Genomic DNA, 48176 nt, shown 5'->3' on the forward strand with positions numbered 1-48176 from the left:
GTGCTAAATTGTTAGTTTGATTTGCCGGAACATGGGACAGCAATAGCTTTAACCAATTTTACCCGGATTTCAAGAGAGTTTTGAGGCGGTGAAAAGCGGCAATCATTGTGTGGCAAGCTTCCTGGTTCATTAAAGCTGATACTTTAGCCCACTAAGTCCGGAAGACCCGAAAAGGGCTTGATATTTCGGCGAGTCTCGCCTGAAGGTTTCTGAGAAGTTTTGCCAAAAGCTCATTAATCACTTCCTTGCCAATATCAAGATAATGAAGTTTGAATGTGTTTCCAGAAAGCGCGAAGAGGAACACCAGATGTAGTTCCTGGCTCAAGCGAACGACCCGCACGCCCTATACCCAGGTTTCCCCGATGAATAGCCACTAATTGCCAATCCCGATTAAAAATTGGCGCACCAGATGAACCCTCATCGGTACTGATGTTGTGGTCGATGTACTCCTCTCCCACTTGCACAATCTGACCCAAGCCAGAAATTACAATATGCTGTCCCCGTGGATGGTGAATCAGACGAATTTCCTGACTACTATCTAGTATGGCATTGATGCAGTTAGTTATCCGTTGTCTCGGCTCACCTTTGACTTTGAGCAAAGCGTAATCGAGTTGATTAGAGCGTATCGCCGTATCCAGATCGAGTTCAAAGACATCTGAGTCTAAGGAGTAGCTCCCGAATGTGTAGTTAAAACGTACCCAGGCTTCTTGCACCTGACTTTTGCTAAAAATGTGGTTACAGGTGAGCAGCAGATTCTTGCCGATTAGAACACCAGTACCAATGCCTTGTCCTTTGGGGGACTCAATTCTGCCAACTGCATTACGAGCTGCTAAAGCCTTAAAATTTTCCTGTCCCTGCTCAACTAATCGAGAGAATAGAGCAACATCTTGATCAGCTAGTCCATAGAGCGGAGCGAGTTCGCATAGGTACTTGAGTAAACTCACCATCGGGTGATAATCCAAGCGCCGATTAGAGATGGGATAAATTTTAAACGCTGCGACTAACGCTGGAGCAAATTTAGTGGGTGTTGCACCCAGTTTCAGATTGCTTAGAAGAGCAATATCAACACCAGCGCTCTCCAGAACCTCTTGGCGCTCACTGGCATCGTTAACCTTAAGAGCAAATTGGTTTAGCGCCAACATTAAAGGTGTAACATCTTTCTGCTCTAAAAATAATTCAGGATTCATAATACTTTCATCTGTCCAGCTTAAATTTGAGTCGGCAAATTGAGATAAGTCTTCCTAGAAACTCTTCAAGTTGTACAGGTTCCATAAACTACATCTCAATTATTCTGTAGACTACTCTTCGTACATAGAAACCAACTTAGACGAGATTCTGTTCTCCATGAAACAGCATCAAGACAGCAGTATCAAATATGATTAAATTATTGAGTAGTGTCCTTATTCAGTTATAAAACATTCCCAGGTTCTGCCTGGAAACTAGGGAGGCAGAGCCTGGGAACGAGGGAGGGAAGAATATCTCTAGCAACTACAGGACTTATGCAGGTACATCATATATGGTGGCAATGGTGCGTTACGCTACGAAGATAGCACCCTACAGATAGAGGCGTTGCGTAAGTCCTAAACCAGCGAGATTACTGACGCCAGACTTCATCGACAACATCCCCGGATGAACCCACTAATTGGATATGCAAGGGCATTTGACCAAAGGCATGGGTGGAACAGCTTAAGCAGGGGTCAAAGGCGCGAATTCCGGCTTCAACTCGGTTTAATAACCCTTCAGGTATTTCATTCCCGTGGATGTAATGTTTGGCAATTTGTGCCACGGTTTTGTTCATCGCCAAGTTATTTTGACCCGTGGCAATAATCATGTTGACTTTCTTGATAATGCCATTTTCATCCACATTATAGTGGTGGAACAATGTACCTCTGGGCGCTTCACTGACACCAATCCCTTCTAAACTGTTAATTCCGGCTTCCGCACGAGTGCGTTTGGAGACAATATCTGGGTCATTGACTAATTGCTCAATCCGTTCTAAAGCTGCCAGAATTTCCACTAAGCGGGCATAGTGATAGAAAAAGGATGACGTGGCTACACCGCCTGCGCGATCGCGAAATTCTTGTAACTCCCGATCCGCCGCTTCCGTTCCCATGCGATCGCAGATATTCAGTCGGGCTAATGGACCCACCCGATAAATCCCATCCGGGTATCCTAAAGGTTTATAGTAGGGGAATTTCAGATAAGACCAGGGTTCAACGGCTTCACCCATAAAGTCTTGATAATCATCCTCACTGAGTCCATCAGCTACCATATTCCCTTCACTATCTTTGAAGCGAAGATGACCATCATAATGTTCCCAGACTCCATCTTTACCGACTAACCCCATAAACAGGGAGGGGAACAAACCAAAGGTTTCTACCTCGGTGGAAAACTTATCTAATAACTGCTTAAACAAGCCCAGCGCGGTATCGAGAGTCGCCCGAGATTCCGGTAAGCGATCGCGTATCCAAGCTCGCCCCTCTTCCGATAAAGGCGATCTTACACCCCCAGGAACCGCCCAAGCCGGGTGAATCTTCTTCGCCCCCAACAGTTCGATCACCGTTTGACCAAACTGGCGTAAGCGAATCCCACTGCGGGCTAAATCCGGATCAGCCGCAATTAAGCCAAACACATTTCGAGTCGCCGGATCACTATCCCAACCCAATAAAAAGTCAGGACTACTCAAATGGAAAAACGACAGGGCGTGAGACTGGGTAATTTGTCCCAAATTCATCATCCGCCGCAATTTCTCACCCGCAGGTGGAACTTTCACCGCTTGAATTTTATCCCCCGTTTTTGCCGACGCCAGTAAATGACTCACCGGACAAATCCCACAAATTCGGGCAGTAATCCCCGCCATTTCCCACATCGGGCGTCCTTCACAGAACTTTTCAAAACCCCGGAATTCCACCACATGAAATCTCGCGTCTTCTACTTCCCCCGCATCATCCAGAAAAATAGAAATTTTCGCGTGTCCTTCAATACGAGTAACCGGATCAATAACAACTGTTTTAGCCATAACTTTTTTTGTCCTTCGTCCTTTGTCCTTTGTTTTCTTTTTCCGAATGACCAATGACCAATGACCAATGACTAATGACTATCCAAACTTAATCATTTCCCGTCCTTCCATAACGGGTTGTTCCCCTCGCAGTAGGGGTTCGATAGTTGCTTGAATTCGGTCGGCTGGTGGTGGACATCCCGGCATAAATAAATCAACGTGAACCAACTCATGTACCGGACGCACGCGGTCTAGTAATTCTGGCACAATTCCAGGGAAATTAGGTAATTGGGGATTCGCATCTCCCAACTCCAGATAACAGCGCTTCAGCACCGGTTCTGCCCCTCCTAACATATTCCGTAAGGCTGGTACGTTGGCAGTTACAGCACAATCGCCAAAGGAAATCAGGAATTTGGTGCGTTCTCTGGCGATGCGAATTAACTCCAAGTTTTCCTCATTCGCGACACCCCCTTCTACTAAACAAACATCCACGTCTTCGGGGTACTCTTTAACATCAGAAGCTACTGGACTGTAAACCACATCCACTTTCTCAGCCAGTTCCAGTAGCCATTCGTCTAAATCCAGAAAGGACATGTGACAGCCCGAACAGCCACACAACCAAATCGTCGCTAATTTTATTTTTGCCATGTTTTATGTCTCCCAACAATTGGTGATTGGTGATTGGTGATTGAGGATTTGTTAAAGAAAAGAGAACAGGGAACAGGGAACAGGGAATAGGCAATAGGCAATAGGCAATGGGCAATGGGCAATGGGCAATAGGTAAGGTAGAGTTTTGAGTTAACTTCCCCTATCTCCCCTATCTTCCCTATCTTCCCCATCTTCCCTATCTTCCCCATCTTCCCTATCTTCCCCATCTTCCCCAGCTTCCCCAGCTTCCCCCGCTTTCCTACGTCACCGAGTCCACTTATGGTTTTCCCGTGCTGTGACTAAAAATTCTACTTTCCCTCTGTCTTTTTCCATTTCCGCGACTGTGGAACCCTTGCGGAAAAGAGAACCTGTGGGACAAGCATCCACACACTTACCACAAGAAGTACAGGCTTCCACCTCTCCCCAAGGCTGAGCCAACCCGCTAATGATACGGGAAGCCGGACCCCGCCCTGCCACATCCCAGACGTGAGCGCCTTCGATTTCGTCACAGACTCGCACACAACGAGTACAGAGAATACAGCGGTTGTGATCAAGACCGAAGCGATCATGAGATACATCCACGTCTCGTTGTGGGAAACGATAGGGGAAACGGGTGTGATCCATTCCCACCTCAATCGCCGCATCTTGCAATTGGCAATTGCCATTCACTACACAGACGGCGCAGATGTGATTCCCTTCGGAAAACAGCATCTCGACAACCATGCGGCGGTATTCTTGGAGCGTTTCGGTATTGGTATGAACTTTCATTCCCTCCGACACCTCAGTAACGCAGGCAGGTAGGAGTTTGTTAATCCCTTCAATTTCTACCAAACACAACCGACAAGCACCCACATCAGTGACCCCTTCCAGATGACACAACGTAGGAATATGAACACCTGCTTCTTTGGCTGCGGTTAGGAGGGTTGCACCTTCTTCAATGGCTACATCAACGCCATCAATGGTCAATGTTTTTACTGACATATCTTTTGTCCTTTGTCATTTGTCCTTTGTCATTTGTCCTTGGTCATTTGTCATTTGTCATTTGTCTTTTGTCAACAACCTGATAAATGACTGAGGAATAAGGGCGGGTTTTGTTGCTCAGTTATCAGCTCTTAATTCGTGTTAGTCCCTAAACCCGCCCCTACAGTACATTAAAGAAGCCCCTACAATTGACTGATGACTTATGACTTCACTGCCACTTTTTCATTCGGGCTATCTTGAAGTAACGTCAGATACTCATCCCGGAAGTAGCGCAACGTACTCATGACGGGATTCGGTGCAGTCTGACCCAAACCGCACAAGCTGGTGTCTTTCACCATGCCACAGAGCTGTTCGAGTTGTTCGATATCCCTCATTGTGGCTTCTCCCTTGAGGATTTTGGTCAGTGCTTGGTACATTTGCACTGTTCCGACTCGACAGGGGATGCATTTGCCGCAGGTTTCTCCCCGACAGAATTCCATATAGAACTGAGCTACCTCAATCATGCTGGTGGTTTTATCCATCACCACCATGCCACCCGAACCCATCATCGAGCCGATTGTGACCAGTGAGTCGTAGTCTACTGGGGTATCCAGTAGGGATGCGGGGATACAACCGCCAGAAGGTCCCCCCGTTTGTACTGCCTTCACTTCACCATCTGGCACACCGCCGCCCATTTCTTCAACAATTTCGCGTAGGGTAATGCCCATTGGCACTTCAATTAAACCATTGTTGCGGATTTTACCCGTTAGAGCGAACACTTTTGTGCCTTTGCTCTTTTCGGTGCCGATATTGGCGTACCATTCGGCTCCTTCCCGAATGATGACCGCAATGTTGGCAAAGGTTTCCACATTATTAATTAAAGTCGGACATCCCCATAATCCTGATTGCGCCGGATAGGGGGGGCGGGGGCGGGGTAAACCTCGTCCGCCTTCGACGGAGGCAATTAAGGCGGTTTCTTCACCGCAGACAAAAGCCCCTGCACCGATGCGGATATCCACTTTGAAGTCAAAGGGAGAGTCGAAGATTTGACTCCCTAAAATGCTGAGTCGTTTAGCTTGCTTGATTGCCTTTTGCAGGCGCTCGATCGCGAGGGGATATTCCGCCCGAACATAGATGAACGCTTGGGTAGCACCCACCGCATATCCGGCGATCGCCATTCCTTCTAAAACCCGATGGGGGTCACTCTCTAACACCGAGCGATCCATGAACGCACCGGGATCACCCTCATCTGCATTACAAATTACATATTTTTGCTCCCCAGGCATCTTCGCCATGGTTGCCCATTTCAATCCCGTGGGATAGCCGCCGCCACCGCGCCCGCGCAACCCACTCTTGCTGATTTCATCGACAACTTCCGCCGGGGTCATATCATGAATAACTTTATACAGGGATTGATATCCCCCCGCCGCAATATATTCTTCAATCCGTTCCGGGTCAATTTTGCCACTGGTTTCCCGGACGATTCGCATTTGGCGAGCAAAAAAGGGGTGATTCATATCGCCCTCATCCGCCGTGGCTGTCCCGCCGTTGAGTGATTCAATAATACTGGCAGCATCATCGGGCGTGACTTCCTCGTAGAGTTTGTCCTGGGGATCGATTTCCACCAAAGGACCTCGCCCACAGAACCCCATACACCCCACACCGACGACTTGCACGCGATCGCCTAAATCTGCTGCTTTAACTGCTCCCTCTAAATTTTTCTTTACACCCAAGGAATTCGCGGCTTGGCAACCCGTTGACGTACAACAATGCACGCGGATGCTTTTTTTCGCCTTGCGTTCTTCCTCAGCAATGTCTTGCAGTTCCGTTAAATCCATAATTTTCTCTCCTCATCAGTGGTGGAATAAACCCACCCGCAAAAACGTAATCCGACCCAGCGCCATGTAGAGACGTAGTATGCTACATCTCTACTCCATCCATCCCTTCACCTTCTCCAGTGCCAATTCTGCGGTTTGTTTCGGCGCAACTGTGCCATCAAACACCACGGCTGGGGCGATACCGCAGGCACCGAGACAACGGGCGCTGAGCAAGGACATTTCGCCATCGGGGGTGGTGTCACCCACTTGGATGCCAAGATGTTCCTCTAGTGCTGATAGCACTTGTCCGCCGCCTTTGACGTAACAAGCCGTACCCGTACAAACCACACAAGTATGAGCGCCACCGGGCTTCAGGGAGAACAGGTGGTAAAATGTCGCCACCCCATACACCCGACTCAGGGGGAGTTTTAGCCCTCGTGCAATGTACAACAGCACGTCCTCCTCCAGATAGCCAAAGGCTTCCTGTGCCTTGTGGAGAACTTCAATCAAAACATCGGAACGATACTGAGCCCGCTTCATGGTGATATCCAGGACTTTGAAGCGCTTATCACCACTGGGGTGTCCTTTCTTGGCTTCCTTCGGTTTTTTAGTCGTAGTGGTGTCTGCACGAGCCGTGGGCGCAGTTGCCATAGTTAACTCTCCTTATAGGTAAGTATCTGTAGGGTGGGCATTTGCCCACCCCACAACCGATTTACATCGCTGGGACAGCAGGTTGGGTATCGGATTTGATATTGCTATCACCGATCGCACCATTGCCGTTGACGGTTTCGACATCAGGAACCTCGCCTAAGTCGCCATAATAGGCTTTGGTGAGGATTTCCTTGAGATCTTCAATCAAGGGGTAGCGGGGGTTTGCGCCAGTACACTGATCATCGAATGCCTGATCTGCAACTTCATCCAGCTTGGCGAAGAATTCTGCTTCACTTTCCTTAATCACATCCTTAAGCGCCGCCGGAATCCCCACCTGACGCTTGAGTTCCTCAATCGCCCCAACTAGTCGATTGATTTTCTCCTCTTCGGTATCGCCACCCAAATGCAGGTAATCAGCAATCCGAGAATAGCGCCATTTGGCATTGGGATACTTGTATTGGGAGAATGTCGCCTGCTTAAAGGGCGCATCCGTGGCGTTATAGCGAATAACATGGGAAATTAACATGGCATTCGCTAACCCGTGGGGGACATGGAAAATAGCCCCTAATTGGTGTGCCATGGAGTGACAAATTCCCAGGAAACTATTGGCAAACGCCATTCCCGCCATTGTGGCGGCATAGTGCATTTTCTCCCGCGCCTTGGGATCATGGGCACCATTTTTGTATGCCGAAGGCAAGTATTTAAAGATTAGGCGAATTGCCTCTAGTGCCAACCCATTGGTATATTCACTAGCTAACACCGAAACATAAGCTTCTAAAGCGTGAGTCAAGGCATCGACGCCCCCGAATGCGGTGAGACTCTTGGGCATATTCAGGACTAATTCGGGGTCTACGATCGCCATATTTGGCGTCAAGGCATAGTCTGCCAAGGGATACTTGATATCATTGCGGCGATCGGTTACTACCGCAAACGGTGTCACTTCTGAACCCGTTCCCGATGTCGTGGGAATCGCTACCATCATCGCTTTCTCACCCAAGGGGGGCAGTTCATACACCCGTTTGCGGATATCCATGAACCGCATCGCTAACCCCTCAAATTCAATCTCTGGATGCTCATACATCAGCCACATAATTTTGGCAGCATCCATGGGCGAACCCCCACCCAAGGCGATAATCACATCGGGCTTGAAGGTGTTCATCAACGTCAATCCCCGTTGTACGGTTTCTAAGGAGGGGTCTGGCTCTACGTCATAGAAGATATCGTATTTGATACCAATTTCAGCCAAAACCTCTTCGAGGCTAGCCGTCATTCCTAGATCGTAAATGGGTTTGTCGGTGACGATAAATGCCCGTTCTTTCCCCGCTAACTCCCGCAGGGCGATGGGTAGAGACCCATACTTAAAGTACACCTTGGGCGGTATCCGGAACCACAACATATTTTCCCGCCGTTCCGCGATCGTTTTTATGTTCAGCAGGTGTTCCGGTCCGACATTTTCACTGATGGAGTTCCCTCCCCATGTACCGCAACCTAACGTCAACGAGGGATCAAGGCGGAAGTTATAGATATCCCCGATCGCACCTTGGGAGGAGGGGGTGTTAATTAAGACGCGAGACGCCTGAACTTGGTCTTCAAACCGTTTAATATGGTCAGCATTGGCTGGATTGGTGTACAGCACCGCCGTATGTCCACGTCCGCCAAATTCAACCAATTGTCCGGCTTTGTCTACCGCATCCTCAAAATCTTTAGCCCGATACATTGCCAGAACGGGGGAGAGTTTCTCGAAGGAAAAGGGTTCATCAGTGCCAATCTTTTCCACTTCGCCAATAATCACCCGGGTTTGTTCCGGTAAGGCAAATCCAGCTAATTCGGCTAACTTCTCAACAGGTTGACCGACAATTTCGGCATTTAAGCGCCCATTGACAATAATTTTACTCCCCATTTTTTCCCGTTCTTCTGGCTTCAAGAAGTAAGCGCCGCGATTAATAAATTCTTGGCGCACCTCCTCGTAAACATTATCCAAGACAATCACCGACTGCTCACTGGCGCAGATCATGCCATTGTCAAAGGTTTTACTCAGAATAATCGAAGACACCGCCATTTTAATGTGAGCGCTGGAATCAATTACCGCTGGCGTGTTTCCTGCACCAACACCGAGAGACGGATGACCCGAAGAATAGGCGGCTTTCACCATTCCCGGACCCCCTGTCGCCAGGATCAGCTTCACATCGGGGTGCTGCATTAAGGCTTGGGAAAGGGGAACCGTGGGTTCATCAATCCAGCCGATAATATGCTCGGGTGCGCCAGCCGCTACCGCCGCGTCTAAGACCACTTTTGCCGCTTCCAGGGTGCATTGTTTGGCACGGGGATGAGGGGAGAAGATAATCCCATTGCGCGTTTTCAGGGCAATCAGTGCTTTAAAAATTGCGGTTGATGTGGGGTTGGTGGTGGGGACGATCCCGGCTAAAATACCAACGGGTTCAGCAATTTTCTGGAAGCCGAACGATTTATCCTCTTCGACAACACCACAGGTTTTGTCGTGTTTGTACTTGTTGTAGATCATTTCCGAGGCAAAGTGGTTTTTAATCACCTTGTCCTCAACCACTCCCATTGCCGTTTCACTAACGGCTAATTTTGCCAGAGGAATCCGGGCTGCATTAGCCGCGAGTGCCGCTTTTTTAAAGATGGCATCGACCTGCTCTTGCGTGTAGCCAGCGTATTGGGTTTGAGCATTTTTAACCCGTTGAATTAATTCTTCGAGTTCCTGATGGTTTGTGACTTTGATCATGTTAGTTGCAGTAAGTCTCGTCATGCGTATTGATTACAGTCCTCACACCCACTTTTGATTTTGTTCTGGTTATTACTCGCTCGTGTAGAAATCGGGCAGGTTTCCCGGCTAAAGCGACTAAGTTTCTCCTTAAGTCGTCACCGAGATAAGTCCTATCTCCGGTTGTTTATAATCTGTGGTCTTAAGCGAAGTCCAAGGCATATTTTCCTGTCCTTTGTCCTAACCTATCGTCTGTTCTGATTACCGTTTCATCGCTGGCAATAGTATCGACTCCCAGTATAAAGTGGGCGGGGAAAGCAAAAAATCTCCTAATGGGAATACTCACATCTGATCCTCCTAATTCCCTAGGATGATTAACCAAATGATCAACAAGCAGACCGTTCCTCCCAATGCAGTATAGATCAAGGATTCATGTCTAGGGAAGTCCTAAGAATCTAAGAAATACTTTTTCCTCCCGTCACACCTACTATACTATCTCGAATGGGAGATTTGTAAACCAATAAATCCATGATTTTTTTAAGATTGCGCTAGACTTAAGCCTCCTTAATTTTAGACTTTCTTAATAAACAACGTTTGAGTTGTTCAAACGCCAGACTAGCTTTTTTCAACCTGCCAAAACTGTTAACCATGAACCAAGTATCGGACAAGGCGGTTGCATGTCCTTAATAGCACTTGCCGTATCGGTTTGTCGATAGGGGAAGATGGCGTGAGGGGGAGATGGGGTGAGGGGTGAGGGGGAGAAGTTTTTATGATGAGTGAGACAGCCATACCCCTACTGATGCGACGGGGTTCCTCTATCTCCAGACGTAAACGTTGCAAACTTAAAATAAACTTAACACAATGAAATTATTCTTTTAATATTGATAGGCGATGACGACCACTGACGAACTAAAATCCCGACCCTTACCTCCCGGTGATTTCGGTTTACCGTTGATTGGGGAAACCATCCAGTTTTTCCGTGATCCCGACTTTGCCCAGAAGCGTCATCAAAAGTATGGGTCGATATTCAAGACCAAGTTATTTGGACGTCCCACGGTGATGATTAGTGGTTCCGAGGCGAATCGCTTTGTCTTCACCCATGAGAACCAGTACTTTACCAGCACCTTCCCCCCCAGCACAAAAATACTCTTGGGACCTGCGTCTCTAGCGGTACAGGGCGGTTCAAACCATCTGCAACGACGCAAAATCCTCTCCCAAGCCTTTCAACCTAGGGCATTAGCGGGATATTTGACCGCGATGGCAGAGATTGCCCAGGGTTATCTACATAAATGGGAGCATCTGGGTACATTGACATGGTATCCAGAACTGAGAAATCTAACCTTTGATATCGCCTGCAAATTGTTGGTGGGACTAGACGCTGCCTCAGAAACGAATCTGGGACAATGGTTTGAAGAGTGGTGTAAAGGGTTGTTTAGCATCGCCTTACCCTTACCGTGGACGAAATTTGGTCGTGCGTTGCATTGCCGCAAGCAGCTATTAAACCAGATTGAACAGATTATCCGCCAACGCCAGCAATCCAGCAACCCTGGTCAAGATGCATTGGGACTGCTATTGCAAGCGCGGGATGAACAGGGTAATCGTCTGAGTTTAGAGGAACTCAAAGACCAAATCTTGTTGTTGCTCTTTGCCGGTCATGAAACGTTAACATCGGCACTGGCGTCTACTTGTCTTCTCTTAGCCCAGCATCCCGATATTGTAGCCGCCATCCGCGCCGAACAACAGCAACTGAATCTGCAACGTCCATGGACAATGGAAGATTTAAAGCAGATGACCTATCTCGAACAAGTTCTCAAGGAAGTCATGCGTCTGATTCCCCCAGTTGGCGGTGGGTTTCGGGAAGTGATTCAGTCTTGCGAGTTAGATGGTTATCAGTTACCAAAAGGATGGTCAGTTCAATATCAAATTAGCAGAACTCATCACGATAGTGATATTTATACGCAACCAGAACAATTTGACCCAGAACGGTTTAATCCAGAACGGGCGGAGGATAAATCCAAACCCTTTAGTTATGTTCCCTTTGGCGGTGGGGTGCGCGAATGTTTAGGACGAGAGTTTGCCAAATTGGAGATGAAATTATTTACCGCATTGTAAGTGCGCGATTATCAGTGGGAACTACTTCCGGAACAGAATCTGGATATGGTTGTAGTACCTACACCCCATCCCCGCGATGGTTTGCGGGTTAAGTTTTGGCGGCGAGATGGTGAAAATTAGGTCTTTGTTACATACTCACGTAGGGTGGGTTAGGCGGGGCTTAAATTCAGACGATAATGATTAATGAACTATCCGCCGTAACCCACCGATAAGCTGTCATTCATTTAAATTAAGAATGGGTAGCGAACAAGATGCTCAATGTAGCGAGCAAGATGCTCAATGTAGCGAGCAAGATGCTCGCACTACTACGGCAAGGATGAGAGAGCCATTATTGACATTAAGGTTTAAATGCCGAACAGCTTATTAATCGGATTCCTTCATAACCTTTTATAAAGGGCGCAAAGAATTGCGCCCCTACAAACGGCATATATTATTTAAATAAATGCGACGTTGATGTCCAATTCTCCACTGATATAAACCCTACCTAGATTAAATAATACATTCTCAGCATTAATAGTGGTGGGTTACGGCGGATAACTCATTGAATAGTTATCCTCTCCATTAAAGTCCCGCCTAACCCACCCTACGTTTTTTCTTGATTTACGTTTTTTTGATCAAAGTATTTCCCCCTGGTCTCTTTTTTTGAGACAAAGGGTTTTTTATTCTGTGTGTCAATGTTGTAATATTGCTACAAAATTAGCAGAGGGGTTGGGGATGAGGGCTGGCTGAGGCGATACACAGACAATGGGAACGGGAATACTGAGAAAAAATCCCCCAGTTGTCAGTAGTAGGTAACAGCAGCAATGGCTAAGCGATCGCTAAAAGCATCCACTATCGGTATCACCCAGGCAAAACAAGCGTTTGAACGCAAGGGATGGACACAAGAATACCTCGCCGCCCAAGTGGGTTTAGAAACCCGCCACTCGGTTTGGAAGTTTTTTCGCGGGAAACCGATTGATCGAGCCTATTTTATTGACATCTGTTTTCAATTAGATCTGGATTGGCAAGATATTGCCGATTTTCCGCCAACCTCTGTACCCTCAACCCCAACACCGGAATGCAATACGCCCAGCCAAATTGACGCTTGGGTGCAATTGATGCGATCGCAACTCCAGGATCACATCCAGGTTCAAGCGGGTATCTTGCAATCCTCCTTTGATGTCACCCAGCCTCTACTCCTAGATCACCTCTATACCCACGTCAAAATTTTGCCCCACCTCACCCATCAGCGATGGCTTGAGGTGTCTGACTTACAGGGTTCTCAGCCCAAAGCAGGCGATCGCGTTCGCTTAACTCAACTTAATCAACCCGCCATTCCCGGAATGGAGGCGGTGATGATGCATTCTAAACTAGCAATTCTCGGTAAACCGGGTGCAGGTAAAACCACATTTTTACAATATCTTGCCCTTCAATGCAATGCAGGTCATTTTAAACCAGACTGTATTCCCGTCTTTATCTCCCTGAGACAATTTACCAAACAAGCCCGAACTACTGGTAATTTCAGTTTCCTCAATTATCTGAGTACGAAGTGGAAAACTTTTGGCATTTCTCCAGAACAGATAGAACCCTTACTTCAACACGGGAAAGTCCTACTATTACTCGATGGTTTAGATGAAGTGCCCAAAGCCGATACCCCAGAATTGCTGCAACAGATACAACTCTTTGCAGATGAGTATTACCAAAATCAAATTATTATTACCAGTCGCATCGCCGCTCAACAATACCACTTTCGCGGATTTACCTATGTCGAGTTAGCCGATTTTGACGCCCATCAAATTGAAACCTTTGCCAAAAAATGGTTTACTGCAACCAACAAAAATTATCAGCCAGTCGGCTTAGCCAAAGCCGCTCAATTTCTGGAACAATTACACCATCCCGAAAACCAACCGATTCGAGAACTCGTCGTTACGCCAATTTTACTTAGTTTAGTCTGTTCCGTATTTCAGGAACGGGCAACCTTTCCCAGCAAACGCGCCAAACTCTATCAGGCAGGATTAGATATTTTGCTAGTGCGCTGGGATAAAGCCAGAGGAATCCAACGGGATCAAACCTATCGCAACTTACAGCTTCCTGATAAGATAAAACTCCTGAGTCAAATTGCAGCGACGATGTTTGCACAGGGAAACTACTTTTTTGAAAAAAGTGAAGTTCTGCCGATTATTTCCGACTATCTCCAGAACTTACCCAATGGGAGTCAGGATTTAGAAACCCTGTGGTTAACCAGCGAAGGCGTTCTCAAAGCCATTGAGTTACAGCATGGGTTACTCGTGGAACGGGCGCGAGATATTTATTCCTTTTCTCATCTCACGTTTCAGGAATATCTAACCGCCCGAAAAATTGTCGCAACTCAAAGCACAGAGGCACTGCAACAGTTAGCTACTCACATTACTGATCCCCAATGGAAGGAAGTCTTTTTGCTCACTGTGAGTCTGTTACCTACAGCGGATCTATTACTCCAGCTAATCAAGGAGGAAATTGATCAGTTAGTCAAGGATGATCTGCAAATGAAGACTTTTATTGACACCATTGATCAGAAAGTGAATCAGCTAAAATTGGATTGCCACTCTGCTGCATTACGAGCCTTTTACTGGACATTATTTCAGGATCGGGATTTAAACTTAGCGGTGTCTCTTGATGCCAAGCTAGCCCAGGAATTACCTGGCGATTTAGCCTTAGATTTAACCCTAGCACGGGCATTTGATTTAACTGAAATGCTGATCAAGAAGCCTACGGTTAAACAGATTCTCAACCTAGAATTTGCATTAGATTTTGAGCGAACCTTTCAGTTGGACAAAGCATTTCAGCAGTCTCTCCAGCAAATTAAAGCCCAACTTCCTGATCCCGCCCAAGGAAAAGAAGGGTTACAAGCTTGGTGGCAAGTTAACGGTGAAGCTTGGCTGCAACAGTTTCGTGCTAGTATTATCGAATATCGCGCTATTGGGCAAGATTGGCAGTTTAGTCAAGACCAATGGCAACGATTACAGCAATATTATCAGGCAAATCAGTTTCTCGTTGATTGTCTCAATAGTGAGGGTCAAGTGAGTGCTGAGGTGAGGGCTGAAATCGAAAATAACGTGTTGATTGTTGATGAGGGAAGTTGTGACTCTTCACTTCCTTCGAGGGCATGGCGCGTGAATTTGTAGGGGCGGGTTTAGGCAATTACGTTTCGCTATTGATGATAATGTTTATTCAAAACCCGCCCTGATTATCTGGGGGGTTTCACGATTATTATTTCTTGCCTTCTGCCTTGTCTCCACCAATAGGATAAGTATTCAACTGGACATGATAAGCTGTTATGCATTTAAATTAAGTGTTAGTAGCGAGCAAGATGCTCGCACTACATAGAAAGATTTTGCCATTATTGACAGTAAGGTTTAAATGCCGAACCGCTTATCACTGATGAATAACCACTGGCGTTCCCACAGATGCCCAATTATATAACCACTCGGCGTGATCAACTGCTACATTCACACAACCATGACTCATACGAGTGCCAAAGTTATGGTGCCAATAAGCCCCATGAATCGCATAGCCACCTTGGTAATACATGGTATACGGCACATTAGAAACATCATAACCCGGACCCCGCATGCGATCGCGGCGCAGCTTGGTTTGAATGTTAAAGACACCGGTACGGGTAGGTGTAGCCTGTTTCCCGGTGGAGACAATCACCGCATAGACTTGTTCCCCTCCTTCCCACGCAATTAACCGTTGATTGCTGAGATTAATTTCAATCCAGCGCTGATTCGTATTTTGCAGCGCCGCCATTTTGCTGGCAATCTGTTCAGTGTGGGGTGTAGGGTGGGCGACGGGTGTCTCAAACCCAAACACGGTTGTAGCTAAGGCGACGCCGACTAGGAAAGTTGCAAAACGGCGCCCCCAATGGGCAAATTTGATGCTTTTCATGGAAACTGGGGAGATGACAGCATGATCCTCTTACTTCCATTCTATGGATCACCACTGAATTGGGATCGAAGTTTTTTCGCCCGTTGGGTAATTCCGTGCCAATCCCCAGAGGCGATGAGGGCTTTGGGGAACAAATCTCCCGCCAACCCGACCGCGATCGCACCGGCTGTGATAAAGTCTTTAGCATTGGCGAAGGTGACACCGCCTGTAGGAATCAGGGGAATATGACCCAGAGGTCCTTGTAAGGCTTTAATATAACTAACACCGCCCACCGCCTGAATCGGAAACACCTTAACGCAACTTGCCCCCGCATCCCAAGCCGTCACAATTTCACTGGGAGAAAGAGCGCCAGGAACAATGGGAACTCCCGCATTAACAGCCGTATTAATTAGAGTGATATCAGTATGAGGGGTAAATAGAAACTCAGCCCCAGCCTGAATAGCCTGTTTTACCTGTTCCTGATTTAGTAATGTCCCTGTACCAATCGTACAGTCTGGTAACGCTTGGCGCAGATGACGAATTAAATCCGCAGCAGCATCTGTATTCCAGGTAATCTCAATTAATTTGATTCCCCCTTTCGCTACCGCCTGCGCCATTTGACGTCCTACAGATTGGTCAGACGCCCGAATTACGGCAATGATACGATGTTGTTGTAGAAGAGTCAACCAAGATTGATTTGATATACTCACAACTTTCTACTTACAGATGTCATTTAGCTTAAATCGAATGTCACGCTCCTTAAGCAGAATGTTAGCAACTTAGACGCCAGGAAATCAATTTCCGGAACCCAAGCTCAAGTAAGCTAAAGCTTACTAAGTAAGTACTACAACCCGTTTTAACGGGTTTTAGCTTTTAGCCCGAACTTGAGTTCAGGGCTTTATTAAATGGTATTCTTCCGAGCTATTTTACAGGCTAAAGCCCTTACTACAAACTACAAACTAACTCACCGCTTAGCCGTCGCCGTTTGCAACCATTGCTTAAACTGTTGCTTAACCTCTTGTTCCCGTTGAGCAACAGTTGCACCCGCTTCACCCATCTTATTCTCAACCTCAGCTTGCTTGTGTTCTACCACAGTAGGTTCTACCGTTTGAGATTGGGCTTTTAACTGGTTATACCAAGCGGCAAAATTTTCTAGGCGCTGCTTCAACCGCTCATAGCGACTGCGCTCACTTTCAGTCCCATTACTATCATGATTAACCTCGTGGCTATTCATCGTAACATATTGATGCCGCAAATCCGTATAAGCTTGGCGCAAATAGGGCAACAGGCGACTTTTAAGCGCTTTGGAGACGGCGATAACCATAGATTTAGAAAGAAGCCCAGGGGTTTTGGGCGTAGCTTCCCCGTTTTCGTTCTCCAGTTTATCTGCCCTTGCCAAAATCTCCGATAAATTTTCTTGAATAATCCCGCGAATTTCACCTGTTCCATCTTTCACTTCAGCAAAACTTTTCGAGAACGCCTCTTGAACAATTTCTTGAATTCGTTCTGCCCGTTCCCTTTCTAGAGATTTAGCTTTCTGAAAATCAGTGGTGATGCGTTCTTTAGTAGCTTCAGACATAGTTATTCCTCATCGCTTTGATTAACTTGGTTTCGAGACTTCTGCTAAAAAGCTTGTTCTACTCCCAATTTAATCTTGGCAAATTTATCCGTAAGTTTCCGGTGTGGTTTACCCCTAGTTTTGGCGTGTTACTTCGACAAATTGTAGGAATACTACGACATTAAGTACGGATATCCGACGATTGAGCTTATTTCATCGACTATCCAGTTGAGGCGAATTCCTGTTCCCCCCTTAAAAAGGAGGACTAGGGGGGATCTCCCGATTTTCAATACACGCTTCCCAGTCGTATTGTGCATTTTCCCAACCTACTTGACTCTCTTGAAAGCAGGGAACAGGGAATAAAGGCAGAAGTTAAGGATATATTATTTTACCCTTGGCTTTTGGCTTGATCCTTCGCCACGGATAATTTTTTATTTAAGAGAAAAACAACAAATTGACAATAAGGTCTATATTTATATTTTTTAGTCCCATTGTCAAATTTATCAATTTCCTTACTTAAAATACCAACCGTCCAAGACTTAGATGGATATTTTTTACGCAAGCCCTCAATCAGAGCATCCATAGCCGCTTTGCGATTTCTAGTCAAGGTTTCTAAATTGAGATTCAGAACCTCGTTTAATTCGTTATTAATCGTTTCATCATCAGAGTAGATTTCACCCTTACTGCTGTATTTGATGAAATTCTCACAGTTCTTACTCGCGTCAGCCGGATTAATCGTAATTTCTGTTTCAGCCTTTCTCGTATCACAATGTTGTAAACGTTGAGGTTGACCTTGATTACCTTGACAAGCACCAAGTAAATTTCTGTAATCTAATTGTAAATCTGGATAAATACTCTGGGGTTGCCAATGCTCAATCTTTATAGTATCGTGAGCTATACGTTGCATACAGTAACAACAAATATATCCTTGTTCAATCAGTAATGATTGGCGTAGATCATCTTTTTGTGGATAATTATCATAATCAGCGTAAGGTTGTGAGCGGTGTTCTACTAATGAGCGGGGTTCGTTGCCTTTGACAATATGCTTCACGTTATTCGGTTAAAAAACTAATCAGCGTTTGACCCCGAACAACTTCCGGGTCATTTTCTCCCAGTAACTCAGCAAGTTCTTGCAGTTTAGTTTTAGCCTCCTCTATTTTATCTTCATCGATCAAAGCAAAACAAGCATTGATTTTCTCCTGCACTTGATTGGGGCGTTCTTTCACCCCCATCAATTCATATAAAATTGAATTGCTATCTCTACCATAGGTATGAGGCGTTACTTCAATAAGCTGATAATCTTCTAAAATAAATACATTTTCTCGTTTCACATTACTCAGAACTTGAGGTGAGTGAGTTGTCACGATAAACTGACAATTCGGAAAGGTACGGGTCAGGCTGGGAATTACAATTCTTTGCCATTGGGGATGCAAATGTAAATCGATTTCGTCAATTAAAACAATACCTTCGCCTTCTAACGCATTAACTCCTAAGCCAGGATTAGCAATTGCCAATCGCCTCGCTAAGTCAGTCACCAACATTAACAGCATCTTTTCTCCATCTGAGAGTTGCTCTAACTTGAAATCTTGATTATTCTTGGTGATTGTTAAAGAAGGGGGTGCAGGGTTGCGAGTAAAATCAAGATTTCTTTGGGATTTTGATCTAACTACCCGCAGGTTATGAAAATCGCTATCGGGAAACTCTGCTAAAAATACTTCTATTGCTTTTCTGATTACCTCTAAGTTTGGATTCCTATATGCATTATCTTGGCGCAAGCGAATTTCATTTTCGTAGTCCTCTTCTTGTCTGAACCATATCAAAAAATCTTTAAAATTATTTGTTTCGGGATTAAATGATCCCTTATAAGCATTCAATTGATTAATTTTGAATAGAAAATCTTTGATATATAAATCATCTGAATCAATGGGATTAGCACCTAAAATCATTCGATGAGTTCTGTAATATATTAGTAACGGTAAGTTTAGATCTTGATTCTCTTCTTGTAATTGTTGGCGCAAATATTTAATATAATAATCAACCTGATTGTAGTTGCCTGAAATTTCTTGCTGATTGATATTCCTTTGAATATCCCAATATATTTTATTGTTAGAATCCAATGAAATAGTAGTGGATGCATAAGATTCTTTTGTTGCAAACTTAATATCATCTATTGCAAAAGTTTTATTGATTTTTTTGCAAACATTTTCTAGCTCAAAAAAATTAGTTATTTCAATTTCAATTATTCGTGTTTCTAGTTGAATTAACAGGGCAGCAACGCAATCCAATATAGCTGATTTTCCGGAAGCATTTATTCCAATCAATATAGCTAAATTGTCCTGTGGAAAATAAAATTTTATTTCTTTAAAGCATCTAAAATTTTGAATATGTAATTCATCAATATGCATAAATAACCCAAAATGAATAATTTATATAAATTATTTTACTTGAAAACCTTTGCCAATTCAAGCCAACTCAGCCAGTAGCCCTCTACAAAATCTCAGCCATTTGCCTAGCCATCCTATAGCATCAATCCAGTAATCACAGTTAACGGCTACAAGACGTAATCAGTCAATTGTAGGGGCGGGTTTAGCCACTAATTTAGCTTGTCACAGATAACTGAGCAACAAAACCCGCCCTTATGCTTAAATCTTACTGGATAAGAGTTCCAGTCCATTTTAATGGACTTAAGCTATTAGCCCGGAGTTTGAACTCCGGGCGGGCGTGTCACTTAGCGTTATCCAGAATCCTCCTTTTCCAGCAAAGCCAATAAATTTAATTCCTTATTCACTACATACATCACCGGATTCTTCTGCTTAATCACTTTCCCCTCTTGCACCGCTCGTTTTAACCAATCTTCCATCTGTCCTTTTCGTACCTGCAAAGATTTAGCTAGAGATTTCGCATCTTGAGGTTGCTCTAATTGGTTAAGTATAAAGGGTAAAACCGCTTCATAAATATCTTTGGCGGGTAAATTAATGGAAATCGTTTTATCTCCGCCTAAATCATCTCCGGCTGATGATTTTTCCGACTCGATTCCTCCCCCATCAGCTTGGCTTTCTTCAACCTCAGCTATAGCTGCATCTAAAAGTGTACGCAATGGCTTATTCCAAGGAATTTCTGGAAAAACGATTCCTCCCTTTTCCAGCAATTTCTGATTCCCTTCAGGTACAGTTCCCTGCATCCGCACAAAAACGGGGACATCTTTTACCTTTCTCAACACCTCAGTCGCCCCCGCCCAGGTTCCACCTTTACCAACAGCAGAACTAATCACTAACGCATAATCAGCTAACGCATAAATATACTTGTTTCGCCCCATAGCATTACCCGCACTGAAACTAGAATCGGGGTCATACGCAGACACTAATGTCAGTCTACCTTCTTTAATTCCCGCACGATACTTACTCGCCACAGCCGCCTTCGTTAAACTATCAGCAAGTATGCCCACAGCATTCCCACCTGCTGCTAATATACCTAACATTGAAGCTTGATCTACCCCACGCGCCCCACCAGAAATCACATTAATTCCCTGTTCTGCACAGGTTTGGACAACTCTTTCGGTATAATTAAGTCCGTCTTGATCAACATCACGAGAACCAACGATAGCCAACCCAGCTTGAGCAAGCAATTCTCTATTACCAATTCCATAGAGAATCGCGGGTGCATTATGTTTCAATCTCTGCTTCAAACATTGAGGATAGTCTGCGTCACCTCGCCCCACTATCCATAACCCCTGGTTAGTCCACTTTTCCACCGCTAAACCCAGCATGACACCGCGCTCAAGTAAAGCGACTAACCGCTGAGAATCCAGCTTGCCAATGGTAATTTGAGATAAGCGATTTTTCAGGGTTTGATCAAGCAAATCCGCTGGATTTAGGTTATCTTCCAGCAACCAACTCGCTACCGTATTATACTCGCTCAGGGTTAAAGGTTTGGGTTCAGTTTGGCGATTTTGCCCAAAGCTGGCACACAATAATAAAATGGCTTGAGTATTGGGTGACAGCAGATGGTAATCCATAATCTTCTAATTGGCTTACGCTAACGAATTAAGTGCCAATGCTAACGGAAAAACTGGACCACTTCCAGCCCGACGTAACAGTGCAGCAATAACCGTGAATGTCCAACGTGAGTCTACCATATCATCAATTAAGAATACTGCACCCTTCATGCCTTGCCAATGGTTCACTTCAAAGACACCATCGAGGTTATGGGCTTGTTGGTAACTGTTCCCCATCTGTTTTTGTGGCTGATTCTGGCGAACTTTCTGCACAATTGGCTGAAAGGGTAATTGTAATTGATTGGCGAGTCGTTGAGCAAAATTGGGGACAAGTTGGGGATGATGTAAGGAAGGGACACAAGTTACCCAAGTGGGAAAAGGTTGAGGGTGCCAACGTTGAATCATCTCAAATGCACCCTGCACTAAGGCGTCATCAAAATCATGATTAGGGTATTTACCTTGTTTAACTAATTCTCCCCAACCTGCATCCCCCCAAAGTGATAATGCTCGTCCGGGTTCAGCGCGTAAATTATCGCGAATTTTCCCAGAAAACCCATAACTAGGAAGTGCTTTAGATGCCCATTGTTTACGAGGTTCGATAATTTGGTCACTACGACGAAGATACTGAATTGCTTGATTAACTCGGTCTAGTGAATAGGTTTCGGGTAATAACGGTCTACCCAAGCATACCGCACATTTACCGCAAGGCGTTGGCTGGGGATCATCTAATTCTCTGGCGAGAAATGTCATCAAGCATTCTCGACTGTTCATATAGTCAAACATGCGAGTTTGTTCTTGGCGGCGAATTTGGGTTAACCGTTCAATTTTCTCTGTATCCGGTTGATAAAATACGGGCGTCGCATACCATTTAGAGCCTTGCTTGGTTACGGGTGCAGGGGACTCTAGGGATAACAGTTTCAATACCTTCTGAATTTGCCCATTAGAAAGATTGAGATGCTGCTCGATTTGGGGAACCGACAATCCATCTTCGGCTTGTTCTAAGGCATTTAAAACATCCTGAACATGAGTCTCTGGCGGAAAGGCAGTTTGAATAAAATAATCAGTAATTTCCTGATCTTCATCCCCACTGAGCAGAATCCCATAAGCTTGCTCTACCGCTCTCCCGGCTCGTCCGACTTGTTGGTAATAATGAACAACAGAACCCGGACGCTGGTAGTGGATGACAAATCCTAAATCCGGCTTATCAAACCCCATTCCTAAAGCGGTTGTCGCGACTAAAGCTTTAATTTGATTGTTAATTAGTTGGTCTTCTAAGGTTAAACGCTGTTCATGGGTTAGAGCCGCATGGTAGGCTTGAGCATGAATCCCTTGCTGATTTAACCAATGGGCAACTCGTTCCGTATCTTTGATAGTTAATGCGTAAATAATCCCACTTCCGGGTAAATTTGGCAGCTGTTCAGCTAACCACGCCATGCGGGCGGCGGGACTCGGTAATTTAATGGTTTGTAATTGTAAGCTTTTTCGGGTTAGAGTACCTCTGGATACCAGCAAATTGACACCCAGTTGAGTAATAATATCGTTAACAACGCGGTTATTTGCCGTGGCGGTTGTGGCTAGGGCGGGAATGGTTTGAGGAAGCGCTTGCAAAACACGAACAATGCGCCGATAGTCGGGGCGAAAATCATGTCCCCAGTCGGAGATACAATGGGCTTCATCGACAACAAATAAGCCAATTCGTTGGGAGATGGGTAACAGAATGGTTTGGCGAAAGTCTTCATTGGCGAGTCGTTCGGGAGAAATGAGCAGAATATCAATAATTCCTGCTTGTAATTGAGCGTTAATCTGTTCCCACTCTTCGGGATTACTGGAGTTAATCGTGGCGGCGTTAATATTAATCCGTTTAGCAGCGACAATTTGATTTCGCATTAAAGCCAGGAGGGGTGAAATGAGGAGAGTGGAACCTGCACCACTATTTCGCAGCAAGCGAGTGGCGAGAAAGTAGACAATGCTTTTCCCCCAGCCTGTGCGTTGTACAACCAGAAGCCGCGATCGCGCTAAAATTATGCTAGCGATGGCTTCCCATTGTCCATCCCTGAATTGAGCGGTTGGGTTGTTAAGAGCTTGGCGCAGCAGCGATAATGCTTGGGCTTTCAGTTGGGTTGTCATATCGATACGCCGTGTTGAGTGAAGTTAAGGGTTTTCTGAAGCAATGTTATTGGTAAAACCCGCCTCGACTGTCCTTAAATTCTAGCTATTCTAGCATCAAGCGCCAAGAACTCAAGTTCTTGGCTTATAGCGCAAGTCATCTAAAGATGACTATAATTATGTTCCAACAGTAGGCTAGATTATTTTGGTTTTTAGTTATTTTGTTAAAGTAAGCGCTGGATCAAGTCTAATAATTTTAACGTTAATTTGCCCTAAACAATAAAACAATAGCATATTTCTATTAATTAGCTAAGTAGGGGACAAGATTTTATTGCCTCCCCACCTAAAATCGGATCATTGATACAGTTATTTTACCCGCATACTGAGTTTATCCAGAAACTGGATTACTACTCTTTCAAGCGGTCTATTTTGAATCATTTGAATAAATTTACTGAGTGGATTTACTCCAATAACATAATTCCCAATTTGAATCCCCAGAGGTGCTAAATGCTTACCTGATAGTTCCTGGTGCAGTAAGGGAAACTTGCCCTGCTTTAAATACTCGATCAGCCACAGCACATCACTATTTCTTCTCTGTTCCTCATCTTTAAATCTGTCCTGCTCACTTCCAGCAATTGTATCCCTGTCAAATGAAATAATGCCTGTTAAGTTAAACAGTGGGCTTTTGCTGATGTAGCATAACGTTTGTTTCCTGGTGGGAATTACACCCAGGTTTATTGAATCCAGGAAACGGGCAATGAACGCCAAAGGTTGAGGGATGGCACTTTGCGTATCACTAATATCAGGTGCGAGGAGTAAAGAGGGTTGATTTTTGATAGACTGTTGTAAGTCAGGACTATCCATAAAACTCTGTTCAATTTGGCGAATCTGACCGTCCGCGTTTGAATTGCACTGCCTTAAAATATCGCGCCATCTGTCGCCACTTAAAAGCTCTAAAAGGGCGATGTACTTGCATCCCAAACTGTGACCTATCCAAAAATACTTGTCCAGATTTTGATAAACTTCAGTTGGGTAGTTGAGTCTCTTAGCAATTTGGGAAATTTCCTGGGACAGAACTTTCTGTTCTTGTAACAAACTAATTGAAACAGACCAATGGCGAAAGGTAAACCGGAAGGGAAGAGCAATGATGGTATAACCTTGATCAAATAACGTTTTTAACAAATAGCGATAAAAAACCGTGGGAAAACTGCCAAAGAAAGCACCGCCGATAAATTGAATAACACCTTTGGGATTTGGGTGAATAGCCACCCAGCTAAAGGAAAGGGGCTGAAACTTAAATGTCTCGTTCATCATTAATTAATTGTGCTGTGGGACAAAGACAAAGAAAACAGAAATGTCTCTCCTTCTAACCGCTGTGGCTAAATTGACGCTTGAGAGGGAGAAATAATTTTTGAGTGTGATAGTAGAGATATAGCAGGCTACGTCTCTACTATCTTTTGGTTCAAGAGTTAGGTTGACATAGACTAAATGCCAGGTTAACTTTTGATGAATTAACGGTTTGTAGCCTGAGTCTCTAACTCACTAATCCGTTCCACCATTGTGCTTAAAACCTGTTGCAAGCTATCGGTTGTTTCGGAAATTACTCCATTGCCTAGATTCGGGGGGTTAGGATTAAGCCGATCAGGATTTTCTCGGATAATTTCGGCTAAACCAGGGTCAAGCTCAAGGATTTCAGGGGGTAGTTGCCGTATCGGAAAAATTGGGAATTGAAACTGAGTGAGCGTAACTTTAGAACCGCCTGTAGCCGTGGGAAGCGCATAAGCAAGTTGGTCAAAGTCTACGTTGTCTGTGGGAAAGTTTTGCGGCAAGAATGTTCCCCGTTGCTGAGGGGTCAGCAACAAGTCAAAGGAGTTAGAACCAAATAAATTAGCTAAGGAAAGTGTTACAAATCCACGTATTTCAGTATCTGCACTGGTAACAACCCGTCGGTCGGTGACATCAGGTTGTAAGAGAAATAACCCCGTATCTCGTGGAGGAATGGATATCACATAGGTTTGAGTAGTTGGGGTCGAAAAGGGAATTAATGGCTGATTGGAACCCGCGACATCAAAAAATGCCAGTAGCGGTTGGCTGTTTAGGTTGGGAGACTGAGCGGTGAAATTGACTCGCAGTCGGACAGGAGTACTGCTATTGAGATTAGAGATCGTCAAAAAGTAACCCTGGATAATAGTCCGACCTGCGCCTAATATGTCAGCAGCCGGCTGCACTAGGGGTTTAACCAAAAGCTCAAATGTAGAAACAACTGTGGATACAGCCATTAGCTTGAAACTCCTTTAATAGAACATCAAAATTGAGTACCGCTTCCGAGAAATTCAAACTGCTCTGTCAGGAATGCTTGACTGATCAATTGATTTCCGCCGCGTTGTACTTAGTGATTAACCGGGTTGTCTCTCGGTTATTACTAGAAACGAGGATTAAAGGGAGACTATTCCAGATTGATACAAAACTTTACATTAAGAGTTGAAGTTATGAAAACTGTTCCCCGTTCCCTATCCCAAGCCAGCCCTCACCCCCAACCCCTCTCCCAAGCTTGGGAGAGGGGAGTTAGAGTCGCTGCGTAAGTTCTGATAAGTTATGACTTATGGCGGATGATTTCTCTCACAGGAAGCCGCTAAATTCTTCTAAAGACGACTGGATCAGCGTTTGAATCCTAACTTTAAAATCTGAAATGGCAACCATTGAGGAACTCAAAACCCAAATTAGCAGCGCCCAAGATTTGCAATCAGTGGTGAAGACGATGAAAGCGTTGGCGGCTGTGAGTATTCGTCAGTATGAAAAAGCCGTAGAGTCTCTGGTTGAGTACAATCGCACTGTAGAAATGGGGTTACAGATTCTCCTCAAACAGCGTCATTTTGCCGAATCCTTCACGATACCCCGATCGCTCCTTAATCTGAGTGAAGCCCAATCGCCGTCACAGAGTATGATTGCGATTATTTTTGGGTCGGATCAAGGGTTATGTGGTCAGTTTAATCAGCAAATTGCCCATCATGCGATCGCACACCTAGATCAGCAAGATGTGTCATCGGATCAGTTAGCGATCGCAGGCGTTGGGGCGCGAGTGATTCCCTCCCTGGAAACGGCTGGATATGCGGTAACTGAGGCATTTCCCGTACCGCGATCGGCATCAGATATTACCCCTCAAGTCCAAGAGATCGTGCTGACGATTGAACAATGGCGAGAGGAACGGCAATGCGATCGCATCCTCTTATTTTATAATCACCCGTTATCAGGGGCGTCCTACGAATCGCGCCATCTCCAGCTTTTACCCCTCGATCCCGAATGGTTGCGCCAGTTAGAAGCCAGAGAATGGGCAACATCCATGATGCCGAGTTATACCATGAACTGGCAGCAATTATTTTCAGCCTTAATCCGCCAATATCTGTTTGTGTCTCTTTATCAGGCGTTTGCTGCATCTCTGGCTAGTGAAAATGCCAGTCGTCTCTCCTCAATGCAATCCGCCCAAAAGAACATTGATGAACGACTTTCTGATTTAAATTCCCAATATCGTCGCCAGCGTCAAAGTTCAATTACGGCGGAACTCTTAGATGTGGTAGCAGGTTTTGAAGCACTAACGTAACCATAAGTAGGTGGGAAACAGTATTAAAGAGTGGATAAGCTTCACCCGATTGGGGGAACGGAATGGGGGAAGTTAGGTGCTGTTAGATCATGCTACCAATGAGAAAGTTGAGTTTTCCACATTAGCTGATCATCTCTAGGTAATATGACTTATTTTTTAGGTAAAATCAGCCAAAATTTAGCTAAATTTCAAAAAATACAGCCAGCTTATTCTGCTTTACTAGGATGGTTACTCATTTCTCTCGTAGGACTCAGTGCTTGCGGACAACCTGCCAATCAGAGTGACGTTTCAACTCCAATCTCCCCACCTGAATCTGACTTCTCCGAAACCGAGTTATCCCAATCTGAATCCCCGGAATCCAGTTCAGCAGAAACTCAATCCCCAGACAGGACGGAATCTCGTGTCCAACGTCGAGTTAAAGTCTTTTTTCCGATCGCGCGATCGCAAGATCCCACCAATGTCAAATCCGTTTGGCGAACCACATCTAGTCAAGGAATTGCCCAATTTGCGATCGCCCAACTTCTCGCTGGTCCTACCTCCTCAGAGAAACAGCAGGGACTTGTTACCGTTCCCTCTCTAACTGGAGCGTCTAATTGTGGTCAAGACTTTACAATTTCGATCAATAATGGCGTGGCTCAATTGCAATTTTGCCGAAACATGATTCACGACGGTATTGCAGATTCAGTGCGAACTACAACTGCCATTGAGAAAACGCTTAAACAATTTTCTACGGTTAGTCATGTCATAATACTTAACCGAAATGGAAACTGTTTGGGTGATGAAAGTGGGGAGAACCTTTGTCTAGGAAAAGGCTCGACTCCCGTGAAGCTAACTCCCCTCTCTCAAATTGCGATTAATGGTTTTGGTCCTGTAAATATAGGCATGACTGTTGACCAGGCATCACAAGCGGCAGGATTTGATTTAATTCCTGTTAGCTCAAACCCTAATCCGGTTTGTAGTTACTATAAGCCCACTCAACTATCCGAAGGACTTGGTGCTAATTTTATGGTCAGAAACGGACGTATTGCCCGAATTGATATTAAAGATTCTCGCCCGACAACAGTCAGTGGAGCAAGGGTTGGCGATACAGAAAACCAGGTTAAATCTCTTTATGGGGAACGGCTTCAAGTGAATCCTTTACCCAATTCCGAACAGGGTCATTTCCTGACATTTGTTCCCCAAAGCCAAAGAGACCAGAATTTACGCCTTAAGTTTGCCACAGATGGAACTAAGGTGACTCAAATTATTATCGGAAAACGTCCCGAAGTCGATTATATCGAAGGCTGTCTGGATATCGTCCCTGGTGGAGTCTAATTAAGTTTTAATTAATGATGAAAAAAATTAGCGCAATTGCCCTAATAATGGCTTTGGGGATACTCGGTAACTGTAAATTAGGTGTTACTCAAGCTGCCTTATCCAGTCAACGTCGTTCGTTTAAACAATGGTGTATTCAACAAGATAGTTTGTCCGATGAAGCGAAAAAAACAGTGGCGGTACTGTTAAACAAGGCAGGCACAAATAATTGTGAACAAGCTGATCACAATCTGTCAAGCCGCACTCAGCTTAACCTCAGAATCCAAAACATAACGGATATACGCCCTCTTTCTGGATTAACGAATCTGAGAACGCTTTACCTCGGCTCTAACTTGATCTCAGATGTCAGTCCTTTAGTCGAACTCACGAATCTGAAGAAGGTTGACCTTAGCCATAACCAAATAACAAATGTTAACCCTCTGTCTGGACTAACTAATCTAGAATGGCTTGACCTTAGTCGTAACCAAATAACAAATGTTAACCCTCTGTCTGAACTAACTAATCTAGAATGGCTTGACCTTGGTCATAACCAAATAACAAATATCAGCCCTCTGTCTGGACTAACTAATCTAGAATTTCTTAACCTTAGCCATAACCAAATTACCAATTTTCGGATTATTTCTGCGCTAATTAACTTGAAAGATATTGCTCTCAACAGCAACCAAATTACAGATATTTACCCTTTAGCTGAACTAACGAATCTGAAGCGGATTTCCCTCAATAATAATCAAATCACGACTGTTCGTCCTTTAGTCCAACTAACAAATCTGGAGTCGCTTTACATTGGTAATAACCAAATCACAGATATTCGCCCTCTTTCTCAACTCACTAATCTGAGGCAGCTTGCCCTCAATCATAACCAAATCACGGATATTCGTCCTCTTTCTCAACTCACTAATTTGACGGGTCTTGCCCTCAGTCATAACCAAATCACAGATATTCGTCCTCTTTCTCAACTCACTAATCTGGAGTGGATTCATCTCAACTATAACCAGATAACCAATATCACCCCTTTAGTTAACCTTAACAACCTAACTGGACTTGATCTTCACTCCAACCAAGTTACTAATGTTAGTCCTTTAGTTCAACTCAAAAACCTAAATTGGATTGACCTCAGATTTAACCAAATCACCGATATTAGCTCTCTTTCTGGATTAACGAATCTGATGAGGCTTTACCTTGAAGGCAATCCGATTACACCACCGACTTGTCCATCCACTTACTCATATATTTGCTTTTGGGGAAATAGTGATGAGGAGTAAACTTGTCCTGCACCTTGTTTGATGACTCTCATGCAAGGCTTAATCACTGTTATCATTTCTCACCCTACCATCTGGCATGATAGTATTGCAGAAATTCACGTCGGTTAAATTGGCATTTCGCAGGTTAGTATCCCGTAAATTTGCATAGCTTAAATCGGCATAAGACAAGTCAGCCTCTTCTAAATTGGCATGACATAATTTGGCATCAGTCAAATCAGCACCATTGAGGTTGGCACTAGCTAAATTCGCATAACTAAAGTTAGCTGATGTCAATTCTTCATCACTTAAATCGATACCCTTCAAGTTGGCATGACTAAAGTTAACTTCACTGAGTCCCCCAATAACGCTGAGGCGGAAATTATTTGGAAAATGACTGATGTAATAACTTAGATCAAAACCACTCAAATCAGCCCCAGACTCAATCAGTATTGCTCCCTTTTGAGTCAGGTCAACGTCAACTACAGCATTAATACAAGATCCGTAGAGCGTTCGTGTGAGTGTGGCGTCACTCAAATTGACTTTGATAAAACTACAAACCCCCGTTAAATTAGCACCCGTTAAGTTAGCCTTGCTCAGGTTGACATCATTTAACTTAACACTTACGGAGAAGCAAGCGTGAGTCAGAGAAGCTTGGCTGAGATTAGAACCCGACAGATTGACTTCCTCAAAATCAATGTTACTCAAATCTGCACCACTTAGGTCGCAGTTGTTCCAAGATGATTGAAGTGCAGACATACAATTTAGAGTTGCCCCAGTTAGAGAGGAATTTTTAATCAGAGTGTGATCGAAACAGACATTACTCAAATTAGCATAACTAAGATTGACCTGATCAAACTCTGCTCCCCCCATAAAATTTGCATGGCTTAAATTGGCATAACTGAGATTTACCCTATGCAAGTTAACTCCCCCCAAATTGGTATGGCTTAAGTTTATGGCACTCAAGTCAACATTGCTGATGACCACGCCGTTTAAATCCACACCCGAAAAATCTCTTTTACCCGCTTGATAACATCTAATCAGTTCATCCTTGTTCATATCATGCTCCCAGAATCGGAATGATTATACAAAATCTAACAATTTATAATTTGCTCTTGCACCTCACGTTACGTCAGGTTATCGGACGAATCCATTCCCATTGTTTTTACGTGTTTATCAGTTGGTCTAGCCTGCTCATTTTAGCTGAATATTAGGGTGGCTTAATTCACCCGATACGTTCACCCAATCGGGTGAAGGTTAGCGAAATTGCTTTAGTTACGTTTATAAAAGTCCGATGAATCAGGATTTCATTGGTTCTAGTTAACCCAAGCATTTTGAAATGCACAAAATAGGAATTTTGTCTAATTCAAACTTACTATTTAGCTTAGGAATTGGCGTAACAGCATCTTTGGTGGTGCTGACCCCGGCTCAAGCTCAGACAACTGCGTTCACGGATGTCTCATCGGAGCATTGGGCGCATGACTACATTGAGGTGCTAGCAGACCTCGATATCATCAAGGGATTTCCTGATGGAACATTTCGTCCAGGAGCGCAAATCACTCGGGCGCAGTTTGCGGCTATTTTGCGGCAGGCTTTCCTCGCGACAGAACCTGTTTCTGCCGTAAAATTCAGCGATGTTCCTCAGAATTATTGGGGATTTGCAGCCATTAATAAAGCTCGTGCTGCTGGCTTTTTGTCAGGTTATCCCGGCAACATCTTTAAACCTGAGCAACCTATTGCCCGGGTGCAAGCCTTGGTTTCTCTGGCAAACGGCTTAGGCTATACAAGCGATAGACCCGAATATCTGTTTTACTATGCTGATGCTGATGCGATTCCAGATTACGCCCGCTCCAGCATCGTGGCAGCAACTCAAGCTCAACTGGTTGTCAACTATCCGTCGTCGGCTAAGCTCACGCCTAATCGCTATGCCTCCCGTGCAGAAGTCGCAGCGTTTGTCCATCAGGCTCTGGTTCAGGAAAACCAAATTGAACCCCTATCTTCAGCCCCCTACGTGATCAATATCAATCCTGCGGATTTGCCAAGAATGCCGATTTCAACGATTCCGGCACAGGGAATGGTTATATCTTTGGGCTTAAGTGCCTCCGGTGAGCGTTTAGTCATACTCAGCGAAGCCGCAGACATGATTCAAGTCTGGAAAGCCCATAGCGCAGAGCGAGTCACCGAAATCGTCACCGACGGACAAACCCGCTTCGAGACGGTGGCTATCAGTGGCGATGGCACTCAAGTGGCGGCTATCGTACAAACTTTACCTTCAAATGCGCTGGAACTGTGGTTGTGGAATGTAGACACAGGCGAGCAGCTATGGCAAAAATCCTTGGGCATTGCTCAAGGTCAACAACGCGATCAAGGCGGGTTTATCAGTGTTCCTAGGGCTAACTTGGTCTTTCGTCCCGGAGATGACGCCATCCTCAGCCAGGTCAGTTTGGGAGTTGATTCGGGGCAACCGATTGACGCTCCACTCCAGCTCTACAGCACAGCTACTGGCGAGGTATTGAAGTCTATAGGACAGACTCAGTGGTACAGGCAGATCGAGTTGAGTCCCGATGGAAAATTGCTAGCTGGAATACCATTCTCCGGGGAAATGATCGATATCTGGCAGTTAGACAGTGGCAGTCGCCTGCGTACTTTCACCTCTGAGGTCAAGTACAACAGGTTCAATTACCACAGGTTTAGGAGGATGGTTTTCACCTCAAATAGTCGCTTAAATGTACTGTCTACCAAACCTGAACCTCGTGAAAGACGAGCTCCTTATTCCTTTGATACAGTACAGCTTGATACTTGGAATGTTCTTACAGGAGAATCCGTCCGGCAGATCACCGATTTGTCATGGGTCGATAAGTATCATAGCCTCAGCCGTCTCAGTCCTGATGGTGATCATTATCTAATGTTCAATCTGCTATTGCCTAGGGTTCAGATGTACGGGTATGAGATCCAAAACCCCCACTCACCCATTCCTTTCAACGTCCGGGGTGGCTATCGAGCTGTCTTTAACGCTAGGGGAGACTATTTCGCGGTTGCGACTTATGAGGGGGTTAAGTTCTTTAGGTTTGATCCTTAAAATTAGCCAAAAAACACTTACGATAGATAGCCTCCCATGATTTGCGATCGCTCTTGCATTCCTCGCATAGGCGCTGCTATCGACTGTATTTGACGCTCTGGCAAAGGCGCGATCGCCTTGTTATAGTAAAAGTAAAAAATGAGTGCTATTCGGATCAGGAGGTAATCTTATGGAATCAAAACCACGTACCTTTAAAGAAACAACTCTACTGTTTATAGGGGGCGCTGGTGCTGGACTAATTATTTTTGCCCTATTCGGCGGTGTATGGCACGTCACTCACTTTTGGTGGGTGATGGCAGCAACTACACTCTTCTGTGGTTTATTAGCCGTAGTGTTCCGTCAAAACTTCCAGAAAATGCTAAATGCTGTGATGGATAATGCTCCTTGGATTTAGAAACATAAATAATAAAATTTATGGTAATTTATAACTAGCCACCCGTACCTTTAAATCTCCCTCTTGGGGAGGGTGGCTAAAAATAAAGGCTCCTTCTTGAATTTCACCACTGGACAAAAAGTTAATCGTTTGTTCCCCTGATTCTTGAACTCCCGCTGCTGTTGTGAGTTCCGCCATTACCTGAACAGATTCTGCTGTTCTCCCCCCGCTATTGGTGACGGTAAAGGGAACATAATATTGCATTTCTACTTGGCGAATGTCTGTTTGTTTAACAGTTACACAGAGAATAGGGGGTTGACTGTCTCTACCCAGTCCTCTAAATGTGACCAGTCCCACAATTGTGATTAAGATGAACAGGGCTATTGTAAAGCTGACCCACTCCGCCGGGGAACGATGAGAGGAATTCGTTTGATCGGGAGACTGATCACTCATATCATATCGCTAAACGTCCAGCAGCACCACCAATAGTGGCAGGTAGCCCTAATAACAGCGTATACCGCAACCACAAAAACCACGGATCACTCAAGCTAAGACGGTTGAAGAACCACAACATTAAAGCCGAAGCTAGCAGTGAGATCAAGTAGGAGAGAATAGTTTTCCCGATAGCCGTCGGCAAGATCCCGTTGAGGAGGTGGTGTTGGTGTTGGTTAGCAAAGCCAGCAGCAAAAACAATCCCGTAGGAAATGAATAAGGATGCGGCTATAATTATCAGTAGCCAAGGGGATGAAGCTGAAGCTGCTAGGGTGGGAATTTCGTCAGTCGGGGCAATACTAAAGGCGACAATGATTGCACCGATTAAGGTGGCACTAATATCAGCTATCATCGTCCGTAAACCTCGTTTTTTGATCGGCTGTAAGTATTGACTGGAGTCAGATTCAGCCGATTGTTCCGGCAGTAGCGATCGCGCCATCGCGACACCCAGGGAAAATGGCACACTCTCAAAAATAACTTTTCCCAATGCTTCATCAATGGGAGTTTCTCCAGTAATGCGACGCAGCAAAATTAGAATAAACGTCGCACAAACAATGCCAATTGCCAAGGCTTCTACGCTTTCCATTGCCGCATGAAGCATCCCATCACGCCTGCTTTTGCGAAAGCCTTCACTGCGATTAAATAAAAATACCACAATATAAGTAATGCTCAGAATAGCAAGTAATAGAATAGGTTGAACCGATGACCCTATCCACCAAACTTCCATTGTATAGAGTAGAGGAATACCAAACAAACATCCGCCCAATATCCCGCGAATTATCTGCTGAATTTCTCTTGCCCAAGCCTGGGATTGCTGCCGTGTTTGTAACTGTTTAACCATAGTTAATTAAAGTATTAAAACAATCCTTATTTAAGTATTTAATTCTGCTATACTCTATCGTCCATAGCCAAGCCTCTTAAAGGGCTAATGAGCAAAATACTGACGATGATTTAGCGCTGATCGAACTAAATTTTACTGGTTTAACCCTAACTCAATCAACTTTCTTTAGACAGAGATCAGATTACACTATTTATTAATAAAGCAAACTTGTCCTTTTAAGAAAAACATTAGGGGAGGTAAAACTTGGCTGCACTGATTTCACTGTTGACGGTGATAAGCTTATCGCTACTCATTACTCGCATTGCTACTGTGGCGCTGGCACTCACCGGACTGTCACGGGAATCGGCAAAGTTCCAGGCTCGTTCAGCGTTTACAGGGGTAGGCTTTACCACCAACGAAGCGGAACAAGTGGTTAGCCATCCGGTACGGCGTCGCATCTTGATGCTGTTGATGCTGCTAGGGAATGTGGGCGTGATCACCACGATTTCATCCCTAATCTTGACATTTTTGAACACAGCGAGTAACCAGCAATGGCTAGTGCGATCGCTGATATTGGGGATAGGATTAGCGGTGCTGTGGGTTTTAGCCACGAGTAAATGGATTGACCGTTATTTGTCACGACTGATTAATTGGGCGTTGCATCGCTGGACTACGCTGAATGTGCAAGATTATGCCAATTTGCTGCGTCTGTCTGGTGATTACACCGTAATGGAGATGGAAGTACAACATGACGATTGGTTGGCAGAGAGAGAGTTAGGGGAGTTGGGGTTGAGGCAAGAAGGCGTGGTGGTGCTGGGAATCCAACGGGAGAATGGTCGCTATGTGGGCGCACCGAAAGGACACACTCGCATTTGTCCGGGTGATGTCTTGATTCTGTATGGTCGATTACCCTTGCTGAATGAGTTAGACCAACGGGGTGCAGATTGGACTGGCGAACAGTCTCACCAAAAAGCCGTTGCCCAGCAGCAACGGAACTTGGCAAAACAAAATCGGGAAGAGGCAGAGGATAACCTTTAGAGCGTCGGTTTCAGCATACCAAAGGATAAAGGATAAAAAACGAATTAAGGAAAAGAGTCGGTAGACCGCAATGCTACAATCAGAGGGGGTAAGGGGGAAAGCTAGATTTGATTCGCCATAAATTAAGGTCAATCCGAAATAGATTAGCTACATTAAAAAAACTATTGATGGTAAACCTTAATCGAGCGCTGCACTGAATCAGGGCAGTTAGGGACGCAAAATACCCCACATTACTACGCTTTGAGGGATATGGCTATGCAGTCGGAACAACAACAGCGAATCATGGGCTACTTTATGGAGGAGGCACAAGACCACCTCAATACCATAGAGCAAGGTTTGCTAAATCTGCAAAGCACCATCGAAGACACTGAGACGCTGAACGAAATGTTCCGCGCTGCTCATTCGGTCAAGGGCGGAGCAGCGATGTTAGGACTCAATAGCATTCATCAAACTGCCCATCGCCTAGAAGATTACTTCAAAGTCCTTCAAGAGACTCCAATCCAAGTAGATACTCAGTTAGAAACCCTGTTGCTGCGAGTTTTTGATAGCCTCAGCGCTCTGTTAAACCAGCTTCAATCTTATGGCTTGACCGACGAAACAGCTAGCACAATTATGTCTGAGGCTGAGCCTGTTTTTGAGCAACTCAACAGCTATTTACAACAGTTAGCCCAAAACACCCAAATGGCTGGTGATACTCCTACCCTAGCCAACTCATCCCAATCCTCTAGTAAAGGAACAAAAACCTTGCCCGCCACCTTTAAGCGAGATGTCCTGGTAGAACTGCGGGAGATGTTGCAACTGTATAAGCAGTCGGATACTCCCGAACATCGCCACGCCCTGCAAGATCATTGCCAACGGTTGATCGAATTAGGCGATCGATTGGACTTACCGGGGTGGGGTGAACTATTAGAGATATCAAAACGTGCGATCGCGAATCCCGAAAATTCCTACCGCTTACTCGCTAGCGTCACCATTAAAGAAATTAAACAAGCTCAAGAGTTAGTTCTGACTGGGCGATCCGCCGAGATTGTACCCAGTGAACAACTCAAAGCCCTTGCACCAGATGCAACAACAGTCGAATCAACCACAGCATCTGATTCTAGCACCTATTTTTCCCCTCAACCCACTCCTGCAACCGAGGAATCTAACCAAAACCAAAAAGAAACCACCCATCTCCCCGATAGTCGAGATACCTATATCCAAGCCGAGGATACCTATATCCAAGACTCAAACGGCACCGGCGGGTTCAGACGCGATCAACTCCAATTCTCGACGGTTCAATCCTCAAACTCTATCTCTCCCCTCTCTGATCAGGGCGAACCTGAAGTGGGTATTGCAGAACTCAATAGTTTAGCCGATATTTTTGAAACTCAAACACCTGATTTAGATCAAACTTGGCAAGAAGAAGAAGATGTTATCAACCTAAACGATACATCCTTAAACTCGGATTCAGATGATTTTCTGGATTTTGAAGACTCGAATGATTTTTCGGATCTAATTGGGGAGAGTGAGCAAGAGAATTCAACAGCCGATGATCTGTTAATGCAAGGGTTAGACGAGGACTTCGCCCCAGACTCGATCGCCAATCCTCAAGCCTCAAAAGAATCATCGGATTCCCTTGATATCTCATCCAGCTTAACCGATGACTTTTCTGATCTACTATTTGAGTCAGATAGCTCAGAGGATTCAGACCAGATGAGTCACTCAGACGATGACTTGAATGGTTTATTTGGTGAGAGTTTCTTTGACGAGGAAGGAGAAGCTTCGTCAGCGGAAATTCTCAGTCATTCCGAACTTGAGGATTTGGATGTAGAGGAGAACTTTCCTCAATCCTCCCTTCAGGGCGATGAAACAGTCTCAGAGTCAGACTTTGACTTTGATGACCTACTAGAAATTTCTAGCACTGAGGAAAATCCCCGAACCCTGGGAGAATCAGTCAATCAGGACGATTTAGATCTAGAAGACTATCTAGAAAGTAATGATTTAGATCTAGAAAACCAGTTAAACAATAACAATCAAGCTGAGACAATCGACATCGAATCAGCAACACCAGAAGCGGGGGATGTATCAAATCCCTTTGAAGAAACATCTCTCGACGATTTTGATCAAGAAGCTTGGGAAGACTCAGAAGATCTCCCCGATTTTGAGGCGCTCGATGACTTCTTTGATTCAGAACCTGGAGTTGAATCAACACCAGTCGATAGCTTGACTGAGCCAGAAAACGATTCTATCGTTGAACTGCCCACATCTACGGATGAAGCGTTATTGAATGAAAGCACAACTTCAGCCAAAAAGGATGGAGATAGTTCGGAGTCATTGTTTGAGGAACAAGGCGACGAAATTCTGCCAGAAGTAACAGAAGATGTCGCCGAACTCTTTGCTGAAGAGGGTGAAGAGTCACAAGGCTCAACGGCACAGGTAGAAGATTTTGATATCGATTGGTTAACGGATGAATCTCAAGGGACACAACAACCGTGGACATCGGAAACGGAATCATCAGCTGATCTGTTTGGCGATGGGGAAACACCACAGGCTCCATCGAACGAAGATTTAGACGACTTATTTGCTGAAGACGGTGAGGAGTCATTTGATTCAAGCGCCCCAGTAGAGGATTTAGAGGCAGATTGGCTAACTGATGAGTCTCAAGAGACACCGCAACCGGAAACATCGGACACCGATTCGGATATATTGGGGGAGTGGGAAACTCCAGGAACAGCGCCGAGCGAAGACTTAGACGACTTATTTGCCGAAGAGGAGGCAGAAGCCGCCCCAAGCGCCGAACTAGAGGGTTTAGATGAAGATTGGTTAATCGATGAATCTGTAGAGACACCGCAACCGGAAACATCGGACAGTGCCGCCAATCTATTTGGGGATTGGGACATCCCAGAAACATCATCGGACGAAGATCTAGACGAACTTTTTAGTCTGGAAGAAGCGACTGTTGATGATGATTTTTCATTAGCAACTCTGGCAGAAACCGAATGGGATTTGGATTCACCCCGAGAAAGCGCTGACGAGTTTGCTGATTTAGAAACCATGCTGGATGGGGAGACGTCAGCAGCATTGACCAGTGAAAGCGCTGACGAGTTTGCTGATTTAGAAACCATGCTGGATGGGGAAACTTCAGCAGCATTGACCAGTGAAAGCGGCGATGAGTTTGCGGAATTAGACGCAATACTGGATGGGGAGACGCCAGCAGCAGCATTGACCAGCGAAAGCGCTGACGAGTTTGCTTATTTAGAAGCAATGCTGGATAGGGAGACGCCAGCAGCAGCATTGACCAGCGAAAGCGGCGATGAGCTAGAGGATGAGCTAGATAAAGAACTAATAAGCATGCTTCGGGAGGCTGAATCGAAAGGAGGTCCAGCTACAACAACAAATACAGGTTCGCGACAAACCGCTCCTTTGCCCAGTCGGAGACCGCCTCGGATATTTGAACAAACGATGCGAGTTCCGGTTAAGCACCTGGATAGTCTCAATAACCTGGTGGGAGAACTGGTAGTCAGCCGTAATAGCTTAGAACAGGATCAAGAGCGTCTGCGGCAATTCTTGGATAATTTACAGCATCAAGTCTCAGCGTTGAGTGATGTCGGGGCGCGGATGCGGGATTTGTATGAGCGATCGCTGCTGGAAAGTTCTCTATTAGCCAGTAGTCAAAGCCAACAGCGCTCTCATTCTTTATTCGGGTCAGAAAATGCTGCACCTGCATCCAAAGAGTCTGATTCTGAATCCTCTGAAGATTATCATCCCTTGGAAATGGATCGCTTTACCGGCTTCCATTTACTCTCCCAAGAGATGATCGAGTTAATTGTGCAAGTGCGGGAATCGGCGTCTGACGTGGAATTCTTGGTGGATGAAACCGATCAGGTGGCTCGCAACTTACGACAGGTGACCACTCAACTCCAAGAAGGACTGACGCGATCGCGCATGGTTCCGTTTGCCAATGCTGCTGACCGTTTGACTCGTCCGGTGCGGGAAATTTCCCGCAAGTTAAGCAAGGAAGCCCAACTGCAAGTGGATGGTCGAGAAACCTTGCTCGACAAAATGATCCTGGAACACCTTTATGATCCTTTAACCCACTTGGTCAATAATGCCATTACCCATGGCATTGAATCCCCAGAAGAACGGCAAGAGATGGGTAAACCTGCTGTGGGTCAAATTACTCTGCGAGCGTTCCACCAAGGAAACCAAACGGTGATTGCCATTTCCGACGATGGCGCAGGTATTGACCCCGAACGGATTAAACGAAAGGCAATTGAGAAGAAACTGATCAGCCAAGCCGAGGCGAAAGACCTAACCAATACAGAGTTGTATGACTTTCTGTTCCACCCCGGTTTTAGTACCAAAGACGAAGCCAGTGAATTCGCCGGACGCGGTGTGGGGATGGATGTTGTCCGCACCAGTTTGAGCGAAATTCGGGGCGCAATCTACATTGAGTCGGCGTTAGGAAAAGGCACAACCTTTACCATTCGGCTACCCTTAACCCTGAGTATTTGTAAAGCCCTCTGTTGTTTGAGCGATCGCGCTCGCATTGCCTTTCCCATGGATGGGGTGGAAGATATGTTTGATGTACCTCAAGATCGCTTACAAAAAGATGCCAACGGTCAAGTCGGTGTCTCCTGGCGGGACACGTTAGTCTCTGTGCAACCCCTGAGTGAATTGCTCTCTTACAACCGTTCAATTAGTCGGGGTAATGTTTATGGGGGTAAGCGAGAAGACGACCTCGTCTCAATTGTTGTGCTACGCAGTTCTGGGACATTCATTGCCATCGAAGTGGATCAGGTCTTAGGTGAACAGGAAATCGTGATTAAACAACTCGAAGGTCCTCCGCCTAAACCCATTGGTATTGCTGGGGCGACAGTCTTAGGAGATGGTCGAATCATGCCCATTGCCGATGTGTTAGAACTGATTGACCTCGCCAGCGGACGCCTGCGGAAAGACAGTGTGACGATTTGGTCGAGAGGGGACAGCGAAGGTGCAGGAATTGAGGAAGCCCCAGAAACTCCCCATGAGCCACTCGTTTTGATTGTGGATGACTCGATTACAGTCCGTGAACTCCTCTCAATGACCTTTGCCAAAGCGGGCTATCGAGTGGAACAATCCCGCGATGGTCAAGAAGCCTGGGATAAACTTCGGTCAGGCTTACCCTGTGATATTGTATTCTGCGATATCGAAATGCCGAGAATGGATGGATTAGAACTACTCTCTCGACTCCAGAAAGATGAGAATCTCAGCCAGTTACCCATTGCCATGCTCACCTCTCGCGGGGCGAAACGACATCGGCAAATGGCAGCACAGCTTGGCGCGAGTGGTTACTTTACCAAACCTTATCTGGAAGAAGTGCTGCTCGATGCAGCTCAGCGGATGATTCAGGGTGAAGTCCTGTTTAGTAGTAGTGAGGCTTGATTAATGTGTAGGGGCGGGTTTCACCACTATCGTTTATGACAGCACCAAGATGTAACTCGCGCCCGCCCTGACTACTGTGTCAACGCTGAAATAATAAGTTGGGTTTCGTCCCTTAACCCAACCTACAACATGTAACTTGGTATCATGCAGACGAAAAACTCTTCCCTAATCCCCAATCACAAATCATCAATCCCCAATGTCCTGAAAGCCTGCGCGATCGCGTTATGTTTTTGGGGACTCTCTGGAAGTAAACCAGCTCAAGCGGAGGATGTAAACCTGAAAGTGGGTGTGGTGCAGCGTTTTGGCTCAGAACCCACCGACGAACTGACCCTAAAAGCGACACCTGGGGATAGCTTGAGTTTGCGGTTCTTGGCAGGGGATATGCAACCCCAAACTCTGGAAACTGATCAGGTGACACTGGAGGTGGCGACGCAACCCTTATCCCAACCCGCTTTAGCTGAACATCTAGTCCTCAGCGATCACGCCACCTTTGAAACCGCAGAAGATGCGGCGGATCAGTGGCGTTCACGGGGGATTCAGGTGGAAGTGGTGCAGCCGGAACGCTGGCAAGTCTGGGCGAAACGGGATGTCTATCAGACGCCCCTGCTGCGACGCCTGTTGCTGCAAAGTCTCCAAGCTCAAGGGTACAGCACAGTTAGACTAGAAAGTCAAGTCCTCCCCCAAGTGCCGCGAGTGTCATTTGTGGTGGATGGCTATCGGTATAATCGCCAATGGATAGAGATTGACTCGGAGAATGATTTAATCCAGGTGATTCGCGGTGAAGATAAGCGCAACCCACGTCTGTATGCAGGAAGTCTGAAAATCCAGCCCAATGCTTACGGGACTTACACCCTGGTGAATGACGTTCCCTTAGAAACCTATCTGCGTGGTGTTGTCCCCCATGAAATTGGACCAGGGGCACCATACGCAGCAGTAGAAGCACAAACCATTATTGCTCGCACCTACGCCCTCCGCAATCTGCGTCGATTTACAGCAGACAAATACCAACTCTGTGCAAATACCCATTGCCAAGTCTATCGCGGACTCACAGGAACCGTTCCCACAGCGGATCGCGCGATCGCGAAAACTCAGGGGCTAGTCTTAACTTATAATAATCAGCTCGTAGACGCCTTATATTCCTCCACCTCTGGCGGTGTCACCGCGCCCTTTAGTGATTCCTGGAATGGGTCAGAACGTCCGTATTTAAAAGCCGTGATTGACTCGCCCCAGCCGATTTGGGACTTATCTGAGAAGCCTTTAGGGAATGAACAATACTTCCGCGAATTCATTAACTTGAAAGAAGGATTCAATGAAAGTGGCAGATCTCCCTTCCGGTGGCGGGTAGAAAACTCCCTGGAACAAATTCAGAAAGATTTGCGGCGCTATTTGGAACGAATCAAACATCCCCTAGCCGAGTTTACCACCATCCAACAGATGCAAGTCGTCAAGCGATCGCCCGCCGGACGCATCCTCAAACTGGATGTGCAAACAGATAAGGGTGTGGTTGAACTCCAGAAAAATGAAATCCGTAGTGCCTTTTATCCCCCTCGCAGTACCCTCTTTTACCTTGAACCACTTTACGGTAGCAATAAAGAGGATAAAACCCTGAAAGGCTATGCTTATGTTGGCGGCGGCTTTGGACATGGCGTTGGTTTGAGCCAATATGGTTCCTATAACTTAGCGAATCTTGGTTGGTCAGGGGAGGACATTCTCACGTTTTACTATCCGGGAACCCAAGTTCAACCCTTAAGTGATTCCATTGTTTTTTGGCAAGAACCAGGGAATAGTAAATAAATATCCTATCCGGTTGAATCCGGTTTTCCTCCTGCAAGCGATCGCGGACTAACAGATAGAGAGTTTTCACCTAAATATTGTATTGTAGGGGCGAGTCGCTGCACAAAGTCAGGCGGTGTGAGAATTAACCTATCTCGACTCGCCCTTTTTATGTACGCGGGTCAGCTAATTAAAGGTTGGGATTGTGGTGAAGATAGGGAAAGGAGAACAGGGAATAGAGAACGGTAAACAGTGGTAGTGCGAGCGTCTCGCTCGCTATTTTGTATGGGTTTTTAATAACTGATATCCTCTGGAGGGCGACCCGATCCAATGAATGGCTGGGCGGTGTAAATTGTGGGCGGGTCGCCCCTACAATGTTTTCTGGTAATAGGCGATACTCAGCGGGGAGCGAACCCGAAACCGAACGGCTACCCATCCCGTCATCATTGCCATGCCGGAATCCGGCAAAGCTTTGTTAGTCTAAAAATACATAACCTGCCCATTCCTTTTATCTCACGAACCGCTCATGTCTAGCACCACTTCCCCCCTTATCCAAACGCTAAACCCAGAACGTTGGGCTGGGTGGAGTATGGACTTTATCGGCGCAGGTTATACAGGTTTGTTGGTCAAAAATGGGAAATTTGTCCGCAAATTGAAACCGGGGCGTCATTTCAGCTTCGCTTTACCCCTTCTCGAACAATGTGAACTGGTTCTGGTGGATAGCAAGATTCGCAACCTAGAAATCGTCTCCCAAGGAGATTTCTTATCCCGTGACCAATATTTGATTAATATCTCCCTCAACGTCATGTATCAAGTCGTAGATGCAAGACGAGTCGCCTTGGAACTCTCAGATCCAATTGCAGCCCTCACGAGTGCGGTAAAAGATAGTTTAGGGGTAGCTGTAGGTCAATTGCGGATGGAACAATTAGTTAACCAGGGACGAGTCCATATCCGACAATACCTACTTGACCATGCCGAGATATCCTATTCCCTAGGCTTTGCCCTAGAAGACGTGCGAGTCAGTGATATCAACTTCCCCCAGACGAGGGGAATCATTCGTCAAGTCGAAGGAATGAGCGCCAGACAGGAAGCGGAACACGAAGCCGCCTTAAAGATGCAAATCGCCGAAGCCAGTCGTCCCGTTATCCCCCCACCGCCTATACAGCACGTTAATATTGTTGCACCACAGTCCTCCAATGGGAACCCTGCCGCTTTTGGCACTTCCCCTCAACCCAATTCCTTACCCAGCGCCGAAGAATCCCCAGCAAATCTACCTGTAAGAGATAAACCCGTATTAGCGCCCACGATAATTGCCCAACCCGCTAGTGGAGTACAGGCGCATCTAGTCCACAACGCATCAGGTGCGACATTCAATTTATCCGCCAGCACCTGCACGATTGGACGAGAACCGAATAATACTTTGGTTCTGGATGATGGGTTAAGTTCCCGCTATCATGCTCAGATTACCCAATCCAGAGACGCTCAGGGTCAAATCCAATACCAGTTAATTGATGTGGGTAGTTCTAATGGGACATTTGTTAATGGACAACGGCTTACTCCCCATCAACCTTGTACCCTAACGCCAGGGAATAGTATCCGCATTGGCAATCAGGAATGGACGTTTCGCCCTCACCCCCCAGCCCCCTCTCCCAAGTCTGGGAGAGGGGGAGTCGGATAAATAAAACAGTCAAATCTTGCACATCTGAATTTGTAGTAAACTGAAAGGAAATTATTACAATAGTCCGGTTCCCCTTCTCCCAAGCTTGGGAGAAGGGGTTAGGGGATGAGGGCTGACACAATGGCGAGAATCCGAGGAACAACATCTCAAATCGAAGCAGCCGCCAAGCAACTTCGTCAAACTCAGACTCCAGCAGAACAAAAACTATGGCAAGCCTTGAGAGGACGAAAACTCAATGGCTTAAAATTTCGCCGTCAGCATCCTATTGGGCATTTTATCGTCGATTTCTACTGCCCAGAGTGCAAACTGATTGTTGAAGTTGATGGTAAAATTCATGACTCACAACAGGATTATGATACAACAAGGACAAAACATTTAGAAGCTTATGGTTATCGAGTAATTCGCTGCCAAAATCAAGACGTTATGACTAATCTGGAGGTGGTTTTAGAGACAATTCGTCAGGTTGCCTCTTGTCCATCTCAGGGGACGTTATAAATTCAGAAGCTGACGCGATGTTTAAACGCCTGTGGGATGAAAAGGACGTGAATTAAAACACAGAGGTTTTATTTTATCAATCCATTCAACTTGACAATGGAGGAAACTTTTTTCCCGTACTCAGCAACTCGGCAAAGGCTTCGGCTGATAAGGGCGGACTAAACCAATACCCTTGGATTTCATCACAGTGATGTCCTTTGAGAAAATTCAATTGACTGAGCGTCTCTACTCCTTCGGCGACAACCTTTAACTTGAGACTACGAGCCATTTCTAAAATGGCTTTTGTAATCGCTTCATCGCGGCTATCTTCAGTTACTTTACAGACAAAAGAACGGTCAATTTTTAAAACATCAAAGGGAAAATTTTTTAGCTGAATTAATGCTGAATATCCTGTGCCAAAATCATCGATAGAAATACGAATCCCTAAAGACTTAAATCGCTTTAACGTCGCGATAGCGGTGTCTGGATTTTGCACTAATGTACTTTCGGTTAGTTCTAATTCTAAATACTGGGGCTTCAATCCTGTTTCCTGGAGAATGTCTACGACGAAATTAGCTAAATTAGATTGATTAAACTGACGAGGTGATAAATTCACGGCAATTCGTAAGGGATAAATCCCCTGATCTTGCCAGATTCTGGCTTGCTGACAGGCTTGTCTAAGTACCCATTCGCCTAGTGGCACAATTAGCCCGGTTTTTTCGGCTAAGGGAATAAACTCAACAGGTGAAATAATCCCCCGTTGGGGATGCTTCCAGCGCACTAAGGCTTCCGCCCCTTCAATTTGTCCGGTGAGCAGATTGACTTTCGGTTGATAATAAAGCTGAAACTCCTGCCGTTCTAGGGCTTGACGCATTTGGATTTCTAGCTCAAACGCTTCTTGAGATTTGGCACCAATGGAAGCAATATAAAATTGATAGCGACGATTTCCCAGTTGTTTGGCTTCTTCTCTGGCGACACTAGCGTGTCTAATCAGAGTGTCGAGATCTCGACCATCACGTCCTAAAATAGCAATACCAATGTAGGCAGAGAGAAAGATTTGATCAGAGTCTACCTGAAACGGCAAATCAAACGTCTTTAACAAGGTTTCGACAATTTGAATACTCTCAGGTTTGTGATAATTTCGACTCAAGAGAATGATAAAATGATCACTACCGATTTGAGCGATCGCATCCTGCTGTCCTAACTGACGGTTTAAGCGTTCGACAACGGCTTGGAGTAACTGATCACCAATGGCAAGTCCTAGGGTATTGTTCAGTTGGTTGAGTTGTTCAATCTCCAACGACAACAGGAAAATCTGGAGTTTACCCTGATTTCCCGGTTTCTCTAGCTGATGAAAGCGTTTCTGGAGTAACCGACGATTGGGCAGATTGGGATTGATGATAGACTGCTGTTGGCGTAATTTTACCTTTTGTAATCGCGCCTCGATCGCACTGAGGATTTGGGCGCGAGTAAAGGGCTTGGTTACGTAATCATCTGCCCCCAATGTCATCCCCTGGCGCATATCCGCCTGTTTTGTCTTGGCGGTGAGGAAAATAAAGGGAATCGTCGCCGTTGAGGAGTCTTGTTGTAGGATATGGAGTACACCATAACCATCCAATCCTGGCATCAGGATATCGCAGATAATCAAATCAGGTTGTTTGGTTTGAGCCAAATTTACACCGATTTTACCATTATCGGCACTGAGCGTCTCGAATCCTTCCGCATTCAGTAGTTTAAGTAGATTCCTGTGGATGGCTTTTTCGTCTTCAATTACTAAAATCGTCGTCATGACTATAGCTCGCTGGATATCTCGCCCAATGGGAGCAAGTTGGAAAACGAGGCGAGTATTATCGCTTTCCTGTTGAACACGTTAGAAGTTAGGGGGTAGAACCCAATCCTGGTGAAATTTTGGGCTTGTCGAAGCCAGGAAAAATGATGACTTAGATGTTCGTTGATGGTTATGTACAGTATTTTAAAATTAAACAGTTAAAACCCATAGAAATTCATTGATATTTGTTACTGTTTTTTCTTTTTGTAGAGAAAATAGTTGAGGGTTAATTGTAATTGTTTACGACCCCAAATGTGGATAGTTGTCGCTGTTTTCAGGAAAAAGGCGCGAGTCTCAATTCTACTCTCTAATCCCAGTCTGCTGATGCTGGCATTTTTCCCTGGCGATCGCTGATTAAGGGTAAGCGAACCGTAAACGTTGTACCCACGCCAACGTCACTGGTAACATCAATTTGTCCCTGGTGCAGATCAACACATTGCTTAACAATCGCTAACCCCAATCCTGTCCCCGCGATCGCGCCCACATTGTTTCCCCGATAGAAAAAATCAAACAGGTGGGGTATATCCTCTAACGGGATACCAATTCCCTGATCCTGAATCTCAAAGCAAGCATTCTCTCCCTCACGGGCTAGGTTGAATCGAATCGTACCGCCCACCGGAGAGTATTTAATCGCATTGGATAGCAAGTTAGACAGCATTTGTCGCATCAGTTTTTCATCCACCATTGCAGGTAAACACGTCACTTGACTGACAAAGGTGAGGGTATAGGCTTGATTCTCGTCGTTGGTTAAATGTTTGAGAGTTAAACCCTGCTGAATTTGATCGACTAACCGTTGACAAAAGTCATGAAGTTCCACAGGTGCGGGAGTAAAGGGGAGTTGTTCCCCATCAGCCGTACCGACAAGCTGCATATTTTCCAGCAATTGCAGCATTTGTTGTACTGTTTCCTGAATCAGATGCAACTGTTCCACTTGTTCCGCTTTTGTCCATTGGTAATGTTCCAACAATTCAGCCGTAGACAGAATCGTTGTCAGAGGGGTACGGAATTCATGAGCAGTGATGGATAGAACCTGAGATTTTAAGTCTCCCCGTTGTTTTTCTTGAGCTAAAGCATTCAGAATTTCGGCGTCTGCTGGCTGAGATTTGTCCATTGCTGACGTGAGTTGAGGGTGTTTCGAGAGACTCTCTTGTAGTTGTTGTGCTGACGCTGATGTTGAAGATGGCGTATGAGTGAGGATCTGCTCAACACCCATCACAATCAAGGTTTCAGGAGAAATATCCAGGCGAGTTGCTATATCCTGCAACTTCAGCCAATGGTCATCCGTAAGAGTAATCGCGATCGTTTGCATCTCAGGTTAGTGATTGAGATGCTACCAGTTTAACTTTGAGGATGGGGAGTTGGGGAAGCAAGGGAAGCTGGGGAAGCTGGGGGAGCTGGGGAAGCTGGGGAAGCTGGGGGAGCTGGGGAAGCTGGGGGAGCTGGAACGTCTGTTGTAGGGGCGGGTTTTACCCCATTGGTGTCAACTTAAGGTGAAAGCTCGGTTGAGCAAGGGTGTCGGGTGTCGGGTGTCGGGTGTCGGGTGTCAGGATGGAATTGTCTGTTGGAGGCGAAAAAACCTCACACCTACCACCATTCACCTCACCTATTCAT

33 protein-coding genes and 1 pseudogene are annotated in these 48176 nt (G+C 45.5%); 12 read left to right on the plus strand and 22 right to left on the minus strand.

The window, feature by feature from the left end:
- Positions 1-254: 254 nt before the first annotated feature.
- From RIG66_RS25090 to RIG66_RS25125, 8 genes are all read right to left on the minus strand, one after another.
- Positions 255-1187, minus strand: coding sequence for a trypsin-like peptidase domain-containing protein (locus RIG66_RS25090; RefSeq protein WP_446381455.1), 933 nt, complete (start codon positions 1185-1187; stop codon positions 255-257).
- Between the two features lie 407 nt (positions 1188-1594).
- Positions 1595-3019, minus strand: coding sequence for a Ni/Fe hydrogenase subunit alpha (locus RIG66_RS25095; protein WP_446381457.1), 1425 nt, complete (start codon positions 3017-3019; stop codon positions 1595-1597).
- A 78-nt stretch (positions 3020-3097) separates the two neighbouring features.
- A complete protein-coding gene (locus RIG66_RS25100) occupies positions 3098-3646 on the minus strand; it encodes an NADH-quinone oxidoreductase subunit B family protein (RefSeq protein ID WP_446381459.1) in 549 nt (182 codons plus the stop codon).
- 264 nt (positions 3647-3910) lie between these two features.
- Positions 3911-4627 (minus strand): bidirectional hydrogenase complex protein HoxU, encoded by a 717-nt coding sequence (gene hoxU, locus RIG66_RS25105; RefSeq protein ID WP_446381461.1) that lies wholly within the window; start codon positions 4625-4627, stop codon positions 3911-3913.
- 200 nt (positions 4628-4827) lie between these two features.
- Positions 4828-6444 (minus strand): NADH-quinone oxidoreductase subunit NuoF, encoded by a 1617-nt coding sequence (gene nuoF / locus RIG66_RS25110; RefSeq protein WP_446381463.1) that lies wholly within the window; start codon positions 6442-6444, stop codon positions 4828-4830.
- Between the two features lie 90 nt (positions 6445-6534).
- Positions 6535-7074, minus strand: coding sequence for a bidirectional hydrogenase complex protein HoxE (hoxE, locus tag RIG66_RS25115; RefSeq protein ID WP_446381464.1), 540 nt, complete (start codon positions 7072-7074; stop codon positions 6535-6537).
- 61 nt (positions 7075-7135) lie between these two features.
- Positions 7136-9820: a bifunctional acetaldehyde-CoA/alcohol dehydrogenase gene (gene adhE / locus RIG66_RS25120; RefSeq protein WP_446381466.1), complete on the minus strand. Its 2685-nt coding sequence runs from the start codon at positions 9818-9820 to the stop codon at positions 7136-7138.
- Positions 9821-10001: 181 nt separating this feature from the next.
- Complete coding sequence (locus tag RIG66_RS25125) at positions 10002-10145, minus strand: hypothetical protein (protein ID WP_446381468.1); 144 nt, start codon at positions 10143-10145, stop codon at positions 10002-10004.
- Between the two features lie 545 nt (positions 10146-10690).
- Between RIG66_RS25125 and RIG66_RS25130 the strand changes: the two are divergent.
- Together RIG66_RS25130 and RIG66_RS25135 are read left to right on the plus strand one after the other, a co-directional pair.
- Positions 10691-12031: pseudogene (locus tag RIG66_RS25130) on the plus strand (cytochrome P450).
- A gap of 683 nt (positions 12032-12714) precedes the next feature.
- The gene (locus RIG66_RS25135) at positions 12715-15054 is read left to right on the plus strand and encodes an NACHT domain-containing protein (RefSeq protein WP_446381470.1); all 2340 of its coding nucleotides are present in this window, start codon (positions 12715-12717) and stop codon (positions 15052-15054) included.
- 250 nt (positions 15055-15304) lie between these two features.
- On the opposite strand, the gene RIG66_RS25140 is transcribed toward RIG66_RS25135, so the two are convergent.
- From RIG66_RS25140 to RIG66_RS25180, 9 genes are all read right to left on the minus strand, one after another.
- The gene (locus tag RIG66_RS25140; RefSeq protein WP_446381472.1) at positions 15305-15817 is read right to left on the minus strand and encodes a L,D-transpeptidase; all 513 of its coding nucleotides are present in this window, start codon (positions 15815-15817) and stop codon (positions 15305-15307) included.
- A gap of 41 nt (positions 15818-15858) precedes the next feature.
- Positions 15859-16500, minus strand: a complete 642-nt coding sequence (locus RIG66_RS25145) for a bifunctional 4-hydroxy-2-oxoglutarate aldolase/2-dehydro-3-deoxy-phosphogluconate aldolase (RefSeq protein ID WP_446381516.1) — start codon at positions 16498-16500, stop codon at positions 15859-15861.
- A gap of 260 nt (positions 16501-16760) precedes the next feature.
- Positions 16761-17375: a hypothetical protein gene (locus RIG66_RS25150; RefSeq protein WP_446381474.1), complete on the minus strand. Its 615-nt coding sequence runs from the start codon at positions 17373-17375 to the stop codon at positions 16761-16763.
- A gap of 367 nt (positions 17376-17742) precedes the next feature.
- Entirely contained in the window at positions 17743-18405 is a 663-nt protein-coding gene (locus RIG66_RS25155) for a retron system putative HNH endonuclease (protein ID WP_446381476.1), read from the minus strand.
- 1 nt (position 18406) lies between these two features.
- Entirely contained in the window at positions 18407-19759 is a 1353-nt protein-coding gene (locus RIG66_RS25160; protein WP_446381478.1) for an AAA family ATPase, read from the minus strand.
- A 329-nt stretch (positions 19760-20088) separates the two neighbouring features.
- Positions 20089-21369, minus strand: coding sequence for a DNA-processing protein DprA (locus tag RIG66_RS25165; protein ID WP_446381480.1), 1281 nt, complete (start codon positions 21367-21369; stop codon positions 20089-20091).
- A gap of 15 nt (positions 21370-21384) precedes the next feature.
- Positions 21385-23475 (minus strand): RecQ family ATP-dependent DNA helicase, encoded by a 2091-nt coding sequence (locus RIG66_RS25170; RefSeq protein WP_446381482.1) that lies wholly within the window; start codon positions 23473-23475, stop codon positions 21385-21387.
- 345 nt (positions 23476-23820) lie between these two features.
- On the minus strand, positions 23821-24768 hold the full coding sequence (locus RIG66_RS25175; protein ID WP_446381484.1) for a DUF1350 family protein: 948 nt from the start codon (positions 24766-24768) through the stop codon (positions 23821-23823).
- Between the two features lie 197 nt (positions 24769-24965).
- Positions 24966-25733, minus strand: a complete 768-nt coding sequence (locus RIG66_RS25180) for a hypothetical protein (RefSeq protein ID WP_446381486.1) — start codon at positions 25731-25733, stop codon at positions 24966-24968.
- Positions 25734-26143: 410 nt separating this feature from the next.
- Between RIG66_RS25180 and RIG66_RS25185 the strand changes: the two genes are divergently transcribed.
- From RIG66_RS25185 to RIG66_RS25195, 3 genes are all read left to right on the plus strand, one after another.
- Complete coding sequence (locus RIG66_RS25185) at positions 26144-27052, plus strand: F0F1 ATP synthase subunit gamma (RefSeq protein WP_446381488.1); 909 nt, start codon at positions 26144-26146, stop codon at positions 27050-27052.
- A 144-nt stretch (positions 27053-27196) separates the two neighbouring features.
- Positions 27197-28366, plus strand: coding sequence for a hypothetical protein (locus RIG66_RS25190; protein WP_446381490.1), 1170 nt, complete (start codon positions 27197-27199; stop codon positions 28364-28366).
- 14 nt (positions 28367-28380) lie between these two features.
- Positions 28381-29628 (plus strand): leucine-rich repeat domain-containing protein, encoded by a 1248-nt coding sequence (locus tag RIG66_RS25195; protein ID WP_446381492.1) that lies wholly within the window; start codon positions 28381-28383, stop codon positions 29626-29628.
- Positions 29629-29667: 39 nt separating this feature from the next.
- Here RIG66_RS25195 and RIG66_RS25200 read toward each other — a convergent pair whose 3' ends face one another.
- Entirely contained in the window at positions 29668-30663 is a 996-nt protein-coding gene (locus RIG66_RS25200; RefSeq protein ID WP_446381494.1) for a pentapeptide repeat-containing protein, read from the minus strand.
- A gap of 298 nt (positions 30664-30961) precedes the next feature.
- Here RIG66_RS25200 and RIG66_RS25205 point away from each other — a divergent pair, with 298 nt between their 5' ends.
- Positions 30962-32683, plus strand: coding sequence for an S-layer homology domain-containing protein (locus RIG66_RS25205; protein WP_446381496.1), 1722 nt, complete (start codon positions 30962-30964; stop codon positions 32681-32683).
- Between the two features lie 169 nt (positions 32684-32852).
- On the plus strand, positions 32853-33077 hold the full coding sequence (locus RIG66_RS25210; RefSeq protein WP_446381497.1) for a hypothetical protein: 225 nt from the start codon (positions 32853-32855) through the stop codon (positions 33075-33077).
- Between the two features lie 18 nt (positions 33078-33095).
- On the opposite strand, the gene RIG66_RS25215 is transcribed toward RIG66_RS25210, so the two are convergent.
- Both RIG66_RS25215 and RIG66_RS25220 read right to left on the minus strand, forming a co-directional pair.
- A complete protein-coding gene (locus RIG66_RS25215) occupies positions 33096-33509 on the minus strand; it encodes a TIGR02588 family protein (RefSeq protein ID WP_446381499.1) in 414 nt (137 codons plus the stop codon).
- A 1-nt stretch (position 33510) separates the two neighbouring features.
- Entirely contained in the window at positions 33511-34389 is an 879-nt protein-coding gene (locus RIG66_RS25220; RefSeq protein WP_446381501.1) for a TIGR02587 family membrane protein, read from the minus strand.
- Between the two features lie 243 nt (positions 34390-34632).
- On the opposite strand from RIG66_RS25220, the gene RIG66_RS25225 reads away from it, so the two are divergent.
- The 5 genes from RIG66_RS25225 to RIG66_RS25245 all read left to right on the plus strand — a co-directional run bounded on the left by RIG66_RS25225 (position 34633) and on the right by RIG66_RS25245 (position 44758).
- The gene (locus RIG66_RS25225; protein ID WP_446381503.1) at positions 34633-35406 is read left to right on the plus strand and encodes a TrkA C-terminal domain-containing protein; all 774 of its coding nucleotides are present in this window, start codon (positions 34633-34635) and stop codon (positions 35404-35406) included.
- 255 nt (positions 35407-35661) lie between these two features.
- Entirely contained in the window at positions 35662-40812 is a 5151-nt protein-coding gene (locus RIG66_RS25230) for a response regulator (protein WP_446381505.1), read from the plus strand.
- A gap of 144 nt (positions 40813-40956) precedes the next feature.
- Positions 40957-42606, plus strand: a complete 1650-nt coding sequence (locus RIG66_RS25235; RefSeq protein WP_446381507.1) for a SpoIID/LytB domain-containing protein — start codon at positions 40957-40959, stop codon at positions 42604-42606.
- Positions 42607-43111: 505 nt separating this feature from the next.
- On the plus strand, positions 43112-44263 hold the full coding sequence (locus RIG66_RS25240; protein WP_446381509.1) for an FHA domain-containing protein: 1152 nt from the start codon (positions 43112-43114) through the stop codon (positions 44261-44263).
- A gap of 105 nt (positions 44264-44368) precedes the next feature.
- Entirely contained in the window at positions 44369-44758 is a 390-nt protein-coding gene (locus RIG66_RS25245) for an endonuclease domain-containing protein (protein WP_446381510.1), read from the plus strand.
- Between the two features lie 85 nt (positions 44759-44843).
- Here RIG66_RS25245 and RIG66_RS25250 read toward each other — a convergent pair whose 3' ends face one another.
- Both RIG66_RS25250 and RIG66_RS25255 read right to left on the minus strand, forming a co-directional pair.
- Positions 44844-46526, minus strand: a complete 1683-nt coding sequence (locus RIG66_RS25250; protein ID WP_446381512.1) for an EAL domain-containing response regulator — start codon at positions 46524-46526, stop codon at positions 44844-44846.
- 346 nt (positions 46527-46872) lie between these two features.
- The gene (locus RIG66_RS25255; protein ID WP_446381514.1) at positions 46873-47874 is read right to left on the minus strand and encodes a sensor histidine kinase; all 1002 of its coding nucleotides are present in this window, start codon (positions 47872-47874) and stop codon (positions 46873-46875) included.
- Positions 47875-48176 lie beyond the last annotated feature (302 nt).

The organism is Coleofasciculus sp. E2-BRE-01 (assembly GCF_040221695.1).
Classification (GTDB): domain Bacteria; phylum Cyanobacteriota; class Cyanobacteriia; order Cyanobacteriales; family Coleofasciculaceae; genus Coleofasciculus.

What these genes read in the sequence shown, in the direction of transcription:
- RIG66_RS25090 (WP_446381455.1), bottom strand. Translation starts at nt 1,187, where the DNA reads ATGAATCCTGAATTATTTTTAGAGCAGAAAGATGTTACACCTTTAATG.
- RIG66_RS25095 (WP_446381457.1), bottom strand. Translation starts at nt 3,019, where the DNA reads ATGGCTAAAACAGTTGTTATTGATCCGGTTACTCGTATTGAAGGACAC.
- RIG66_RS25100 (WP_446381459.1), bottom strand. Translation starts at nt 3,646, where the DNA reads ATGGCAAAAATAAAATTAGCGACGATTTGGTTGTGTGGCTGTTCGGGC.
- hoxU (WP_446381461.1), bottom strand. Translation starts at nt 4,627, where the DNA reads ATGTCAGTAAAAACATTGACCATTGATGGCGTTGATGTAGCCATTGAA.
- nuoF (WP_446381463.1), bottom strand. Translation starts at nt 6,444, where the DNA reads ATGGATTTAACGGAACTGCAAGACATTGCTGAGGAAGAACGCAAGGCG.
- hoxE (WP_446381464.1), bottom strand. Translation starts at nt 7,074, where the DNA reads ATGGCAACTGCGCCCACGGCTCGTGCAGACACCACTACGACTAAAAAA.
- adhE (WP_446381466.1), bottom strand. Translation starts at nt 9,820, where the DNA reads ATGATCAAAGTCACAAACCATCAGGAACTCGAAGAATTAATTCAACGG.
- RIG66_RS25135 (WP_446381470.1), top strand. Translation starts at nt 12,715, where the DNA reads ATGGCTAAGCGATCGCTAAAAGCATCCACTATCGGTATCACCCAGGCA.
- RIG66_RS25140 (WP_446381472.1), bottom strand. Translation starts at nt 15,817, where the DNA reads ATGAAAAGCATCAAATTTGCCCATTGGGGGCGCCGTTTTGCAACTTTC.
- RIG66_RS25150 (WP_446381474.1), bottom strand. Translation starts at nt 17,375, where the DNA reads ATGTCTGAAGCTACTAAAGAACGCATCACCACTGATTTTCAGAAAGCT.
- RIG66_RS25160 (WP_446381478.1), bottom strand. Translation starts at nt 19,759, where the DNA reads ATGCATATTGATGAATTACATATTCAAAATTTTAGATGCTTTAAAGAA.
- RIG66_RS25165 (WP_446381480.1), bottom strand. Translation starts at nt 21,369, where the DNA reads ATGGATTACCATCTGCTGTCACCCAATACTCAAGCCATTTTATTATTG.
- RIG66_RS25170 (WP_446381482.1), bottom strand. Translation starts at nt 23,475, where the DNA reads ATGACAACCCAACTGAAAGCCCAAGCATTATCGCTGCTGCGCCAAGCT.
- RIG66_RS25175 (WP_446381484.1), bottom strand. Translation starts at nt 24,768, where the DNA reads ATGATGAACGAGACATTTAAGTTTCAGCCCCTTTCCTTTAGCTGGGTG.
- RIG66_RS25180 (WP_446381486.1), bottom strand. Translation starts at nt 25,733, where the DNA reads ATGGCTGTATCCACAGTTGTTTCTACATTTGAGCTTTTGGTTAAACCC.
- RIG66_RS25185 (WP_446381488.1), top strand. Translation starts at nt 26,144, where the DNA reads ATGGCAACCATTGAGGAACTCAAAACCCAAATTAGCAGCGCCCAAGAT.
- RIG66_RS25190 (WP_446381490.1), top strand. Translation starts at nt 27,197, where the DNA reads ATGACTTATTTTTTAGGTAAAATCAGCCAAAATTTAGCTAAATTTCAA.
- RIG66_RS25195 (WP_446381492.1), top strand. Translation starts at nt 28,381, where the DNA reads ATGATGAAAAAAATTAGCGCAATTGCCCTAATAATGGCTTTGGGGATA.
- RIG66_RS25200 (WP_446381494.1), bottom strand. Translation starts at nt 30,663, where the DNA reads ATGAACAAGGATGAACTGATTAGATGTTATCAAGCGGGTAAAAGAGAT.
- RIG66_RS25210 (WP_446381497.1), top strand. Translation starts at nt 32,853, where the DNA reads ATGGAATCAAAACCACGTACCTTTAAAGAAACAACTCTACTGTTTATA.
- RIG66_RS25215 (WP_446381499.1), bottom strand. Translation starts at nt 33,509, where the DNA reads ATGAGTGATCAGTCTCCCGATCAAACGAATTCCTCTCATCGTTCCCCG.
- RIG66_RS25220 (WP_446381501.1), bottom strand. Translation starts at nt 34,389, where the DNA reads ATGGTTAAACAGTTACAAACACGGCAGCAATCCCAGGCTTGGGCAAGA.
- RIG66_RS25230 (WP_446381505.1), top strand. Translation starts at nt 35,662, where the DNA reads ATGCAGTCGGAACAACAACAGCGAATCATGGGCTACTTTATGGAGGAG.
- RIG66_RS25235 (WP_446381507.1), top strand. Translation starts at nt 40,957, where the DNA reads ATGCAGACGAAAAACTCTTCCCTAATCCCCAATCACAAATCATCAATC.
- RIG66_RS25240 (WP_446381509.1), top strand. Translation starts at nt 43,112, where the DNA reads ATGTCTAGCACCACTTCCCCCCTTATCCAAACGCTAAACCCAGAACGT.
- RIG66_RS25245 (WP_446381510.1), top strand. Translation starts at nt 44,369, where the DNA reads ATGAGGGCTGACACAATGGCGAGAATCCGAGGAACAACATCTCAAATC.
- RIG66_RS25250 (WP_446381512.1), bottom strand. Translation starts at nt 46,526, where the DNA reads ATGACGACGATTTTAGTAATTGAAGACGAAAAAGCCATCCACAGGAAT.
- RIG66_RS25255 (WP_446381514.1), bottom strand. Translation starts at nt 47,874, where the DNA reads ATGCAAACGATCGCGATTACTCTTACGGATGACCATTGGCTGAAGTTG.